Genomic DNA, 57,671 nt, shown 5'->3' with positions numbered 1-57,671 from the left:
GTCTCCCCCCGCAACGTGCGCAGGTGCCAGTAGTGCGAGAGCGGAATCCCGTCGTGCTCCGGCAGGTTGGCGAAGTGGTGGTAGAAGTGGTCGACGCCGCCGCCGAGCGTGCGCGGCTGTGCCGTGCCTTTACCGGGGGTGCGCCAGTTCACGAACCGGATGCCCGCCTTGAAGCTCGCGTTGCACTCGCGCATCCATTCGTCCTCGGGAATTCCGAGGTAGTCGAAGAACGCGGCCTGCAGGTTGGGCACGGTGGCTTCGCCGACACCTATTCGGGGAATGGTGGGCGCCTCCAGGACCGTGATGTCCACGGCACCCTGGAGGGCCTTCCCCAGATACGAGGCGGTCATCCACCCCGCAGTCCCGCCGCCGAGAACGACCAGCCTTTTGATGCGATGGTCCACGAGTCTCTCCTTCGGCCTGCGGCCGCGGGGTTCGATCCCCGCGGCCGACCCTGGAGAGCATCCTGAGAGACGGCTCTATATTTTTCCTATGAACCGTCCCGGACCCTTACGCGACCGCTCGCCGACGAGACCATTTGCTAACCGAAAGCACTCGTTCGGGCGAATCGCGGATCGGTGTACTGCTTGGTTTCGGTAACCCACCGCAACCGTTCGACACTTTCCTGGACGTCTTGATGCGAGACATATAGCGGGTGAAATCCGAAGCGGAGCAGGTCCGGCGGCCGGCTGTCCGCGACGACGCCCTCCGGCATCAGGGCACGGATCATCCCGTAGGCGTGCTCGTGCCGCAACGAGACGTGTGAACCGCGGCGTTCGGCCGCGCGCGGGGTGACCACCTCGAAGCGCGGTTCGTCCGGTAGTTCGTCCACACAGCGGACGAAGAACGCGGTGAGCGAAAGGCTCTTGGCGCGCACCTGCTCGACCGACACGTCCCGATAGACGTCCAGCGCGGCGTCCAGGGCGACCAGCGACAGGATCGCGGGTGTCCCGACGACGGCCCGGCCGATGCCGGCGGCCGGCACATACGGGCCGCCGGTGGCGAACGGGGTGGCGTGTCCGAGCCAGCCGGCCAGCGGCAGGTCCAAGGCTTGGTGGTGGCGCTCCGCGACGTACACGAAGGCCGGCGAACCGGGGCCGCCGGACAGGTACTTGTAGGTACAGCCCACCGCCATGTCGACGTCGTGGCGCTCCAGGTCGAGCGGCAGCACGCCCACTGCGTGACAGACGTCCCACAGGACGACCGCGCCGACCCCGTGCGCCGCCGCGGTGATGCCCGCGACGTCCCACAGTTCACCGGTGCGGTAGTCCACCACCGGGTAGGCCGCCACCGCCACGTCCCGGCCGTCTCGGGCCAACCACTCGGCCGCCTCCTCCGCAGGCACCTCGACCACCCGCAGGCCGAGCAGCCTCGCCGCCGAGTCGGCCATGTAGCGGTCGGTGGGGAAGTGTCGTGGATCGGTCAACAACACCTGCCGGCCCGGCCGCAGTCGGGCCGCCCCCACCAGCGCGTTGAACAACTGCACCGAGGTCGAGTCGCCCACCGCGACCTGCCCCGGACCGACCCCCAGCAAGGCCCCGATCCGATCGCCCACCCGGGTGGGCAGTTCCATCCAGTCCACCCACGAGCGCACCAGATTCTCGCGCCATTGTCGGTGGATCGCGTCGTGCACGGCGGGAGCGACCGAGGTCGGCAGCGGGCCGAGCGAATTGCCGTCCAGGTAGATCAGCCCCGGCGGCAGCGTGAACCGCTCCCGGAAGCCGGCCAACACGTCGTCTGCGTCCAGTCGTTCAGCGTCGGTGCGAGTCGTGGGCATGTGCCGACCTCCGTCGATTCCGAGGTGCGATGCGAGCCGTGCCGAGTGCCGGACCGAGCGGGACCACCCGCTCGTCCGGGTACGCGCAGCGATCCAGGAAGCGAGCCACGCTCTGGCCCAACTCCCAGGCACTGGAGGACTTTCCGGCCCCTCGAACCTGTCGGAACAGGGCGACCAGGGCGCTCTTCTCGTCCTCCAACCAGCGCTCGCCGTCCCGCACGGGTGCGGCTTGCGCCTCGTGCCCCCGACGCACCCAGGCGTTCAACGCCCGGTCCAGGACGACCGCGAATTCCGGTGCCGCGGAAGCCTCGATGCCGGCCGCCTCACGACCGAAGATGCGCACCAGGCGGTGCAGCCGATAGCGCGTGGTGGTCCCGCCCGCGCCGGCGACGAAGGACAACAGTCGCGCGTCCACCAGCGCCTCCAGTACGTCCTCGACCTCCTCGTGGGGCATCCGCAGGATCTCGGCGGCGGCCCACAACGGGAAGTCCGGCACGTCCAGTTGGGTGAGCAGGCACAACGCCCGGCGCACCCGCGGTTCGAGCCCGCGATAGCTCTGCTGGATACCGAACCGGACGTCCAGGTCGGAGGTGCGCAGTTCGTCGAGGTGGCCGCGCGCCGCGGCCATCCGGACCACGAGCGAGGCCACCTGCCAGTGCGGCCTGGCGTGCAGACGAACGGCCGCGATCCGAACCGCGAGCGGCAGACCGCCGCACAGCTCGACCAGCCGTCGGGCCATCTCGCGCTCGGCCTGGATCCGGGCCTCCCCCGCCACCCGGGACAGCAGTTCCAGCCCCTCCTGCACGGACAGCGGGCCCGGTTCGATCAGGCTGACTCCATCCAGGGCGGTCGGCGAGCACCGACTGGTGATCAGTACCCGGCACCCGGCGGCGCCCGGCAGCAGCGGTCGTATCTGGCTCTCGTCGCGCGCGTTGTCGAGCAGGATCAGCATCCGCCGACCGGCGAGCCTGCTGCGGTAGAGCTGGATGCGTTCCTCGATCGAATCGGGGATCGCCGACTCGTCGGTATTCAACGCGCGTAAAAACCAGGCAAGAACCTGCCCCGGATCCTTGGGTCGCTCGTCGAGACCACCGAGATCCACTTGGAGTTGACCATCGGGGAAGACGTCCAGGCACCGGTAGGCGGCCCGCATCGCCAGTGCGGTCTTGCCGATGCCGGCCATCCCGGTGATCGCCACCGGGCTCCCGAGTGCGCAGGTCGGCCTCTGTGCGCGAACCGACACCCCCGGCGCCTCGGGGCCCGCGGGGCCCGTGGTCCCCGCCCGCAACAAGGTCTCGATCACCTCGAGTTCGCTGTGCCGGCCGGTGAAGTCGGCGACATCGGGCGGCAGCATGGCCGGTCGCACCCGACTCCACGCGTTGGTGGTGACCGCCCGTGGACCCGCCCCGGTCGTCGAGCGCGCGAGCACGGGATCTCCCTCCAGGATGCCCTGGAAGACGGTGTTCATCGCGTGTCCCGGATCCACCCCGAGTTGCTCGGCCAACACGTGCCGGCCCTGCTGGTAGATCTCCAGTGCGTCGGCCTGTCGATCACAGCGGTACAGCGCGGTCATCAGATAGGTACGCATGCGCTCGCGCACCGGGTGGCTCTCCACCAGCGCGGTCAGCTCGGGCACCAGTCGCGCATGCAGGCCGAGTTCGATGTCGGCCTCGATCCGAGCCTCCAGCGCCCGCATGCGCGCCTCCTCGAGCCACGGACCGTCGTTGGCGGCCAGGAACTCGGTCACGTTGGCCAGAGCCGGACCGCGCCACAGCCGTAACGCCGCCGCCAGGTGTCGTGAGGCCTCCTCGAACCGCCGGTTCGTCAAGGCCGTGTGGCCCATCCGGCTGAGGCGTTCGAACTCCTCGTGGTCGAACCGGGCCGAGCCCAGGCTCAGTGCGTAGCCGGGTTGGCGCCGCACGATGTAGGTACCGGCCGGCCCGAGCAGTTTGCGCAGCCGCGAGATGTACGTATAGATCTGCGAACTCGCGGTGGCGGGCGGTCGATCGCCCCACAGGTTGCTACTCATCCGAGCGTCGGACAACACCGTCCCGTGGGCCAGGAGCAAGCCCGCCAAGGCGGTGCTGGGTTTGGTTCCGTCGAAAGATGTCTCGATTCCCCCCCTGTACATCGTCACCGGCCCGAGGATGCGAATTTCCATCCGATCCTCGGGGTCACCCATCGTGCTGTGCGAGATCGTCCCCGTCGTCTCGTAAGAATTCTTCGAGAGATCAAGCATGCCTAGCCTCCCCGCAGACTGCCAGCGTCAGCAGCTTGGCACGGTAAGGACGAGACTCTCTGCGCACCAGTCGTTATTCGCCGTCTGACCGATTTCGACACGGCCGCCGACTCCGGAGACGGATAGCACCCGGACGCCTCGCGGTTTCCCCGTCAAAATGGGAGTAGAAGACAATCGACCGCAAAGCACGGCAAACCATGCACCCGACGCAGGGTGGAATTCCCCCGCGGGGACGCCGAACTTCTCCCCGGAAACGGGAAATTCCCATCCGTCAACGGGAGTTCCGGCCTGATCCCGTGGACTTCGGGCAGCCTCGACCGGCTCCGCGCCGGCCCGGCCGGCGGATCGACCGGAGCCACCGCCCGAGTCCTGTCCGAAGCCGGTCAAACCGGCACCGGCGGCAACTCCTCGCGGTACAGCCACCCGTCGAACAGCGGCCCCAGCGGCATGGGCGCATGACGTTGCGCGTGCGCGGTGAAATCCTCGGTGGTCACCACGCCGTGCCGGTGCGACGTGGTCCACGCGCGCAACATCGCGAAGAACGCCGAGTCGCCCAACGCACACCGCACCGCGTGCACGGTCAACGCGCCGCGGGCGTAGATCCGGTCGTCGAAGATCAGCTTCGGCCGCGGCGAACCGAGCAACAGGTCCTGCGGCAAGCCGCCCAGTCGGGAGTACTCGACGGCGGCCTGCGCGGCGGCCGTGTGCCCGCCGGAGCGCTCGGCCCACAACCACTCCGCGTAGCGCGCGAAGCCCTCGTTGAGCCAGATGTGCCGCCAGTCCGCGAGTCCGACGCTGTTGCCGAACCACTGGTGCGCCAACTCGTGCGCGACCAGCCGTTCGAAACCGCGCTCGCCGTCCACGTGGTTCGCCCCGAAGGTGGCCAGCCCCTGGGCCTCGATCGGGATGTCGAGGTCGTCGTCGGTGACCACCACGGTGTACTCGCCGAACGGGTACGGTCCGAACAACTCCTCGAAGAGCGTCATCATCTCCGGTTGCCGGGCGAAATCGACCAGGAAGCGCGGCAGCAGCCGGGCCGGCACGTGCGCGAACTGCGGCACCCGCGCGTGCGGTTCCAGCGGCCCGATCGTGTCGTAGCGGCCGATCGAGACGCTGACCAGATAGCTCGCGGTGGGCGCGGGCTGCTCGTAGACCCACGTGGAGGTGCTGCCCCGGGTGCTGCGGGTGAGCAGCCCGCCGCTGACCGCCACGGTGTACGCCGACGGCGCGGTGACCGAGATCTGGTACGCCGCCTTGTCGTCGGGCCGGTCGTTGCACGGGTACCAGGACGGCGCCCCGATCGGCTGACCGGCCACCAGCGAGCCGTCGGTCAACTCCTCCCAGCCCACCCCGCCCCACGGGCTGCGCACCGGCTTGGGATTGCCGACGTAGTGCACCTCGACGGTGAACGCGGCCCGCGCACGGATCGTCGCCCCCGGCCGCACCCGCAGCTTGCCCGCGCGGTGCGCGTAGCGCACCTGGCGGCCGTCCACCAGCACCCGGCCGATCCGGAACTCGCCCAGGTCGAGCACGACTTCCTGGAGCGGTCGATCGCCGGCGACCGCGCCGATCCGGGCGGTGCCGGCCAGCCGATTGGGGCCGGGGCGGTAGTCCAGGGCCAGCTCGTAGCGATGCACGCGATAGCGCGGATCACCGTGCGTGGCGAAGTACGCCTCCCCCGCGACCGAGCGCGGCCCCTGGTCGATCACCGTTTCGTGCTCCGTCCCCGTCGCGCCCACCGTCGCGGGACGGGCCGTGTCGCGCGACGCCGCCTCGAAACGCATTACCGTCGCCATGCCTCGATCGGATTGCCCAGCCAGCCGGTGTCCTCCGGGACCGTCTCGCCACGCATCACCAGCGAGGCGGGACCCAGCGTGCTGCGTGCCCCGATCGTGCTGCCCGGCAGCACGATCCCGCGCGGGCCCAGGGTGGCGCCCTCGCGAAGGATCACAGTATCCATCCGCATGATCCGGTCGTGGAAGAGATGCGTCTGGAGCACGCAGCCGTGCCCCACGCTCACCGCATCCTCCAGGGTGACCAGGTCCGCCTCCGGCAACCAGTAGCTCTCGCACCACACGCCACGGCCGATGGATGCCCCGAGCCCGCGCAGCCACACGTTCAGCACCGACGTACCGGGCACCCGGCCGATCAGCCACGGCACGGCCAGCACCTCGACGAAGGTGTCGGCGAGTTCGTTGCGCCACACGAAGCCGCTCCACAGCGGGTGCTCGACCGGCTCGAACCGGCCGACCAGGATCCACTTGGCCGCGATCGACACGACACACGCGAGCACACCGCAGCCGAGCAGGACCGCGCCGGACAGCAGCGCGGCCAGGAGCAGCGAGTGCGCGCCCAGCCAGGCCAGTGCGGCCAGGGTGAGCAGGGCCAGCGCCGCCGAGCACAGCACCGGCACCGCGCGACACAGCTCGACCAGGCCGCGGGCCCAGCGCAGCCGGGCGGGCGGGTCGAAGGTCAGGCCCTGGTCCGCGACGTCCGCCGAGCGCGGCAGCCGCATCGGCGGCATGCCCAGATACGAGCCGCCCTTCTTGGTCTTCTTCGGCGTCGCGGACAACACGCCGACCAGGCCGCGAGCGGGCACCGAGCGGCCCGGCGCGGTCATCCCCGAATTGCCCAGGAAGGCCCGCTCGCCGATCCGGGCCTCGCCGATCCGAATCCACCCGCCGCCGAGTTCGTAGGAGGCGATCAGCGTGTCGTCGGCCAGGAACGCGCCGTCGCCGACCGTGGTCAGACTCGGCAGCGCCAGCACGGTGGAGGCCTCGACGCCCTTGCCCACCTTCATCCCGAGCGCACGCAGCCACACCGGCGTGAACAGACTCGCGTACAGCGGGAACAGCTTGTCCCGGGCCAGGTCCATCAGCTGGGTGACGGTCCACGCCTGCCAGCCGATCCGCCCGTGCAGCGGGTAATAGCCCGGCCGCAGGCCCAGGCTGAGCACTCGCACCAAAAGCACGATCGACAGCGCATAGACCAGCGCGAACGCGGCCACCGCCGGCACCAGCGCGAGCATGGCGCCGGTGAGCGCCGCGCCGAGGCCCTCGCCGGGCCGCACGAACGCGCCCAGGATCGGCAGTACCGGCAACACGGCCAGGACCGGCAAGAGGGTCGGCAACAACCCGCTCGCGCCGTACAGCACCGCCCAGCGCCTGCTGCGCGGCGGACGCGCGCCGAACCGGCCCCGATCGACCTTGCCGAGTCGAACCGCCGGCACCCCGCCCCAGCGGCGACTCGGCGGCACGTTGCCGGTCACCGCCGAACCGGCCGCCACCTCGGCGGAGCGGCCGATCCGAGCGCCGGGGAAGAGCGTGCTGCGAGTGCCCACGATCGCGCCCGCGCCGACCTTTATCGCGCCGATCTCCAGCCGGTCGCCGTCCAGCCAGTGGCCGGACAGGTCCACCTCGGCCTCCACCGCGCAGCCTCGGCCGAGCTTGAGCAGGCCGGTGACCGGCGGCAGGGTGTGCAGGTCGACGTCCTGGCCGACCTTGGCGCCGAGCGCGCGGGCATAGCGCAGCAACCAGGCGCCGGACAGCGCGGTCGCGCCACTGGCGTCGGCCAGTTGTTCGGCCGCCCACAGCCGGATGTGCACGCCGCCACCGCGCGGATGGGTGCCCGGACGCACCCCGCGCAGCAACAACCGGGCGCCGCCCGCGGCGATCGCCACCCGGCCGGGCGGGCTGAACAGCGCGGCCCAGCCGGCCGCGACCCACCACCACGAGGCGGTCGGCGCCCACGGGTAGTCGCCGAACCACGCGGCGACGTTGCCCAGCGCGAGCAGGCCGACCGTCCAGCGCAGCCCGATCAGGGTGAACAGCGGGACCAGCAGGAACAACTGGGCGATCCGCGCCCGGGTGGGCGTGGGCGCCACCTTGCGCACCGCGCCCGCGTCCTGGGCCGAGCGCTCCAGGCGCCGGGCCAGTTTGCGCAGCGTGGGCTGCTGGTAGATGTCCGCGACCGCGGCGGCCGGGTAGCGCTCGCGCAGCAGCGTGGTCAGTCGGGCCGCGGCCAGGCTGTTGCCGCCGATCGCGAAGAAGTCGTCCTGCGCGGTCTCCGGAGCGATGCCGAGCACGTCGGTCCACTGCTCGGCGAGCCAGGCCTCGGTGCCGTAGAGCTGCTCGGTGGGCCCGGCGTCCTCCGCGTCCGCGAGCGGCCACGGCAGCGCGTCCCGGTCGACCTTGCCGGAGGTACGGGTGGGCAGGTCGGCCACCGGGGCGAGCCGGGGCACCAGGGCCGCGGGCAGCTCGGCCCGCAACCGGCAAACCGCCTCCTCGCGGTCCCAGCCCTCGCCGGTCACCAGGTAGCCGACCAGGAGCTGATTGCCGCCCTTGACGGTGCGCACCGCGGCGGCGGCCCCCACCACGCCGGGCAGGGCCTGCAGCGCCGCGTCGATCTCGCCGAGTTCGATCCGCCGGCCGCCGAGCTTGATCTGCTCGTCGCCGCGGCCGACGAAGACCAGGCCGTCGGCGTCGGCGCGCACCACGTCGCCGCTGCGGTAGGCGCGGTCCCAACCCATCGACTCCAGCGGCGCGTACTTCTCCGCGTCCTTGGCCGGGTCCAGGTAGCGGGCCAAGCCGACGCCGCCGATCACCAGCTCGCCGGTCCCGCCCATCGCGACGGGCCGACCGTCGGGGTCGACCACGGCCAGTTCCCAGCCGTCCAGGGGCAAGCCGATCCGGACCGGGCCCTCGCCGGTGAGCAGCGAGCCACAGGCGACCACGGTCGCCTCGGTCGGGCCGTACGTGTTCCACACCTCGCGGCCCTCGGCGACCACGCGCTCCACCAGCTCGGGCGGGCAGGCCTCGCCGCCGAAGATCAGCAGCCGTACGTCCAAGAGCGCCTCGGTCGGCCACAGCGCGGCGAGCGTGGGCACCGTGGAGACCACGGTGATCTCCTGCTCGGCCAGCCACGGCCCCAGGTCGGCGCCGGAGCGCACCCGCGAGCGGGGCACGGTGACCAGGCAGGCGCCGTACCGCCAGGCCAGCCACATCTCCTCGCAGGACGCGTCGAAGGCCACCGACAGGCCCGCCATCACCCGGTCGCCGGGGCCGAGCGGCTCCTCCCGGAGGAACAGGCCTGCCTCGGCGTCCACGAAGGCGGCCGCGTTGCGGTGGGTCACCGCGACGCCCTTGGGCTTGCCGGTGGAGCCGGACGTGAAGATGATCCAGGCGTCGTCGCCGGGGCCGGGTCGGCCGGGCGCCACGGGCGCGCCGTCCCGGGTGACCCGCAACGCGCGCTCGGCACCGAGCACGGCGCATACGCCGGCCTCGCCGAACACCAGGTCGGCCCGCTCGTCGGGGTCCTCGGCATCCACCGGGACGTAGGCGGCGCCGGCGGCCAGCACGGCGAGGATGGCGATGTACAGGTCGTTGCTGCCCGACGGCACCCGGATGCCGACCCGGTCCCCGACGCCGACCCCGGCATCGGCCAGCCGGCGGCGCAGCGCCTCCACCTCGGCGGCCAGGGCGCGATACGTCAGCGTCCGCCGGCCGTCGTCGAGGGCGGGCTCGTTCGGGTGGTTCCGGACGGTGGCGTCCAGGATGTCCACGAGGGTGCGCGGCGCGGGGGCGGGGCGCCCGGGGTAGACGGCGGGGGCCGGGGTGGTCGTTGCGGTGACTGTGCCGGGGCCGGGGCCGGTGCTTTCGCCGGTGCTTTTTTCCGTGCCGGTGCTTCTTGTTTCCGTGCCTGTGCCTGTGCCTGTGCCTGTGCCGGACGGATCGTCCGAGGCTCGTACTGGTAGCGCGATGGCCATGAGGTCCTCATCATCCCTGGTCCCCGCTACGGCCCGCTTGGAAGGCTCCCGGGGAGGTGTCGCGTCCCCGGTCCCTGGCCGGCCGGGTCGCTTCTGGAGCGTGGCAACCCGACCGACAGTAGCTCGCTTCGACATGCAACGACGACCCACGATGCAATCAACTGCCTTTACGGCAAAGGGATCTGACGCATCGTCATATATGAATTGACGACCAGTCAGATCCCACGAACCCCTGAAACCAAGCCTCTTGACGCACCGTCAGCCCAGAACCCGCCGTAGACACCACCACTCACTCCTGTGACCCACACAACACCGTAAGCCCGTCCCGACCACCCCGCCCAACCGACTCCGCCGGACGGATGAAGCCCTCCCGGGCCGCACGGCCCCCGTCCCCGCCGCCGCCCCTCGGCACATGCGCCCAGCGCGATCGGAGCGTGTTCTCGGCCTGCCACCCGGGACGGGTGATGCACGTCCTCAGCCTGCGGCCCGCTGCAAGGGAATCGATGCCGAGAGTGACCTCCCGCCGGTTGGTACACAATGCGGCGGGTTCGAACCCTCGCCCTCGCCCGACCACACGATCTTCACAGCATCAGACGCGTCGCCCGCGCTTGGTCTTCGCGCGCACACGCGCGCGAAGCTCGGCCTGATAGAACGCGGCTTTGTCGCCGCCCAGCCCGAAGTACGCACAGATGTCGGCCACCGTTTCGGCGTCCTCCGCAGTTCCCGTGAGCCCGATCTCGACGAGCCTCCAGAACCCCTCACGAGCGTGGTGCCCGCATGCGTCGCCCGGACCCGCTCCTCCCCCGGTCGGCCCATCGTCACCGGAACCGGCGGCCACGAACGACAACGTCTGCAGCAGCACACCTCGGGCCAGTGTCGAAAGATCGCCCGCCAGCGCGGCCATGATCACGCCGACCGCCGGCGGAGTGCACTCGAAGATGATCGTGCTTTCCTCGACGTGACCGTCGAGGGTGTATCCGATCATGTCCCGGGGGGTCTCGGCAGTGATGATCGCCTCGATGAGAAGGGGCACATGCTCGGCAGAAGCACCGCAGCCACACTTCAGCGACGCCCAATCGACGCGTCGCAGTTCTGCACGCACCAGCTCACTGACCACCACCCCAGACCCCCCTCAAGGTCTGCCGGGCTCCCGGCCCCGGGCCTTGCCCCCGGGCGCCGACGCCGGCGATCAAGCATGAGCCGACTGTCGCCCCCACCGCCACCACGTACTTCACGAAATATCCGCCACGGCCCATCCGGGTGATCCCCACCGCCGGACCGACTCGGTCCGCCGCCCCGGAATTCGGCGCCCAGATGACGCCTACGGCGAGGGCATGGCCGAACGCGTCGGCGCACCGGCCGAAGGCCGCGTCGGCCGCACCCTGGACACGGCGCCGACCGGAGGCCGGATCGACCGCGCCGACCAGCCCGGCCGGCGGCTCGCCACCGACCACCGACGTCCGCTCCCCCGGGCACACCGGCCGGGCTGCCATCGTCGCCGGTCCCATCCCCACGCAGGAACGCCGCACCGCCTGCGGTCTCACGCCCGCCGGCCCCGCCTCGGTTCGGGCCGGCCGCATCGGCTGCGGCGTCATGCCCCGGCCGGCCCCACCGTGGCTCAGACCCGCCACACACCCCGTCGGCCCATCCCGGCTCACGGCCGCCGCGCCGCCAGGGGGAGACCCGTCAGGCGTGTCGGGTCTGCGATCACCTCGATCCGGGTGATCCGCCCGGCCTCGATGGTCAGCCGTAGCGCCGCGAAGAGCCGTCCGCTCGGGGCGATCACGATGCCCGGCCTGCCGTCCACCAGGGCCACCTCGCCCACCCTGGCCCGGTGTGCGAACACTCGGGTCTCCTCGGCCACCGCCCGCGCACCCCGCACGTCGTGGTCGGCCCCGTCCGGCACCGCGAACCGATCCACCTGCCGGACCACATCCGGCGCCAGCACCCGAAGCAGGGTGTCCAGGTCGCCCCCACGCGCGGCCGCCAGGAACGCGTCGACCACGCCGTAGTGTTCGGCGAGGTCGGCTCCGTCGACGGTCGCCACCCCGCGTACGCGCTGCCGCGCCCGGCTGGCCAACTTCTTGCTCGTCACCGACGACCGCCCCACAACCGGGGCGATTTCGGCGAACGGGACGGCGAACAGGTCGTGCAGTACGAAGGCGACCCGCTCGGCGGGGGTGAGCCGGTCCAGCACCACCAACAGGGCCTGGCCCACGGACTCGGCCAACACCGCCTCCTGCTCGGGTTCGATCCCGCCCGACCGTTCCAGCACCGCGTCCGGGATCGACGTCAGGGATTCCTCGCCCCGGGTCCGCCGGATCCGCAACATGTCCAGGCACACCCGCGCGACCACGGTGGTCAACCACCCGGCCAGGTTCTCGACTCCGTCCACACCCGCCCGGTCGACCCGCAGCCAGGCGGCCTGTACGGCGTCGTCCGCATCGTCCAGCGAGCCGAGCATCCGGTAGGCGACCCCGCGCAGGTGGTCACGGTGCGCCTCGAAACGCGTCGCCAAGCCCTCGTGTCCGTTCATGGTCACCTTTTCCGTCAGGCATCAGTCAAAGGGGAGACGAACCACTCCGCACGACGCCGACCGCAGGGGGACAACGAAAAACCAGGGGCCAACCCACGACTTTACCGTCGCCGCATCGCACCCACCCGGGCCGTGCCCGTCCGGCCCGCATCGCCGCGGCCCACCACCCCGCCCAACCCGCACCGGCGGCACCGAAACGGTCCGCGCCGCACCCCGTGCTGCCCGATCGGCGCCACCGTCGTCCGATCCGTACCAAGGAGAAGCCCGATGAAGTTCTTCCGCCTCGACTCCAGCATCCGAATCGAGGACTCGGTCAGCCGCAGCCTCGCCGACCTCGTCGAGGCCGAGTGGGCTCGCGTCCACCCGGACGCCGAGTTCGTCCGCCGCGACCTGGGCCGTCGGCCGCTACCGGCGATCTGGCCCGTCGCCGAGGCGAGCCGGGCCACCGAGGAACATGCCCGGACCGACGAACAGCGCGCCGCGACCGCGTTCGCCGCCGAACTCACCGACGAATTGCTCGCCTGTGATGCGTTTCTGCTCGCCGTGCCGATCTACAACTTCGGCGTCCCACAGCAGGTCAAGCACTGGATCGACCTGATCATCACCGACCCGCGAGCCGCCGACGTCGGTCGGCAAATCCTGCCGGACCGGCCGGCGGTGCTGGTCGAGGCCCGGGGCGGCGGCTATGCCCCCGGGACCCCACGCGCCGGCTGGGACCACGCCACGCCGTACATGCACCGCATGCTCGCCGACGTCTGGGGCCTGGACGTGGTCACCGTCAGGGCCGAACTCACCGCGGCCGACGTCAACCCGGCGATGGCCGAACTCAGGCCGCTCGCCCACCGACTCCTCGCCGAGGCCCGGGACAGGGCGACCGATCAGGCCCGCACCATCGCCGAACGCCTCCGCGCCGCCCCGAAACCGCGGACACCCACAGCCGCCTGACCGACGAACCAACGGCCTGTTACCCACAGACCGCCCCGAGGCGAATGTCGCGAATCGCTCCGCCGCACTGCTGATGCCCCATCAGACCTCCAGACCTCGAAGGCAAGGGTAAGTTGCGCGCCGCAGTCGAGAACTACGAGCCGTACGCGGCTCATCGGGACTCCGCGGGGCACGGAGAAGAGACGGGGCGGTAACTCCGAAAGCGACCCCGACCCGACCGGGTGATCCGCGCGCAGGAGGGTAGGCGCTCTCGGCAGGGGCGGGAGGAACGGAGAGGATTCCATGGCCGACATACGAGCAGTGGGGTGGGCGAAAGCCTTCCCGGTCAGTGGCGGAGTCGAGGCCGGGAGGCGCTGGGCCCGAAACCATCTCGCGTCCTTGGAATGGACCAAGGAAGCGAGCGAGACCGTGGACGATGTCATCCTGACCGTCTCGGAGTTGATCACGAACGCCCACGTTCATGCCCACAGCACGGCGCAACTGGTGCTGGCATGGGACAACCGATGCCTGAACGTCTACGTCAGCGACAGCGGCCCGGGCACCCCCATGCCGCAGGAGACCGACACGACGACGCCGTCCGGTCGCGGGTTGACCATCGTCGACGCCGTCGCCGACGAGTTGCACATGTGCTCGAGCAGACACGGCAAGGCCGTCAGCGCCTGCTTCCACCCGCCCGGCCACCCCAACCCTCACGGCACCGCGTGACGGATGCGGGTGGCGCACACCGATCCCCGTGACTCACCACGGAGTCCGGGAACGAACGACCCTGCGACTCCGCAGGGTTGACGCAAGTCCGCCCCGGCCGGTGCAGCCGGTGAAACCGACGCCTGGGTGACGCGCCCCCACGATCGATGCGCGGCGACCCGCACCTGGGGGCTCGAGGTCATCCGTGATCTCCGAGACCCCGGAGACCTCGGAGACTTCCGAAACCTCAAGTCGCCTCCTCCGCCCACACGGCGTGCAGCCCGGCGGTCCTTTCCCGCAACGAAAGCCCTGCCGACGAAACCTGAAAGCCCACCCGGAAGTCTAAAGCGGAAGGCAAACCGGAAGGCAAAGAGGCCGTGGCCTGACCCGCTTTTCCGGGTCGAGCCACGGCCTCGTCACGTAACGTGCCGCCGTCGTTCGGTATTTCTACCAGCGGTACCAGCGGCCACGACCACCGCCACTACCGGCCGAGCGGAAGACGAAGCCGAGCGCCCAGACGATCAGCACGATGACAGCAATCCACCACAGTGCTTTCAGTGCGAAACCGGCACCGAAAAGAATCAGGGCAAGAAGCAGGACAACCAGCAGCGGAATCATTGTTTTTACCTCCACCCCACGTGTGCCCCGCCCTTTCGAGTACATGCCTCGAAACACGACCGTTTACCGACGGCATTTCCGGAAAGAAGTCGTCGCCGTTCATGGACGCGAGATCGTCGCGGCTGCGACGAACGCATCGCCTACCCCAGCCCCCACCCCCGGGCTCCGCGCCGCCGACCCACGGGCGCGGGCATCCTGCAGGATCGGACCCGCATCGCGCGAACCGAGCACTCGACCCGCCCACTGTCACCGACGCGGTCACCCGCGCCGCCGCCTCCCGGCCGCCCGAGAAGCCCTGCTTTCCAAGCAGGAAAGCCCACGGCACCAACGCGCTTCGATAGTTGTACGACCGCCCGCCCGAAGCGTTCAGCGGCCAATCTCCTCACCGACCGGGATGGCGTGGATCCAATCACCGACGCAAATACGCGGTCCGCCGCTGTCGCGAAACCCCCATTACCCATTCAAGACCGTCAGCCGTCGTACCGCCGAACAGCACGTCGACGGCGACCGTGCGGGCAGATCACCCGCGCGACCGCCGCCTTGCCTGGCCCTGCCTTGCCTGGTCTGGCCTTGCCTGACCACCCATCCTTGCCGAATTGCCTTACCGAACTGCCATACCGAGTGCCTTATCGAACTGCCTACCGAATTGCCTCACCGAACTCCCGGTGACGACGCACCGATCCGCTACGCAGCCGGGCAGAACTCCGCGGCCAGCACGCCGTACTGGTTGTACAGCTCCCACATCTCCCAGTCACCGCTCTGGTTCCACGAGATCATGTGCGTCGCATCGGCGTTGGAGTACGTGTACGTCTTGGAGCCGGGCAGCCCGCCGTTGTGCCCGTACAGCACCTGCTTACTGCCGTCGCCGCAGGTCAGCGTGCGCTTGGTGATGCCCAGGCCGTACTCGGCGATGCCGATCTTCCAGCTGGGATCGGCGTACCAATTGGTGGGCGCGGTGGCGTCGTTCGGCGACTGCACGTTGCTCAGGGCCGGGTTCGGGATGCACTCCTGCCAGCGGTCGGTGCGCGCGCAGCCGAGTTCGGGCACCTTGATGCCCGCCGGGTTGGTGTTGAAGCTCGCCTCCGCGATCATCCGGTCGCGGAAGGTGGACGGCAGCAGCGTCTCCGTGGTCAGCAGCGCCTTCATGAACTTCAGCAGGTCGCCGGTGGTCGAGACGACCGCGCCGGTGCCGTAGGTGTAGGTCACGTTCTGGTCCCCGGCCGGCCGGCCCAGCCAGACGCCGCCGATTCGCTGCTTCAGGAAGTTGGTCCAGTGCGCGTCGTGCGGCGCGGGCAGGACCGGGTCACCGTTGCGCGGCAGCGTCGTGTCGGTCAGGCCGATGCGGTTGATGACGCGCTCGGTGAGTGCGTCCTCCCACGACATGTTCGTCTTGGCCGCGATGATCAGGCCGAGCAGCGCATAGTTGGTGTTGGAGTACTCCATGCCCTTGCCGGGCGCGAACTGCGGGCCGTTGACCGCACCTTCGGCCACCAGGTCGGCCGGGTTCGGGTACGACGTATTCGGGAACGTAACGGCCGCGTTCGCCTGGAAGGACAGGTCGGACAGGTAGTCCGCCACGCCGCTGCTCATGTTGAGCAGGTTCTGCACGGTGATCTGCTTCGCCGGGTCGGTCGAGGGGGCGAAGCAGGGGCCGAACAGCCGGCAACCCTGGCGGCCGTTGGCGTTCAGGATCGGCCCGAGAAGGCTGTACACGTCGTCGGTGAGCTTGAGCTTCTGCTCGTGCACCAGCTGCATGATCACGACGGCGGTGAACATCTTGGTGTTGCTCGCCGCCCGGAACTTGGCGTCGACCTGACGGGTGGCCGGCGCCGCGTGGTTGTCCACCGAGCCGGTCCACTGCACGCCGTCGACCTCGGTGCGGACGATCATGCCGGGGATCTGGTCGGAGCCGTGCCCTGTGCTCACATCGTTGGTGATCAGGCGCATCGCGTCGAGCACACGCTGGTGGTCACCACCGGACGGGGTGGTGGCCTGGACCGGCGCCCCGGTGGTCGCGACGAGCACGGCAGCGCAGGCAGCGGCGGCGACCATGCCGCGGCGCAGCGGACCGGGTCTGCGGAGACGGGTGACGTACGTGCGGCGCATGGCGCGCCTCCCTGATGCGGAGGAGAGACGGAGGACGTGCGCACGTTGTCATCACCGGCCAATCACGGTCTTGGAGATTTCCGACAACATCCGAAGGGACGCCGTCCGTACAGCCTGAACTGCCGACTGCCGACTGCCGACTGCCGACCGGCTGCCGGGGCCGTCCGCATGCCCGTGCTCCGCATCCTCATCTCCTGCGCTCTGTGCCGCCCCGCAGGATCATGGAAGGACGGGGGCGCAGGAGGTGACGACCGAACCCAGGAGTCGCCCCCGGCCCCCGACGGGCTGAGAAGGCGATCGGCGGCTCCCGGTCGACGCGGGGGCGAGGCAGCGACGCGGAAAGGTTGCGAAAGCCGGGGATCGAGGGGCGCGGAGCGTATCCGCCGTCGAGGAGGTCACATGTACGCCGCAATGACCCAGCCCGTCCGGCTGGAAGCCAGGCTCGAAGCGGAACCGTCCCGCTGGCTGTGGGTGGTGAAGTGGCTCCTGCTGATCCCGCACGCGATCGTGCTGTTCTTCCTGTGGATCGCCTTTTTCGCGGTCAGTATCGTGGCGTTCTTCGCGATCCTGATCACCGCCCGATATCCACGCCCGCTGTTCGACTTCAACGTCGGTGTCCTGCGTTGGACCTGGCGCGTTTGGTACTACGGGTACGGCGGGCTGGGCACCGATCGCTATCCGCCTTTCACCCTCGCCGAACACCCCGACTACCCGGCGCGATTCGACATCGTCTACCTCCAACGCCTTTCGCGTGGGCTGGTGTTGGTCAAGTGGTGGCTGCTGGTCCTTCCACAGCTCGTCCTGGTCGGGATCTTCACCGCCGGTGCGTGGCGTTGGGGCGGGCTCATCCCCGCGCTGGTTCTGTTCGCGGGCATCGCGTTGTTGTTCACCGGCCGCTATCCCAGGGGCATCTACGCGTTGGTGATCGGCCTCGACCGTTGGGTGCTGCGCGTGGTCGCCTACGAGGCCCTCATGACCGACAGGTACCCCCCGTTCCGCCTGGATCCAGGCGGCGCAGAACCCCAACCGAAACCGCAACCCGAACCGGACCCCCACCACGAGTGAAACGGCTGCATGTGTCCGGCCACGGACGAGGGCGGCATCTTTCGTTCGGCGCGACGGTGCGGCGCCTGTTCGGCGTGACGGACAGTATTGGCCATGTGCACGCGATCGGATCAAGCAATGGGACCCGGCCGATGAACGACCTCGTCGCGGGCTCGAACCCAGCGCGATCACGGGTCCGGGATTTCGGCCACGCGGTGGGCCGCTGGCCGACCGGGCCACTCAACGCGATCACCGACGTCGGTGGTGTGCGCGTGGGCCACACGACCCTGTGGGACGACACCGTCGGCCTGTACTCGGGAGTCACGGCGGTCGTCCCCGACGCGTTGACGACACATGCCTCGTTGCGGGCCGGGCTCTTTGTCGGCAACGGGTACGGCAAGTTCGTCGGCGCCACCCAGGTAATGGAACTGGGCGAGGTGGAGACACCGATTCTGTTGACGTCCACCATGTCCACGTTCCGTGCGGCCGACGCCCTGCTCACCTGGATCCTGGGCCGGGCGAAAACTCCGCCGACCTCGCTGAATCCGGTCGTGGGCGAGATCAACGACTCCTGGCTCTCCCACACGCGCCCGCGCCCACTGACCACGGACCACGTGCACGCCGCGCTCGACGCGGCATCGCCGGGCCCCGTGGCCCAGGGCAGCGTCGGCGGGGGAACAGGCGCGTGCGCGCTCGGCTTCAAAGCGGGCATCGGGACCGCGTCCCGCCGCCTTCCCACACCTGCGGGTGACGCGACGGTGGGGGTCCTCGTCCAAGCCAACATGTCCGGGGAACTGCGGCTCCCCGGAGGGCTCGTGACGCCGTCCTGTCTGGGCCTGCCCACCGCCGGACCCGTCACCGAGGAGGGTTCGTGTGTCGTGGTGGTCGCCACCGATCTGCCGTGCTCCGCTCGCGACCTGACCCGGATCGCAGGCCGCGGCGTGTTCGCTCTCGGCCGGGTCGGCGCGGCGTTCGCTCACGGCAGCGGCGACTACGGACTCGCGTTCTCGACCACGCGCGACACCCAATCCCTGGCCCCGGCGCTCGTGGACACGGCCTTCGCCGCGACCATGGACGCCGTCGAGGAAGCCGTCCTGGACGCCCTCCTGGCGGCCGGCACCGTGCGCACACCCTCCGGGCGCGAGGCGTTCGCCCTGCCCCACGCGGCCGTCCGCCGAGCCCTGGCATGAACGCCCCCACCGTTCCCGGCCGCGCCTCCGCCCCCGCCACCGTTTTCGCCTCGGCGCCGTCGCCCCGGCTGGGAATCCTGGGCGGCATGGGCCCCTTGGCGACGGCGCACTTCTACCGCTGTCTGATCGAAAGCACCCCCGCGCACAGCGACCAGGATCACCTTCCGGTCGCCATCTGGGCCGACCCGTCCGTGCCGGACCGCACCCGGGCGCTCCTGGGCCGAGGACCCTCCCCGGTCCCGGCGATGCTCGCCGGCCTGCGCTGGCTGGAACAGGCCGAGGTCACGTGCGTGGCGATCCCGTGCAACACGGCCCACGCGTACGTGCGCGAATTGGGTGAACACACCGATGTCGTCATCCTCGACATGATCACCGCCGCGTTGCGGTCCTGTCACACGGTGCGGCCCGACGTGCGACGTGTCGGTGTCCTGGCCACGCGCGGGACTCGTGCGGCCCGCTTGTACGAGCAAGCGGGAAAGCGGCTGGGGTTGGACATCCTTCAGGTACGTCCGGATACCCAGGAACGGCTCGTGGACGCGGCCATCAGCGCCGTGAAGAGCGGAGGCGACCTCGATCGGGCGTCACGTGCGATCGCCGAGGCGGCCCGCGAGCTGTGCGACGACGGAGCCGAGGTGGCGGTCGCCGCCTGTACGGAGATTCCGCTGGTGATGGCCCAAGCCCAGGCGATCCTGTCGATCGTCGACTCGACGGCCGCCCTGGTGGACCACGCACTGACATATCTGCGCGCTTCCCCACGCGTCACCGTCCGTCCGCCCGACGCGGGGTCCTCAAGTCGAGAACTGGGGGCGTAGACGCGGCATGGCGGCGAAACGCGTCTCACCGTCGTAGACGTCGGTGCCGCCGATCGCGACGACGCGCCGGCGCCGACAGCGGAAGCTGTCGGGATGCACACCTGCCTGTGCCTGCGGCCTCGACGGACTCGCCGACGGAGACCGGCGTCGCGGACGGGCACGGTCCCCGATCCGGAGCTGCTCGGCGTGGGCGACGGCACCGGGCCGCGGCCCGAAACCATTCCGTTTCGGGCCGCGGTAGTGAACGGGGCGACGATGGGTCGCGGTGTCCGGCGGAGTGGATCAGCGCCGGTGCGAGGCGCTGATGTCATGGAGATGGATCACGATGTCGTAGGTGGCACGCAGCCGGGTGTTCTCGTACGCGTCGACGGGCCAGGAGGCACCGATGTTCCGGATGGGGTGGGAGGCGGTGAGCCAGTTGCGGGCGGTACCGGGGGCCGCGGTGCGCGTGTCGAGGTACCAATCGTGTCCGGACACCTTCTCCAGGGTGTTCTCCCCGCTGCCCTCGCCGGTGGGGCCGACGTCGACGCGGCGCCAGGTCGTGCCGGAGGCGGCGGGGTCGATGGCGTTGAAGGATCCTTGGCCGAAGGTGAACCCGGCGTTGACGTAGCGTGTTCCGAGCCGTTCGCGCAGGAATTGCCCCTGTGTCTTCGGCTGGTTCTCGGGTACCGCGCTCTCGCCGGCGATGTGGGAATTGTGGGCGGAGAGGAACACCTTGGTGCCGGTGTGCCGCTGCCACCAAGCGGTGTTGTCGGCCATGACCTGGTCGCGGTATGTCAACGCGGCGGCGGCGTCGTTGGCGATGTCGAACCCGAAGAGGGTGGCGTTCTGGGCGATGGCCCGGGCGTGTTGGAGCATGAGGTCGTGTTCCTTGGCGGGGACGCCCGCGGAACGGTGCTCCAAGAGGGACAGAACGCGCCGGGTGTCCTCGCGCATGCGTGTGCGGTCGGCGAGGGGCAGGGCCAGGCGCGCGTTGAAGGTTTCCTCCATGGAGGCCGTGGGTCGGGACTCGCGGTACAGCCGTCGGACCTCGGACAGCAGGTCGGGGCGGGTGCGGGCGACGTAGGACGTAACCGTGTCGAACAGGGCGGGCCCGACGAACTCGGGGCCGTCCCCGGCGACACGGACGGGGCTCTGGGGGTGGCGCAGGTTCCAGGCTCGTATCCACCGGAACAGGTCCCGGGTCTCGGTGGTGTTCCACAGGCTGCCGCCGGCCTGGAACTCCTCGTCCATGATCGTGTCCAGGTCGCCCCTGCCATGGCGGACCCACTCGCCCAGGCGCACCCCGGCGCTCCACTGGATCTCCAGGACGAAGCTCCGGAAGCCTTGGCGCTCCACCAGGTGCCGGAAGAGGCGGTGTTTGACGGTGTAGAACTCGCTCGACCCGTGCGTGGCCTCGCCCACGCCGACCACGTCCGCGCCGCGGATCATCGTGTCGAACGCCCGCAGGTCCGCGTCGGAGCCGCCCGGGACGGTGCTGCCCAGCGGGTGCGCGGTGCGCGCCAAGGCGCGCGCGGGATCCTCCTGCGACGAGGAGGAGTCGGCGGACACCGCCGAAGAGGCCGGCGCGGCCTGAGCGGGCGTCCCCGAGACGGTTGCCGCCAGGCACAACAACGGCAGGACCGGAAGCAGGATTCGGCTCAGCCGCCCCGACCTCGGCCCGCACCGGCGAGTGGCCACCGGAATGTCGGTATTCCCGGACGGGTGCAAAAAGTGTGATCCCATGACTCAGACGCTAGGCAACCAACCACGCTCGGCGCCTCGTTCGCGAGGCCCAGGACTCCGGTACCACCCGATGCGACACCCCCCAGTACCCACACGATCCGGAGAACCGCAGGCGACGACGGCCACCGGGGGGCAGGCCACCCGGCGCCGCCCTCCCCCCGCCACGGACGGCACAGGGCAGCACATGAGAGCAGTCACCAGGTACGGCGAAGAGGCGGCCGGCCTGCGGGAATCCGCAGGTCAGCCGCCTCTTTTGTGTTCTGAGCCGTACATCAGGTCCGGTGGGCACAGACAGACTCGAACTGTCGACCCCTGCTTTGTAAGGTCGATCTTGGGGAGCGAGAAGCTGCCCGAACGGCGGCCCGCCAGAGCCTCGTTGGACGCACAGATCCGGTGCGGACCGCAGTCATCCGCACTCGTTGATGTCGAAAGTGGATGTCAGTCGAAGCACTCCCCAGCCGCCGCTCCGAGCTGCGGACGAGTGTTTACCTTCGCGTTGATCGTCGGGGCAGGAGCATGGTCGGGGGGCCGTACGCTGCTCGGGCGAAGGGAGGCCGCAGGCATCCCCACCCGGTTTTGGCCTCCCTGGCCCCCCGTCCTTGCTCCTGGTGGGCCCCCGGCGATCGACGCGAAGGTAAAGACTCGTTCGCGGCGGACCCGACCCCGCGGGCCCTTCTCCCATCCCTCGTCCCCGCCTCGTCTCGGCTCGGGCTTGAGGGAGTGAGGGAGCGACGGCATCCGTCTCGGCTTGCACATGGGCGGTGTGCTTCGGTGGGGCGCCGATGTAGCGTCGGCCGCCACCCCCGGCGGCTTGCCGCCGGGCGGGCGGTCGCGCGGCCCGGCGAAGCTGGAGGGCCGCGCGTGCCGTCCCACCCCGGGCACGATGAAGATACGGCTCCGGGTGGGATGAGCGGGCAGCGTGAAGCACGGGGCACCTGGGACCGAAGTGCTTCGCGTGCGAGTCGAACGGGCCGAGCGACGAACGACCGTGCGCGGTGGACCACACACCCATCCACCTACACCTCTACTCCTCCGCAGCCTGCCCGCCGAAAGGCGGGCGGGCTCTTGAACACGTAGGGAAAGTTTGAACCAGCCCCGTCCTCAGACGAGCACGCGCCCGTCGTGGGATCGCACATGCGGCCCGGTGCTGTCGTCCAGGGCGTCCAGGACACGGACGGCGTACGCCTCGGTCATATGCCCGGCCGCCTCATCCGGTGTCATCCACGCGACCTGGCGACTCTCCTCGGTCGGGCCCGCCACCCCCTCGACTGGGCGACAGCGGAAGAAGAGGGCAACGATCCCCCTCGGCATGTTCTTGTAGACCCCAGTCAGCCGCTCAACCTCGACCGATACGCCGGTCTCCTCCAGGATCTCCCGTGCAACCCCCGCCTCGACCGTTTCCTCAAGCTCAAGGACACCGCCCGGGGGCTCCCAACGACCGTTGTCCCGGCGCCGGATCATGAGCAGCTTCCCGTCAGACCTAACAACTGCTCCAGCGACCGACACGGAGTGGCGCGGCGTTGACTGCTCCTGCTCGGTACGGTTGCTCATGTAGAGGAGCATAGGACAGTAGATGACGACCAGCGCATGTCCTATGTGCCACAGAGTTGGCCGCCGCCGCTCAGCGCAAGCTCTGCGGCCAGAGGAGACATAGGAGGACACAACAAGGTATGCCAGGTGACAGCACGCGGGAGATCAGCGTGCCGCGATACGTTCAAATCGCGGATGAGTTGGCTCGCCAGATTCGAGCGGGCACCCTCAAAGCGGGGGAGCTACTGCCCAGCGAAACCGAACTGGTCGAACGCTATGGAGTGTCGGGCGGCACAGTCCGCAAGGCTGTTGCCGAGTTGCGGACGTCAGACCTGATCGAGACCCACCACGGCCGGGGCTCATTCGTGAAGGCCAAGCCGCCAGTCAAAAGGAAGTCGTCCGACCGGTTTCGACGCTCGCACCGCAAGGCGGGCAAGGCCGCGTACATTGCCGAGACTGAACAAGCAGGCGGCGTTCCCTCTGTCAACGTGCTGTACATCGGGCCTACGGAAGCGCCTGCGGATGCAGCTGAGCGGCTTGGCGTCGCCCTTGGAACCCAGGTCTTGGAACGTCGCCGCTTGTACTTCACGGACGGAGTACCAACCGAAGTCGCTTCCTCCTACTTGCCCTGGGACGTGGCGAAGGACATCCCAGAACTGTTCGCGGAGAATCCTGGCGGCGGTGGCATCTACGCGCGATTGGAAGAACACGGCCACGCCCTTGTGGAATACACGGAGACGGTCGTGGCTCGTCTCGCCAGCAAGCAGGAGACGAGCCTGCTCGGTTTGAGCCCGGGGGCTCCGGTACTGCACCTGGTGCGCAACGCGGTGACTGAAGGGGGCCGCGTGGTTGAGGTCTGTGACACGTTGATGGCTGCGGACAAGTTCGTCTTGGACTACCGGATTCCCGCGGGCGACTAGCCGGTCAGGGCCTGGGACAAAAGATCTTCTGTAGAAGAGATTGACTCATGCATAGGAGTGCGTCATCCTCTTCATGGAACAGCTCATGTACATGAGTGCAGGAGCAAGGCACCTACAGAGGAGCTTTCGTGCGTTCGATTCCGGTGGACACGCAGGGTGCGATGGCGTTGATGGCCGTGTTGCCCGAGGTGAAGGTGAAGGACCGCAAGACGGGCGAGATCTCCATGGACGTGGAGTCAGGGGCGCCGATGATGACGCTGTCGGTGACGTTCATCCTGAACGGCGAGGCGAACATTCTTCAGTTGTCGGTGCCGCAGCCGGGTGTCCCGGAGGGTCTGACGCTGGGGATGCCGGTGGCGTTGACGGGGCTGGTCGCCCGGCCGTGGGAGAACAACTTCAACGGGCAGGCCCGGCACGGGATCGCGTTCCGCGCGGTGGCCGTGACCTCGTTGGCGGGCTGATCCGATGTCGGAGTTGTTGACGACGGTGGTGGGTGTCGGGGGGCCGGCCGCTGCGGTGGTCGGCGGTGCGCGGATGGCTCGCTACCGGTACCCGTCGGTGCACTGGTCGGTGATCGGTCTGCCGGTGACGGTGGCGCGGGTGCACCTGGCCTACCGGGACGTGATGGAGTCGTGCGGGTTGACGGCGACTCCATCCCGTAGGGCTCGGGCCTCGGCGCGGTTGCGGAACTCGGCGCCGGTGGCGGCGACTCCCCGCCGGGGGCGGCTGCGTCCGAACGCGTCCGGGTTCACCCTGCGGCTGCGGATGCGCCCGGGGCAGGACCCGTCCGATTTCGAGGCGGCATCCGATCGGCTGCGGCACGCCTGGGGCGTCGAGGCGGTGCACGTGCGTGCGGTCGAATCCGGTTGGGTGGAGTTGCGGGTGCTGGGGTGGGACGTCCTGGAGGACGTGCGGATGCCCCGGACGCGTCCGTCTCTTCTGCGGGTTCCGATCGCGCTGCGGGCCGATGGTGTGCCGCATTGGCGGGATTTCCGGGAGGTGCCGCACGAACTGAACCTCGGCGCGACGAAGTCCGGCAAGTCGATGTACCAGCGGTCGCTGGTACGTGGCCTGGCGCCCCAACCGGTGGCGCTGGTGGGCATCGACTGCAAATGGGGCGTCGAACTGGCCCCGTTCGCACCGCGCCTGTCCGCGTTGGCGACCGATCCGGAACAGGCCGAAGAAGTCCTTGGTGTGCTCATTGCCGAGATGGAGGATCGATACCTGCTGATCCGCCGCTCGCAGGGCATCTCCCTGGACGACGAGGACTCCGAGATCACCTCGGACATCTGGGACCTTCCCGAAAGTGAACGCCCGGTTCCGATCGTCGTGTTGCTCGACGAGATCGCAGAACTGTTCCTGACAGCCGGTGGCAAGCCGGAGGAACAGCGTCGACAGCGCATCGTCAACGTGTTGATCCGCCTCGCCCAGCTCGGTCGGGCGGCGGGAATCTACCTGGAGGTGTGCGGGCAACGCTTCGGTGCGGAACTGGGCAACGGGGCGACGATGCTCCGGGCCCAGCTCACCGGCCGCGTCTGCCACCGTGTCAACGACGAGGCGTCGGCGCGTATGGCGTTGGCCGACATCGGCGACGACGCGGTGACGGCGGCCACCTCGATCCACGCGGATCGCCCGGGAACGGCGGTCGCCGCCGACACCTCCGGCGGGTGGACCCACATCCGCACCCCGCATCACACGCTGGCCGATGTCGCGTGGGCGTGTGCGGAGAACGCGCACATGGTCCCGGACCTGCCCGCGTTGGCCCCGTTCGCCCCGGCGGTGACCCTGGCCACCGCGCCCGGTGCGGTCGCGGTGAAGTCCGCGTAGGACAAACCCCGTTCGTCGGTCGGCGCGACCGTTCTCGCGCCAAGTCCCTGGTACCGCCATGCCTCGAACCGAAAGGGAGAGAAGTCATGCCTCGTGGACCGTCCGCGAAGGAGATCACCGCGTTCCTGCGGGACGTACGCGACCACAAACCCGGCACGGACCCGGCCGCGCTCGCCGCCGACAAGGCGGACCTGTTCGAGCGGATCGCCGCCGCCCACCCCGAGGACAAGAAGGCGGCCGACGTCGCCAAGTCGGCCCGCACCGCCGCCGACCGCGCCCGGGGTCGGTGAGTGTCGTGGCTACCGCAGCCAGGCGTCCCCGGGCCCGCAAGTGCACCGATTGCAAGGGATCGGGTCAGGTCTCCACGACCGTGCGCGTCGGCAAGGGCTCCGCGGCTCGTCCGGTCGGTGAGCAGGCGGGGTTGTGCCTGACCTGCTTCGGGTCCGGTCTCGCGCGTCCGGCGAAGGAGGCGTGAGCGTGCGTCGTCCTCCTCGGGTGTGGGCGGATCCGCTGCTGGTCCAGGCGGCAATCGCCGGTGCCCTGTCGTTCTCGCACCTGCACGACGTCGCCCAGGCGGCCGGGCAGTCCGGCTGGCAGGCATGGGCCTATCCGATCTCGGTGGATCTGCTCCTGGTGGCGTCCTGGCGTCGGCTCCGCCTGGCCCGGTCCTCGAACGGGGCGACGAGTGCGAACGGTCCGTGGCTGTGGTTCCTGGTCGCGCTGGCCGCGTCGCTCGGGGCGAACGTCGCCACCGCGGGGCTGCTGGACCTGGAGCACGTTCCCGCCTGGCTGCGGCTGATCGTCGCCGGATGGCCCGCCATTGCCTTCCTCGGCGGAACCCTCCTGGTCCACCGCCCTGACCCCGTCGCCCCGGCGACCGAACCCGAACCCGAACTGCCGACCGCGGTCGCCGAAGTCGTCCACGACGGTCCGGCCGAAGAGCCACCCGCACCCATGCGGACGTCGGATCCTCCCGCGCTGCCTACGGGCGCCGCCCGCGTGGCTCCGGCCCTGGTGGACCACGCCCGGCGGATCGCCGAACAGCACCACGCGACAACCGGCGGCCCGATGACCGTGAGCGAGCTGCAAGCACGTCTGGCCGTACCCGAACCGATGGCGGCGGCCGTCCACGCCCAACTCTGAGACAAGGAGAACCGCCCGTGTTCGTCCGCAAGTTCCGCAACGTCATCCGCATCGGCCCGGTCCAGGTCGGCACCCGCCGGGAGCGGGGCGGGATCACCCGCCACACCGCCGCGTGCACTGCCCCCGACTGCGGCTGGTCGGCCACCTACGACCTGCGCGCCGCCGCCGAACTCGCCGCCCGTTCCCACCGCTGCACCATCCGCCGCACGACCCGCTGACCGGAGGAAACCACCGTGAACGTCAACCTGATCACCGAACTCGCCGCGACGCCCACCGCCGTCCCCGCCGGGGGCAGCCCCGTCGCCATCGGCTCCGGGATCCTCCTCGTCGCGGGCGTGTACTACGTCGCCAAGTCTCGGGGCGCCATCTTCCTGGTCCTGGTCGCGTTCATCGCCGGGACCATGCTCTCCGGCTCCTACGTCTCCGTCGCCCTCGCCGGAGCGGCCGACCACATCGTCGGCGGCATCTTCAACGGCGTCGCCAGCATCGCGTCCTGAACACCGTCCACTCGCCCGACACCTGCGCCAGAGAGGAAACCGTGAAGCAGCCGAAGAAGCCGGCGAAGTGCCCGTACTGCAAGTCCACCGACATCGCCGAACAGGTCACGATCGCGATCATGCGCGCCAAGGGCCTGGCTCGGGCCGGTCACTGGCTGTGCCGTGACTGCATCCAGGAGTGGCAGCCCGGACGCGGCTCCAACTGAATTCGCCCCGGGGCGGTCGTACTCCGACCAAGAAGACCGACCGCCCCGGGCTCCACAACCCCTCTTCAGAGATCAGGAGACCTCCATCATGACGCACCACATCGCCAAGCCGTGCCCGGACTGCGGCGGCCACGCCCGCGCGCACGTGGTCACCGGCGGCACCAAGGGCAACCGCACCACCCGGCCGGTCAACTGCCCCACGTGCGGCGGAACCGGCAGCAAGCGGTGAGCGCGCACCGGAACCCGCCGCCCCGCTGCTCGTCCTGCGAAGGCTTGGGAACCCGCCCGGTCAAGATCGTTCGCACGATCGGCGGTCACACGACCGTCACCCCGAGCCGCGAGAAGTGCCCCCGGTGCACCACCCCGAGCGTCCGCTGACGCCTCCTCACCCGCTTCCCGCCCCGGACCGAATCGCCAGACCGGTCCGGGGCTTCCTTCCCCCTGCCTCGGGAGATGACATGCCTCTTGCCGACACGACGCTGTCCGCGTCCGTGGCCGGTGTGCCCCTGCTCGGCTGGGCCGCCCACTCGTGGTGGCTGACCCGTCGCCTGGCCACCGCCCGCCTGGACCCCCTGACCCACCTGCACACCCGCGACGCCTGGACCGCCCGTGCTCGCCGGATCGTCGCCCGGCCGCACGCGGTCGTCCTCCTCCTGGACGTGGACGACTTCAAGCTGATCAACGACACGTGGGGGCACCTCGCCGGTGACGAGGTGCTCGCGCAGACCGCACACCGCCTCGCCTGCTGGTGCGGCCCCGACGGCATCGCCGGGCGCCTGGGCGGCGACGAGTTCGCCGCGGCCTTACGTCTCCCGCCCGGCGGCGCGGCCCGCCGCCTCGACGCCCTTCGGGACAGGCTGACCTATCCGGTCCTGTGGAACGAGGAGGTGATCCCGGTCCGCGTCTCGGTCGGGGCCGCCCCGGTCGACGGATCGGTCCGCACGCTGTCCGAGACGCTGGGCGCCGCCGACCGGGCCATGTACGCAGCCAAGGGCACCCCGGGGCGCCGGTGACCCTCCCTGCCTTCGCCAACGATCGGGCGGTGCGGGACCTCACCCGCATCGCCCGGGGCGGCAACGCCCCCGGCCTGGCCCGACAGTTCGCCAAGCTCGGCGGCTGCCTCAACCCCGTGCGCCTGGAGGGCACCCGCCTCGACGTCGACGGGTCCACCGGTGAGGTCCTGCGGGCGTTCTCCTCGCACGACACGGCGGCGGGCTGCGTCCTGGTCCGCTGCGGCAACCGCCGCGCCTCCCGCTGCCCCGCCTGCGCGGAGACCTACCGCCGAGACACCTACCACCTGATCAGTGCGGGCCTGGCAGGCGGCAAGTCCGTGCCCGACACGGTCGCCGCTCACCCCCGGGTGTTCGCCACGCTCACGGCACCCTCGTTCGGGCCGGTCCACAACCGGCCCGGCTCCGGGCGTCCCTGCCGCTGCGGCACCCGGCACCACACCGACGATCCCGTACTCGGGTCACCCCTGGACGCGGACACGTACGACTACCCGGCGGCCGTGCTGTGGAACGCCCACGCGGGAGCACTGTGGGCCCGCTTCACCACCCTGCTGCGGCGGGCGCTCGCCTCGGAACTCGGTCTCACACGGCGGGAGTTCGAACAGTCGGCCCGGGTGTCCTTCGCCAAGGTGGCCGAATTCCAGAAGCGCGGCGCGGTCCACTTCCATGCCGTGATCCGCATCGACGGACCCGGCCGGGACACGGTCACCCCGCCGCCGCCCTGGGCGACCGTCGAACTCCTGGACACCGCCGTCCGCACCGCCGCCGCCCGCGCCCGTGTGCCCGGTCCCGAATCGGCCGGGGCCGACGTCCCCGAACGCTTCGCCTGGGGCGCACAGGTCGACGTCCGCCCGATCCGCACCCGCGCCTTCGACGGCGGCTCACCGCTCACCGACCGCGCGGTCGCCGCCTACATCGCCAAGTACGCCACCAAGGGCGGTGAGGCGGTCCTCGGCACCCTCGACCACCGCATCCGCCTCCTGGCCGAACTCGCCGCACACGAGATGACCGACCACGCCCGGCGCCTGGTCGAAACCGCCTGGCACCTCGGCGCCCGGCCCGAACTCGCCGAACTCGGCCTACGACGCTGGGCACACATGCTCGGCTTCCGGGGCCACTTCTCCACCAAGTCCCGCCGCTACTCCACCACCCTCGGGCTCCTGCGGGCCGCCCGCGCCGCCTGGTGCGAAACGAAGAACCGAGCGGCAGCAGCAGCCGCGGGCGCTCCTCTCCCGGACCCGGACACGACACTCGTCGTCGCCTCCTGGACCTACACCGGAAGCGGACTCGGCGCCGGGGAAATCTGGCTGGCGCGCGGCGCGACACCCGACCCGGACACCGCACGCGAAGCACTCGCAGACCTACGCACACTGGAAGGAGAGGACGCATGAACGACGACGACGAGCTTCTGACGGTCCCGGAGGTGATGGCCCGCCTCCGGCTCGGTCGCTCGAAGGTGTACGACCTGATCCGCTCGCACCGGTTGCGGTCCATCACGGTGGACCGGTCGCGTCGCATCCCGGTGTCGGCGCTGCGGGCCTTCGTCGCGGACCGTCTGGAGGAGGCGGCCTGATGGCGAAGCGGAACCCCAACGGGGCGGGCACCATTACTCGACGGAAGGACGGTCGCTATCAGGCTGCGGTGTACGTGCTCCAGCCGGACGGCACCCGGGCACGCAAGTACGCCTACGGCTCCACCTGGGCCGAGTGTGACGAGAAGCGGCAGGAACTCATTGCGCGCGACCGAAAGGGCATCCCGACTCCGACGCGCTCCATGAAGCTCGCCGAGTGGCTGCCCTACTGGCTCGACAACATCGTGAAGCCGCGTCGCAAGCGGACGACGTACGTGAAGTACGAGACACACGTCCGCCTCTACCTGGTGCCCCGGCTGGGCAAAAGGTCGCTGGAGAAGCTCGGTGTGCGGGACGTGCGCCAGGCGCTGGCCGGCATCTCCGCCGCTACGACTGCGGCGACTGCCAAGGAGGCCCATCGGGTCCTGCGCTCGGCGATGACGGCGGCCTGCCGAGAGGAGCTGATCACGCGCAACGTGGTGAGCCTCGTTGAGGCGCCTGTTGTCGACTCGTACGAGGCGGAGATCTGGTCGTTGGAACAGACGCTTGCGTTCATCGTCGTCGCTCGCCGGGATCCTCTGTATGCCGCGTTCATGGTGGCCATCGGTCTGGGCCTGCGCCGGGGTGAGCTGGTCGGCCTGCGGTGGCAGGACATCGACCTCGACACCCGGACGCTGCGGGTCCGCAAGCAGCGCCAGAGCGTCCGGGGCGACAACTATGAGGACGACACGAAGAACCGACGGAAGCGGACGATCCCGCTGCCGAAGCTCTGTGTGGCTCCCCTGCGGTGGCAGCGCATGCGTCAGGCGGCGATGCGCGAGGCGGCTGGCGACACCTGGCAGGCCAGTGACCTGGTCTTCACGACGCGTTCCGGCCGCTCGATCGAGGGGCGCAACGTGCTGCGCTCGTTCTATCGCCTGTCCGACAAGGCGGGCCTGCCTCGCATCCGGGTGCACGACGCCCGGCACGGGGCGGGAACGCTCCTGGCCCTGGCAGGCACCCATCCTCGGGTCGCCATGGAGATCCTTGGACACAGCAAGATCAGCACCACGATGGAGATCTACACCCACGTTCCCGACGCCTCGAAGCGAGAGGCCATCGCGCTCGTAGACGCCATGCTCCGCCGCCGCCGTTGATGTCAATCATGGATGCAGAAAGCCCCCAACCGACGCCGGTTGGGGGCTTTTCCGCTGGTGGGCACAGACAGACTCGAACTGTCGACCCCTGCTTTGTAAGAGCAGTGCTCTAACCAACTGAGCTATGCGCCCGGATGTGAGAGGACAGCCTACCGAATCCGTGGGGGTGGTTGGTGCCGTTGGGTCGTGGGGGCGGTCACTTCGTCGGGAGGTGGGAGGTGGCGGGGGTGGTGGTGGGGATGCGGCGGAACCAGGGGAGGCGGGTCAGGGGGGTGGTGATGGTGATTTCGGTGGGGCCGTGGTGGGTGGTGCCGTCGTCGGCCTGCCAGGTGCCCGGGGGGATGGTGACCTTGCGTGAGCGGGCGCCCTTGGTGGTTACGGGGGCGACCAGGATTTTGTCGCCGAGGAGGAATTGGTCGGTGATGGCGGCGTAGCCCCGGCCGGGGAAGACGTAGTCGAGGGGGAGCTGGATCGGCTCGCCGGTGTGCGCGGCGGCGCGGGCCAGGGCCAGGATCTCCGGGCCCAGGTCGGTGTGCAGGCGGGCGGCCTCGCGGCAGATGTCGAGGTGTTCCGGATCCAGCACCCGCCACGGCGCCGCGGAGAATTGCATCATCGGGAACAGTGCCGCGGTCTGCGCGTACCGGACGAACAGCTCGGGGTCGAAGCCTTCGCCGTCCGGGCCCGGGACGAAGCGGAACTCGCCGCCGCCGATCATGTCCGGGCACGTGAACGCATGGCCCGTGATCGACTGCGCCAGCGCGTTCGGGATCAGGCTGTCCAGGCCGAACCGCCCCTCCCACAGGTGGTACTTGTCCTGTTGGCGCTGGGCCAGCGGCAGCCCGGCCGCGCGCCAGGAGTCGCGGAACTCGTTCAGCGGCCATTGCGCGCCGAACCGGTTCCATGCGTGCGTGTACGCCTCCGGATCGGCCACGCCGAGCGCGCGCCAGAACGGCGCGTCGCCGCCGTCGAACTTGAACCCGTCGATGCCGATCGACTCCTGAAGCTCCGTCAATTGTGTACGCAGCCAGGCGGTCGCGTTCGGATCCAGCAGGTCCAGCCCCGCGCTGTAGCCGTTCCACCACGCGTGCACGCCGAAGTACCCGTCCGGACGCCGGATCAACAAGCCCTGATCGTTGAGTTGCCGGCAGGTGGGCGAGTCCGGGGTCACGTACGGCACCAGCCACAACATCACCCGGAAGCCGAGTTCGTGCAGCCGGGCGACCATGCCGGCCGGGTCCGGGAAGCGCCCTGGGTGGAACGTCCAGGTCCCGTAGTCCTCGCTCCAGCGGTCGTCGATCATCAGTACGCCGGGCGGGAATCCGTTGCGCAGCAGGTCCTCCGCGTAGCCGAGCACCTTGTCCTGGGTGGGCTCGAAGACCGTCTCGATCCACAGGTTGTACTGCGGCGCGGTGAACAACAACGGATCCGGCAGCCCACCGGTGGCCGGGTAGTGACGCTGCATCACCTCCAGGTACGCGTCCCGCAATGTGCCGCCCGCCGCCACACCGGTATCGACGACCACATCCGCCGCAGCGGCCTCGAAGCCTGTAGGACCCGAGAGGCCCACGGAACCCGCGGAACCCGCGGAACCCACAGAGCCGAAGAAGCCCTCGGACAGTACCGCCGAATCCCCGGCCACCTCGATCACCGGCCGCCCGTCCAGCATGCGAAATGCGAACGGCCGGGTGCAGTGCACCCATCGGCCGTGGTCGGAGAGCAGCACCGGCATGCCCTGATTGGCCTTCACGTCCCGCAGGTCGATCTCGTACCCGTCGGCGAACGGCATGTGGCGGCCGTCGGCGGCGGCTCCGCCCCACCAGTGTTCACCGGCGCGTGGTTCCAGCACGAGCACGCGCCCGTCGACCGACCCGTCACTCGTCATGTCGCCCAGCTCTCCCACGTTCTCGCTCCCCTACACGCCCACCAACCGCCGTCGGCAGGCCACCATCCGAACCGCGCCCACCACCCGGTGCCCGCAGGCCACCATCCCGCCCACGCCCACCACCCGGTGGCGGCGGGCCACCCACCCGGCCCGCCGCCACCCCACCCCGACACGCCACCGGCCGCCCGCCGCCCGCCGCCCGCCGCCCGAACCGAGCCTCGAACCACCGCTCGGCCAAAGCGCCGACCACCACCACCGCCGACCAAGGCGCCCCGCGCATCACCTGATCAGGCGTCACTTCATGCTGAAACCCTGCTCCTTGCCGAACGAGGTGATCCGCTCCTGCCAGTTGGACAGCGCACCCGGCAGGTCCCCACCGGGCTTGTAGACCTGGCCGATGGTGTCCTTGAAGATGCTGTTCGCGTACACCTGGAACGGCAGGTACTGCCACTCCGGACGCACAGCGCCCGACATCTGCGCGAACACCTCGTTCGGCTTCGTACCCGGGAAGTAGGGGAGTTCGGCGCCGCGGAAGCCCGGGTCGTCGAGCAACAGCCGGGTCGCCGGGAACAAGCCGACGTCGGTGTTCAGCGACTTGACCGCCTCGGGGTCGGTGTTCAGCCACGTGGCGAACGCGACCGAAGCCGCCTTGTTCTTGGCCTGCTTCGTCACCGCGACGGACGAACCGCCGTTCTCCGCACTGCCCGGCGCGCCGTCACCGGTCGGCATCGGCGCGACGGCCCACTGACCCGCGCCCTGCGGGATGTTCTTCTGCAACACCGCGGGTGCCCACGCACCGGCCATCCACAGCGCGTACTTGCCGGCCCCCATCGACTTCCACCACTCCTCGTTCCAACTCGGAGTGGACTCCACCGTCTTGTCCGCCAGCATCGGGCCCCACGTGGCCGCCCACTTCGCCGTGCCCGGGTCGTCCTTGAGCTTGACCGCGGCCGACGACTCCCCGGAGACCTGGTACGGCTTGCCGCCCTGCTGCCAGATCAGGCTGTTCGCCTGGCCCGCGTCGCCCGGGTCGAGGTAGGTGACGAAGTTCCCCGGGTCGGCCGCCTTGATCTTCTTGCCCAGTTCGGCGACCTCGGCCCAGGTCTTGGGGGGCGTCGCACCGAGCTTGTCCAGGATGTCCTTGCGGTAGAACATCGCCATCGGTCCGGTGTCCTGCGGGACGCCGTAGATCCCGCCGGCCACGTTGACCTGCGACCAGGCGGACGCGGCGAACTTGTCCCGGAGCGAGGCGGAGCCGAAGTCGGCCAGGTTGACCAGTTGCTTGGTGATCGCGAACTGCGGCAGCGCGAAGTATTCGATCTGCGCCACGTCCGGCGCACCGTTGCCGGCCTTGAGTGCGGCCTGCAACTTCGTGTACTGGTCCGCCGATTGGCCCACGTTGACCAACTTGACGTGCACCTTCGGGTACTTCTTCTCGAAGAGCGCCACCGTCTTGTCGATGTTGGGCACCCAACTCCAGAAGGTGATCTCGGCGGGCTGGTCGAGAGCCCCCGCGACCGCCGCCGGGTCGGCCTGCTTGCCGCCCTTGTCGTCATCGGACTTGGAGTCCGACCCGCACGCGGCAAGCGACAGGGCGAGCGCCGCGACGGTGACTGCGGCGGTCATCGAAGTCGACCGGCGCGAGCCGAGTCGACCCGGGATCGACGGTTTTGCGTTCATCTGTAGCCACTCCAAAGAGGATTCGCGAACTCGGGGACGGGCGAAAGAGGCATGCGAGATACAAATAGGCACAAAGAGATACAAAAATGCGCAAAGGAGAGACGGCAGACCCGACTACGAAACGAGGAAGCACCGACAGCACCGATGCGGTAGGACGCAGCGCCTCAGCGGAGAACTCGAGCACCGGAGCCCAGGAGCACCAGACACAGGAGCACAGGAGCACAGGAGCTGTGGCAAACGAAAGCGCTGCCACACCGGCACCGGAACACCCGAGAGCCACAGGCGACGCCCCGGACCACAGCCGCAGGCGCCCCCCGCAGGCCACACCCGCAGCCCCCGCCCACGACCCGCACCCACCGCCACCGCCACCACCAGCACCAGCACCAGCACCAGCACCAGCACCAGCACCAGCTCGTGCTACTGCTTGACCCCACCCGCCGAAAGACCCGACTGCCAAAACCGCTGCAGGAACAGAAACGCCACGATCAGCGGCACGATCGCCAGCAGACTGCCGGTGAGCAGAATCGGATAGATGGGCGTGTCGCCTGCGACGCTGCCGCCGTTTGCCTGACCGTTCCACCGGTTGAGGCCGACGGTCAGCGGGAACCAGTTCGGGTCGTTGAGCACGATCAACGGCAGGAAGTAGTTGTTCCAGGTCGCCACCAGCGCGAACAGCAGCACCGTCACGAAGCCCGGCGCGAGCAACCGCAGCGAGATGGTGAAGAAGATCCGCAACTCCCCCGCGCCGTCCATGCGAGCGGCTTCCAGCATCGCGTCCGGCACCGCGTCCGCCGCGTACACCCGCATCAGGTACAGCCCGAACGGGCTGGCCAGGGACGGCAGGATGACCGCCCACGGGGTGTTCACGATGCCCGCGTCGCTGAACAGCAGATACGTCGGCACCGCCAGCGCCGTTCCCGGGATCGAGATCGCGCCCAGCACGAGCGCGAACATGAGCCTGCGTCCGGCGAATTCGAACTTGGCCAGCGCGTAACCGCCGAGCGTGGCGATCAGCGCGGCGCCGCCCGCGCCGACCACCGAGTACAGCAGGTTGTTGGCGAACCAGCGCAGATAGATGCCGTCCTCGTAGGTGAGGACGTCGTGGACGTTGTCGAAGAACGCGAAGTCGTCGGCGAACCACAACCCGCGCGAGGAGAACAGACCCTCGTTGGACTTGGTCGAGCCGAACGTCAGCCAGACCAGCGGCAGCAGCGTGTAGGCGAGCATCAGCGCCATCGCGGCGGTCAGCGCGGTGCTCTTGCGATCGCGGCGCCCGCGCCGCGGCCGTCGGCTGCGCGGGCGCAGGGGCCCGGTCGGCGCCGCGTCGGTCGCGGCCGGGCGATCCGGCAGGGTGGAGGTGCTCACTGCATGCGCTCCCGTCGGGCGGTGGCCAGTTGGACCAGGTACGCGACGAACACGGTCACCACGCCGAGAACCACCGCGATGGCGGCCGAGTAGTTGAACTGGCGTCCGCTGAAGGCGAGGTTGTAGGCGTACAGGTTCGGGGTGTAGTTGGTCGGCACCGACGCCGGGGCGAGCGCCTGGAGGATGCTCGGCTCGTTGAAGAGTTGGAAGCTGCCGATCACCGAGAACGTGGTGGCCAACAGCAACGCCGGTTTCAGGGCCGGGAGTTTGATGCTCCAGGCCTTGCGGAAGGAACCTGCGCCGTCCATGTCGGCGGCCTCGTAGAGCTCGTCGGGGATCGCCCGCAGGGCTGCGTAGAGGATCAGCATGTTGTAGCCGACGTAGGACCAGGTCACCACGTTGCCGATGGACGCGAGCATCCAGTCCGGGCCGAGCAGGTCGGGCAGTTTCGTGCCGAACAGGTCACCCACCTCGGCCGCGAGGCCGAACCGGTCACCGTAGATGTAGCCCCACATCAGTGCCGCGACCACGCCGGGCACCGCGTAGGGGATGAATATGCCCACCCGGAACAGGCCCGGCGCACGCAGCCGGCCACTGTCGATGGCCAATGCCATGAGCAGCGACAGGGTCAGCATCAGCGGTACCTGGATCGCGAAGAACAGCGCGACCCGGACCAGTCCGGCGGAGAACAGGTGGTCGCTCAGCGCCTTCGAGTAGTTGTCGAAGCCGACGAAGACCGTGCCCCCGATCATCCGGTCCTCGTACAGGCTCAGCCGGAACGCGTAGGCGAGCGGCGCGGCCACGCCGATGACGAAGACCACCAGGAAGGGGAAGAAGAAGGCGTGGCCGGTGAGGTTGCGCCGCAGGGCGCCGCGCTTCACCGCGTGCCCCGGCGACGGCACGGGACCGGATCGACTCTCACGCAAGGTCCTCCGGGACGCTCGGCGGGGGATTTCGGGAACAGCGGTCGCAGGAATGGGCGCCTGCCGCGAATGTTTGCGCCAACATCGCGGCGCGTTTCGAGAGTGTTCCGTCAGCCTGACGACCTGTCAATAGCCATCTCTGCGGGAAACTTCCCGCAGGAATGCGGCTTTTGGCGACTCTTCGGAGTCGATCGCGACGCGCTGTTGACCCTGGATTGTGTTTGCGCGAACATGAGCGCATCCGCCGCCCGGCGCGGATGCCGTGAGTGAAAGGATCGGGGCATGGCGAAGGACGGAGAGGTAGCGAAGCCGGGATCGGGCGGGCCGTTCGAAACGCGTACTCGGCCTCCGTCCATGGCCGATGTCGCCGAGATGGCGGGCGTCTCGAGCCAGACCGTCTCGCGCGTCGCCAACAACCGCAGCAACGTGGACGAGGCGACCCGCGAACGCGTGCTCGCCGCGATGCGGATGCTCGGCTACCGGCCCAACACGGCCGCGCGGGCCCTGGCCACCGGCAAGTTCCGGATGCTCGGCGTGATCAGCTTCGGCCTGAACGCCTACGGCAACGCCCGCACCCTGGAGGCCATCGTCACCGCGGCGCAGGACGCGGACTACTCGGTGAACGTGGTGAGCGTGCGGGCGCAGACCGAAAGCGCCGTGCGCGACGCCTTCGATCGACTCACCATGCAGGCCGTGGACGGGATCATCCTGATCGAGGCACAGATCCTGGACACCCCCGCGCTACGGCTGCCCTCCGGCCTGCCGGTGGTCGTGGTCGACGGCGAGGAGAGTCGCCGGCATCCCGGCGTGGACACCAATCAGGCCGAGGGCGCCCGACTGGCCACCACACACCTGCTCGATCTCGGCCACCGCACCGTGTGGCACGTCTGCGGCCCCCAGGACTCCTACGCCGCCCGGCGGCGCGCCGAGTCCTGGCATCGCACGCTCAAGGCGGCCGGGGCGCCCGTCCCGCCGCTGCTGTACGGCGACTGGAGCGCCGCCAGCGGCTACGCGGCCGGCCTCGAACTGGCCGCGAATCCTGAGGTCTCCGCGGTCTTCGCGGGCAACGACCAGATGGCGCTGGGTGTGGTGCGCGCGCTGCACGAGGCGGGTCGCCCGGTCCCGGGCGAGGTCAGCGTGGTGGGCTTCGACGATCTCGCCGAATCGGCCTGGTTCCTGCCCTCGCTCACCACCATCCACCAGGACTTCGAAGAGGTCGGCCGGCAGTGCGTGGCGCTGCTGTTCGACCAGTTCCGCACCGGTCATGCCACCGTCCACGGCGCAACTCCGGTCGCCCCGACCCTGATCGTCCGGGACAGCACCTCGGCGCCACCCGTCCCCTGACGGGCCGTCCCCTGACGAGCCGTCACCGCCCGACACCCCCGCCGACGCGTCCCCACCGACACGTCGCGACCCGGCACGACTCCGCACACCGAAGCTGCGACCAGGCGAGCCGCACACCACGCAAACCCCGCGCATCCAGGGCCTGCACACCACTGCCCTGACCATCTGGGTCCGCCCATCCGGGCCCGACCATCCGGGCATGCACATCAGGGCCCTGCGCATCCGGGCCGCACATCAGACCCCGGCCACCGGGGCGGCCATACACGAAAACCGCGCCCCCAACCCATACCGTGCCATGCCACCCATACCTCGCGACCCGTACCACGCCACCCATACCGCGCCCACCGAGACCCGCACCGCCCACCCGGCCCGGCGAAACGGACCACCCGCCCGCCCGCGCCCAGGATCGGCACGCTCGTCCCCGATACGCCCCCGTATCACCCCGGTTCGATCCGCGTAGCGCCCGCACCCCACTCGTCCTCAGCGACCCCGAAGTGATCCCGAAGGAGAAGTGGCGCCCGACCGAACGGCCTTCGGTTCCGGCGTGCCACAACGCACCGATGAACGACACCACACACAGCCCCGCCGGCCGGATGGCCGCCCTGCGCGCCCGCCTCGGCGGCATCGGGTTCGGCGCCGACTACAACCCGGACCAGTGGCCCGAGGCCACCCGCGCCGAGGATCTGGCGCTGATGGTCCGGGCCGGGGTAACCGTGGTCAACCTCGCGATCTTCGCCTGGGCCCGGGTCGAACCGGCCCGCGACGCATACGACTTCGCGTACTTCGACCGGGTGATGGACGACCTGGCCGCGCACGGGATCACCGCCGACCTCGCCACGATGACCGCCGCACCGCCGCCGTGGCTGGTCACCGAGCATCCCGAGGTGCTGCCGGTGACCGCCGACGGCACGGTCCTGTCCCCCGGCGGCCGGCAACACTTCTGCCCGTCCTCGCCGATCTTCCGCGACCGCGCCGCGCGCCTGGTCGAGGCGGTCGCCACGCACTACCGCGACCACCCCGCGCTCGGGCTGTGGCACGTCGGCAACGAATACGGCTGCCACGTCGCGGAGTGCTTCTGCGACACGTCCGCCGCCGACTTCCGCCGCTGGCTGAGCGAGCGATACAAGACCGTGGACGCACTCAACGAGGCGTGGTCCACCGACTTCTGGTCCCAGCGCTACGCGTCCTTCGACCAGGTCCTGCCGCCGCGCACCGCGCCGACCTACCCGAACCCCTCCCAGCAACTCGACTTCAAGCGCTTCGGCAACGACGCGCTGCTCGCGTGCTTCGCCGCGGAGACCGCGATCCTGCGCCGGATCACCCCCGACGTGCCGGTCACCACGAACTTCCTGGCCGGCCTCAAGAGTGTGGACATGTACGACTGGGCCCCGGCCATGGACGTCCTGTCCCTGGACAGCTACCCCGACCCGAACTGGGAGCAGGCGCACATCGGCGCGGCGATGAGCTACGACGTGATCCGCTGCGCGGGCGGCGGCGAACCGTGGCTGCTCACCGAACAGGCGCCGTCCGCGGTCAACTGGCGCGCCCGCAACGCGGCCAAGGCGCCCGGCCGGATGCGGCTGTGGAGCTGGCAGGCGGTCGCCCAGGGCGCGGACGCGATCATGTACTTCCAGTGGCGGCAATCCCGGGGCGGTGCCGAGAAGTTCCACTCCGGAATGGTGCCGCACGCCGGTCCGGATACCCGCGTCTTCCGGGAAGTGACGGATTTGGGCGCCGAGTTGGCCCTGGTCCCGGAACTGGTCGGCACCCGGATCCGCAATCGGGTCGCGCTGCTCACCGACTGGCACAGCTGGTGGGCCCTCGAACTCGATTCGCATCCCTCCGACGCCGTTCACCACCTCGACCGTGCGCTCGACCACTACGCACCGCTGTTCGACCTTGGTGTCGGCGTGGACGTGGTGCATCCGGGAGCCGATCTGTCCGACTACCGCCTGGTGATCGTGCCGAGCCTGTACCTGCTGTCCAGCGAACACGGCGACAAACTCTCCCGCTTCGTCGCGGACGGTGGATCGCTGGTCGTGTCGTTCTTCAGCGGGATCGTCGACGAGTGCGACCGGGTGCACCTGGGCGGCTACCCGGGTCCGCTGCGTGAGGCGCTGGGCGTATCGGTGCAGGAGTTCTGGCCGGCCGACGCCGGAGCGGTGTTCCCGGTACGCGGTGTGGAGGCGTCGGGCGACACGCTGTCGACGGGCACCGGCGACCTGTGGCGCGAGGACGTCACGCTCAAGGGCGCACGGGTCGAGCTGGAGTTCGCCGGCGCCGAGTGGGCCGGCCGGCCCGCCGCGACCGTACACACCCACGGCGCGGGCATCGCACGCTACATCGCGACCCGCCCGGACGCCGCGACCATGCGCGCCCTGATCGCCCGCGCCTGTGCGGACGCGGGCGTCGATCCGGTGCTGCCGGTGCTGCCGCGCGGCGTCCAGGCCTCCATCCGCGCCGGTGACGGGTACGACGTACTCGTCCTGCTCAACCACACGGACGCGACCCACGAGGTCGACCTCCCGCACGATCGCCGGGACTTGCTCACCAGGGACCGAGCAATCACCCGCCGAATCACCCTGGCCCCCCGCGAAGTGGCAGTCCTCGGATCACCACCGCCCAACCCCACACCGCAACCCGAATAGGCACCCCCCGACCGCACCACCGGCACTACCGGCACCACGGGCACCACCGCACCACCGCACCACCGCACCACCGCACCACCGCACCACCGCACCACCGCACCGAAGACTCAACCCGACCCGCACACGCGCCTCCGCACCAGTCGCACCACCACAACCGCCTGCACTTCCCTCACCCTCAACCGAGGCAGGTACCGATGCAACGCACCAGGCACCGACTTCTCGCGCCCGCTACCCCAACCTCGGAGGCCCCCGGCCTCCCCCGCACCAGGCACCGACTTCTCGCCCGCTCCGCCCTCGCCCTCACGGCCGTCGCCGCCGGCCTCCTGATCGGCCCACAGGCCGGCGCCGGCACCCCCGCCGCACCGGCGACCCCGCAGACGACCCCGCAGGCATCCGCTCTCGCCGCGTCCTGGACAGCCCCCCTGTCCGCGAGCGGCCGCTGGATCGTCGACGCGAACGGCGACCGGTTCAAGCTGCGTTCGGCCAACTGGGCCGGAGCGCAAGGGACCTGGAACGGTTCCGGCGACATCGGCAACGCCGCGAACCACCACAGCGGAGAGAACTCGAACGGCATGCCACTGGGCCTCGATCGGGCAAGCCTGCCGACGATCCTGGCGGGCTTCCACGCGGTCGGAATCAACAGCATCCGGCTGCCCTTCTCGAACGAGATGGTGCACACGACCACGACGGTCCCGGACGCCGCCGTGGCCGCCAATCCGCAACTGCGCGGCAAGACCCCGCTCCAGGTCTTCGACGCGGTGGTCGCCGCGCTGACCGCCGACGGCTTCGCGGTGGTGCTGAACAACCACACCGGCACCACCCGTTGGTGCTGCGGCGTGGACGGCAACGAACGCTGGAACACCTCGCGGAGCACCGCCGACTGGGTCGCCGACTGGATCACCATGGCGAACCGCTACAAGACCAACAAGCGCGTGGTCGGCGCCGATCTGTACAACGAGGTCCGTCGCAACATCACCGACGACCCCAACTGGGGCTGGGGCAACGACAAGGACTGGCAGGCCGCGTCGCTGGAGGCGGGCAACCGCATCCTGACCGAGGCCAACCCGGACCTGCTGATCATGGTCGAGGGCATCAACTGGACCGGCATCCCGCTCGACGGCCTGCCGCACGGCCGCCCGACGCTGACCCCGGTCCGCACGCTGTCACACACCCTGGTCAACCCGAACAAGCTGGTCTACGCGGCCCACTTCTACGGGTACACCGGTCCCAACCACAGCGGCGCGTACGGCTTGGGCGAAACCCACGACCCCCGCTACCAGGACCTGACGCGTGATCAACTGTTCGCCGAGATCGACCGATCGGCGCAGTTCGTCACCGCCGACGGCCAACACCACACCGCTCCGGTGTGGATCAGCGAGTTCGGCACCGGGGCGGAGGAGACCGATCCGGTCGCCCGCGCCTGGTTCACCAACTTCACCGACTACCTGGTCGCCCGTGACCTCGACTTCGCCTACTGGCCGCTGGTCGGCTGGAAGGGCAACGGCCAGGGCGACTCGTGGGCCCTGCTCCGTTTCGACCCGACCGGTGCCCGCAGCGGCATCGCGGACGACCCGGCCGACTGGCGCGCCACCGCCTGGACCAAGCTGATCGGCGCAGCCGGCCGTACCGGCCCCGTCCCCGGATCCGCGCGCTGGAACATGCTGAACCTGGACAGTGCCGACGCCCAACCGTCGCTGCGAATGCGAACCCGACCGGACTGGGACTCCGGTGCCCGCAAGGGCGTCTGCCCCGACGGCGAGCGCATCATCGGCCTGTCGCACACCGGCAACCGCGGGCTGTGCACCACCGCCGGCGGCCCGGAGCTGTCCGCAACCGACGCCGGTTTCACGGTCGTTCGCGACCAGTCGTACGTGCAGAACGACTGGGCCACCGGCTACACCAAGCTCGAATGCCCCACCGGCCGGATGATCACCGGCTACAGCGTGCGCGGCGCGGCCGTCTCCGCGATCCTGTGCACGCAACCGAGCACGGCGCTCGGCACCCAGGGCCGCACCCTGTGGTTCGACCGTGGCGACAACCGCCCGACCGGCAACCCCGGCGGCGAATTCGCCTCCGGCGCCTACAAGGGCCAGTGCAACGCCGACGAATACGCGGCCGGCGTCGCCTACACCGGCCGAATCGGCTCGGCCAAGACCCCCGACGCCCTCCTGTGCAAGCGCCTGACCTGACCGACTGCAAGCGTCCGACCTGACCAACCGCCCACCCGGGCGCCCACCCGGACCAGCCCACCTCGACTGCGCCGCTCCCATCCCGGGGGCGGCGCAGCCACGTAACCACTCCGGCGCAACACGCGCGTCCCGCATCCGCCTACCGCGATGCCGGTGTCGGTACCGGCACCGGCACCGGCACCGGCACCGACGTCAGCACCGGCACCGACACCGGAACCGACACCGTTGCTACCGACTCTCGACCGGACTCCCCGTCGGAACCGCCGGCGGGACCAACGTCTGCGGGACCCGGGTGCGCAACGTGTTCGGACTCGGACTCGCCGACTGGTCCTGAAAGCCCGTCACCTTGGCCCGCGCAGCCCGATTGACCTCGGGAGTCACCCAGAGCTGCCAATCCGACCACAGGGCGACCTGCTTGAGTTCGTCGAGCGTCAACGGCATCGGGTTCTGCGTGACCCCCGCAGCCGTCACCGAGATCTCCACACCGTCCGGGCGCGTCAACCGCACGAACCGGGACCACGGACCCGAGGTGCCCGATTCCGCCCTCCCGCTCCCACCGATCGTCGAGCCGGGGCCCGGCCGGGAATCTCCGACGTGGCCATGTGTGCCGTCCGGCTCGATGAATGGCCGACAGGTGCCGCCGGTCTTGACGATCTCTACGCAGTCGGTTCCCGAGGAGTCGGGCGCGGAAGAGGTCGGCGCACTCGACATCACCTGCACCGAGAGCCGGATCGAGCCGGCGGGGCTGGTCAGCAGGATCGAGGCGGAAGCGCCCACCCGACTCGCGGAATCACCCGGTTTCGGAACAAACGAGCCCCCCTTGGGCTCCACCTGTTTGCCGGCTGCCCATTGAATCCCCATCAGTATCCGCGCGATCTCCTGGGCCGAGACCGCTTCCTTGCCGATCGGTGCGCCGAACCCGCTGTTCGGACCGGGGCTCGTGCTCGGCGAGATCGAGTTGCCCGCCACCGCCGCCGCCCCCGAGGCGTCCCGACTCCCGGGCTTCCCGTCCGTCCCGCCGGCCACCACCAGACCGGTGCCCACCACGGCCAGCACCGCCGCGGCGGAGGCGCCCACGCGAATCCGACGGGCCCGCCGCATCCGCCGGCCCCGAGTGATTCCCCCCGCGACCAATCCGGCGGGCAGCACCAACTCCGATGCCGCCGTCCGCATCGCGGCCGCCAGTTCCTGCTCCTCAGATCTCGGGGATCCCATCGGCCTGCTGTCTCCTAGACGTCCGTTCGACCACGTGTCGTACCCCTACACACGGAGGCCGTGCCGGCAGGCGCCCCGGAGGTCACTCGCGGAACGAATGACCGGGCCGTTCCCACCGGGCACGATGCCCGACCCGGCCGACGTCCCCCCCGACCCCGGCCGGCGCCGCGCGTGTACCCATTAGATAGAACGCGTTGAACCCCCCGGGCCGTCACGCGAACGCGCCCGGAATATCAAGTACGGCTCATATTCTGGCGTTCGCACGAGGAACCGTGCCGGGCGGACCCGGACCGACGATTCCGCGGCACTCGGGGAGTCTCCCATTCGGACCCTCGACCGCATGTACGCACGAGAAGGTGGCCCGATGACCGTCCCGGCAATCAGCCTGCACGATCTCCTGCAGTCCCACGTCGACGTCGGGCCGGTGCCCGGAGCGGTGGCCCTCGTCGCGCGCCACGACCGGGTCGCGGTAGAGGCGGTCGGCTCGCTCGACGCCGCCGGCACCACCCCGATGGCCCGCGACACCATCTTTCGCATCGCGTCGCTCACCAAGCCCATCGTCGCCGCCGCGGTGATGCTGCTCGTCGAGGACGGGCGCTTCGCGCTCGGCGACCCCATCGGCCGGTGGTTGCCGGAGTTGGCCGCGCCGTACGTGGTGCGTTCGCCGACCGGCCCGATCGAGGACGTGGTCCCGGTCACCCGACCGATCACCGTGTTCGACCTGCTCACCTTCCGGGCCGGGTACGGCTTCCCGTCCGACTTCTCGCTGCCGGCGGTGGGCCTGCTGTTCACCGAGCTGACCCAGGGACCGCCACAACCGCAACTGGTCCCGGCCCCCGACGAGTGGCTGGCCCGGCTGGCCCGGATCCCACTCCTGCACCAGCCGGGCGAGGCCTGGCTGTACAACACCTGCTCGGACATCCTGGGCGTGCTGATCGCCCGGGTCTGCGGTCGCTCGTTGCCCGACTTCCTGGCCGAGCACCTGTTCGAGCCACTCGGCATGGTGGACACCGGCTTCGCGGTTCCGCGCGCCGACCTCGACCGGTTCGCGTACAGCTACCGCGGCACCTCGACCGGCGGCCTCGACCTGGTCGACGCGCCCACCGGCCAGTGGAGCAGCCCTCCCGCGTTCCCTTCCGGTGCCGGCGGCCTGGTGTCCACGATCGACGACTGCCACGCCTTCGCCCGACTGCTGCTCGGCGAGGGCACCGTGGACGGTCGGCAGGTGTTGACCCCCGCGTCGGTGCGCCGAATGACCACCGACCACCTGACCGCGCCCCAGCGGGACGCGGCCCACCTCTTCCTGGAGGGCCAGGGCTGGGGCTTCGGCGGCTCGGTCGACGTCGCGGCCGTCAACCCCTGGAACGTCCCCGGCCGCTACGGCTGGATCGGCGGCACCGGCACGGCGGCGCACATCGTCCCGTCCACCGGCACCGCCACCATCCTGCTCACCCAGCTCGAACTGTCCGGCCCCACCCCGCCCACCCTGATGCGCGACTTCTGGCGTCTGGCGGCCGGCGCCTGAACCCGAACCCGGACGTGCCGGGCCGAGCTGCGCCATGCCGAGCCGAGCCCGGCCACGCCACGACACGCCGCGCCGTGCGTGCCGAGCGGAACCGAGCCGTGCCGGCCCGAGCGGCCCAGGAATCCCGCACCGCCGAAATGCGTTGCGCCTCGACATGACGACACCGCTCGACACAGAGACACCGGACTCCGCGAAGCCACTGCGCTACACCGCCTTTTCCGCCGACCCGGCAGGCGGCAACCCCGCCGGCGTCGTCCTGGCCGCCGACCGGCTGGACGATGCTGCCATGCTCGCCATCGCCGCCGAACTCGGCTACTCCGAAACCGCGTTCCTGACCCGCTCCGATGCCGGCGACGACACGGCGGCGGTCCGTGCCTTCGACGTGCGCTACTTCAGCCCGCTGGCCGAGGTCTCCTTCTGCGGCCATGCCACCGTCGCGGCGGCGATCGCCGTCGCCGAGCGGATCGGCCCCGGCGAACTCGTCTTCACCACCCGGGCCGGCATCGTCCCGGTCGACGTGGCAGCCGCCGCCGACGGCAGTCTCCGCGCCACGCTGACCAGCGTCGAGCCCCACCACCGCGAGGTCCCGGCCGCCGACCTCGCCCGGGCGCTGGACCTGCTCGGCTGGGCCGCCGGCGACCTCGACCCGGCCATCCCGCCGAGCTACGCCTATGCGGGCGCCCACCACCTGATCCTGGCCGCCGGCACCCGGGCCCGACTGGCCGAGCTGCGCTACGACTTCGACGGTCTGGCCGAGTTCATGCGTGCCCGCGACCTGACCACCCTGCAACTGGTGTGGCGCGAGTCCGCACACACCTTCCACGTCCGCGATCCGTTCCCGATCGGCGGCGTCGTCGAGGACCCGGCCACGGGCGCCGCGGCCGCCGCCCTGGGCCACTACCTGCGAGCCCTGGACCTGATCCGCACACCCGCCACACTCACCCTGCACCAGGGCGACGACCTGGGCCGCCCCGGCGTGCTGACCGTCGACCTCCTCGCCGACGACCCGCGAGTGCGGGTCTCCGGGGTAGCCGTACCGATCCCGGATCCGCTCGACTGAGGACCGCGCCGGACTCCCACCACCCACCACACCACCACCCCCGCACCCGGCCAACCCCCGCCTCCTCTCACCGCGTTCGCCAATTTGTGACAGCACTGGTCCAGACCATTGACCGCCCCGAAGAGACACTCCTAACGTGGAAGAGCGCTCCCGGTAACGAAGGCACGCGACTCGCGCAGGTCGCATCGACGCGGTCCGCACCCGGACCGTGTGGCTTCACGTTCGGATGCGGATCCGACGTCCCGTCGGCTCGCCGGTGCCGCCCTGCGGCATGTGCGGACGAGTCGGTTCGAGACCGCGCCCGAGCGGGTCGGCCAGTCCCAGGCACGACTTCGTTCACGAGGAGAAGTTCCATGCGCAAGAGGACCATCCTGGCCACGCTGAGCGCCGCGGCGGTCGCCCTGCCCTTCATGATGCTGCCGTCCTCCGCCTCCGCCCACGGGTTCATCTCCAGCCCGAAGAGCCGCTCCGCGCTGTGCGGCGAGGGCAAGGTGAAGAGGTGCGGCCAGATCCAGTGGGAGCCGCAGAGCGTCGAGGGCCCCAAGGGCTACCCGGCCGGCGGGCCCGCCGACGGGAAGTTGTGCGCCGGCGCGGACGGCCGATGGGCCCCGCTCGACGACCCGCGGAACGGCACCTGGCCGACCACCGCACTCACCTCGGGCGCCTCGTTCAGCTTCACCTGGGAGATCGAGGCCAGGCACTCGACCAGCACGTTCCGCTACTACATCACCAAGCCGAGCTGGAATCCCACCCAGCCGATCAGCCGCGCCCAGATCGAGAGCACGCCGTTCCTGACCGTCCCGTACGGCGGCGCCCTGCCCGCCGCACACACGGTGCACACCGGCACCCTCCCGGCCGGCCGCACCGGCCAGGCGCTGATCTTCGCGGTCTGGGACGTCGCGGACACCGACAACGCGTTCTACTCCTGCTCCGACGTGAAGTTCTGACCGAACACCCCTCGCCCGGCGGCCGGACGCCACCCACCGCGCCGCCGGGCCCGGCCGCGACACGCAGCCCGGCCCCGAACCGGCACGACCGGGCCCGGTCGGGAAACTTCACCACCCGATCACCCCGAAGCCGCAACAACGTCGGATCCCGGCCGGCCACCGCCGACACCCGGCACCCGGCACCCGGCACCCGGCGACGCGGTAACGCCTCGCCACGCCCAGTGAATCCGCCGCCGCTCCTCGACCCCGGCGGGCCCACGGCCCCACCCACGCGATCGGCGACAACGCGTCCCACACGATCGGTACGCGACGTCGTACCAGGCACCGCACCTCCGCCCGCAGGCCGACCCCGGTCGACTCCCGTGGGATACCGCCAGTCCGGACCGGCCACCGAGGCCGAGGCCCCGGCCCCGGCGCGCAAGCCGTCGTCCGCCACTCGCACCGCGCCGTGAACGCACACCGGCGGGCAGCACACTCGGCGCCGGCGGCACCCCGGGATCACCCGGAACCCCGCTCAAGCAGCACCGCAAGCACCCCACGCGCCCACGGACGCCGAGGCCCACCCCGGCAACCGGTGGCAGCGGCGAGCGGGACGCCCACGAACGCGGGGACGAGCACACCACGTCGACGACCGAAAAAGACCAGGCAGCACCCATTTCGCCCCAATCTTCACGGTCATCCCCGTCATCCCGGTCATCCCAGTCGCCACGGTCGCCACGGTCGCCACGGTCGACGGTTTGCGAATCCCCACGATCACCCACCGTGCGCACGCGCACAGGACACGCGCAAAGAACCCGTGCAAAAACCGCGACAGCCCGCCCCGGCCCGGCCCATCCGCCCGGTCGGACACGCCCCGCGCGGACAGTTGGTGGACCTCCATCGGACTGCACCTGGAAGGATGGGCAGGATGGAGTGGGCACGGTTCGCACGGTGACGGGAGCAGGCGTGGTGGTCGGATCCGCACGACGGTCCCTCGGGGTCGGCCTTCCGCTGTCGATCACGCTCGCGCCGCTGCTCCTCGCCCTGCTCCCGGCCGCGTTCGCCGGCGGCGAGACTCGCCCGTGGCGGCGGCGCAAGGATGCCGCCCGCTCGGCGGCGCTGGCCGCACGCGAGGCGGCGGGTGAGGCGTTCCTCCAGCTCGATACCGCGCAGCGGGACATGATGTTGTCGCTGGAGACGGTCCGGGCGGTCCGCGGCGCACGCGGCACCGAGGACGCGCTGCGCAGTTTCGCCGCGGTCAGCCTGCGCATCGACGAGGCGAGCGCGGCATACATCGCACTGATGGACCGCCATCCGCTGGACGTCGAACTGGAGACCGACGAATACGAGGCGGCCCGCCGAGAGTTGACCGAGACCGCGCGCAAGCTGGACGCGGTCCGCCAGGACCTGGACCGGTTCGGCACCTCGCTCGGCCCGCTGCTCGCCGAGGCCGAGCACGCGCTCGGGCAGTTGCCGCCCGCGGTGGACCGGGCCCGCCGGGCCGCCGCCGAGGCGGCCACGGCGGTCGCCGACACCGAGCGGGTCGGCCTGGGTACCAGCGGCCTCACCACCCGCCTGGCCGCGATCCGCAGCGATCTGGCCGAGCTGGACCGGGGGCCGGCCGCACTCGGTATCCCGGGCACGCTGGAGGTGGCCCGCCGGATCGAGACCTCGGCCGGCGAATTGCGCGCCGAGGCCGAGCGCCTGCCCAAACAGCGCGAGGAGGTGACCAATCGGCTGTCCTCGCTGCGCACCCGCGCCCAGGCCCTGGAGTCCCGGCTGACCGGCGTCGAACCCGCCCTGCACCGCCTGCGCCGCGACTACGTCCAGTCCTGCTGGACCGACCTGGAGCAGGTTCCGGCCAAGGCCCGCCAGGCGCTGGGCATCGCCCACGCCCGCCTGGAGGAGGCCGGCGCCGCGGCCGGACGCGGCGAGTACGCCGACGCGGTCAGCCGACTGGCCACCGCCCGGGCCACCCTCAAGGACGCCGACGAGGCGATGGCCTCGGTCAACGACCGGCTGCGGGCGCTGGAGGAGGTCGCTCGCGATCCCGAGGCCGAACTGGAGCGCACCCGATTCGCGCTGCGCGACGCCCAGCGGCTCGCGCTCGGCGGCCGGGCCAACGCCGAGGAGCGCTACGCACGCCGGCTGGACGCCCTGGTCTTCCGCCTGGAGGCGATCGCCGCCGAACCGGAGAACCCGCGCCCGGACTGGTGGCGCTTCCTCAGCGAGACCCGCGCCATCCGGGCCGAGGTCGCCGCCACCGTGCAGGTCATCCGCGAGGACCGGGCCGGCCCCGGACCACACTGACGTCACCGCACCACAGGGCCCCGGCACCTGCTTCGGCACGGACCTCGGGTACGGGCCTCGATACGAGCCTCGGCACCAAGCCTCGGCGCCGGGCCTCACAGTGCGTCACGACCCGACGGCATCCGAAATTAGAAAAGCGACATTCTGCGCATTCAACGCACTTGGCGCAACTCAGCGTAGTGAAATCGTCGCGATGTTCGACCAGTCGGGTAAAGAATCAGCACCTTCAGCCACCTTCCTGAAATTTAAGGTTTAAAGTCGTCGGACCGGCCGACTTCGGGACCTTGGTCCCGATTCATGGGTTCCGAAACCCCGCGCGCCGCGCCGTCGACCACTTGCCGACACCGGGAAGTCGCACATGCCCGTGCTCTTGATGCTCCTGTTCGCGTTCCTCCTCGTTCTCGCGCTGCCGAGCCTGCACGCGCTGCGCCGGGGCCCGCGGACCGCCCCCGCACTGCCGCTGCACACGCACGACGTGACCGACATGCACCGCATGATGGTCCTCGCGTACGAGGAGGAGCGAGCGGTGCTGCATCGCCAGGCGGTCACCTGGCTGCACTCGCTCGGCCGAGGCCCGCTGCGGGTGACCGACGCCCAGGCGGCCACCGGCAACCGTGGCTGCGACCTGGTCACCCTGGGCGACGGCACGGTGCTGGGCCTGTCCTCGACCGGGCTGGTCATGCACGAGTTGTGCGGCGCGCTCGACCGCTTCACCGAGGTGGCGCTGACCCGGGTGCGGGCCGCACGCGACGGCTTCGAGTTGACCTTCGACATGGAGTGCGGCCGGCAGTTGCACGCCCGAGCCGAACTGTTGACCGTCCGCGGCGCCTGCGTCTGAGCCGCCTCCCGGGCCCGGGCCGCAGCCCGGGTCCGGGCCCGGCTCCGCCCCCGCTCCACCACCGCATACCGCCCGAACCCGCACAGCACCACGGTCCCGGCACAGCCGGCGCCCCGCGTGCCGTCGTACATCCGCACCGCATCCTGCTCGCGGTGCGGATGTCGGCTTTCCGGACGCCATCGATCGCAGCCCATTCAACCGTGCCGGTCCCGCCAACCGTGCCGGTCCCGGTGCCGTGCCCGTCCCGCAATCGTCCCGGTCCCGGTCCCGATCCCGGCACCGGCACCGGCCGCGGCGGGTCACTCGACCGGCAACCGGCTCCGCTCCAGCAGCCAGGCCGCGATCCGCTCGCCCGCCGACACGCCCTGTGCGGTCAGTGCCTCCACGTGCGGCGCCGACCAGTTCGTCTCGGCCAACTCGCCGTGCCCCGGCCGCACCCCGGCATCCGCCGCGCGCAGCAGTTCGATGTCCAGGAGCGAGTCGCCCGCCGCGAACACCGCGTCGGCACCGGCCCGCCGGGCGACCTCGCGCACCGCGTCGCCCTTGGTCAGTGCCTCCGGGACGAGGTAGAGCTTGCGGCCCTGGAGCGAGACGCCGTATCCGCGCTCGGCCGCCCACTCGGTCGTCTCGGGCACGAACTCCGGCGGCAACTCCGCCCGTTCCACCACGAGGTAGGTGAACAAGTCCTCGGCCACCCGGAGTTTGTGGGTCCACTCGGGAAGGGCGACCCGTTCCAGATGGGCGACCACCTCCGGCAGCGGAGCGGCGTTCTCGGCCAGGGTCTTGCGCACTCCCGCATGCCAGTCCGGGTCGCTCTCGCCGTGCACGAGCAGGTGGCCGCCGTTCGCGCAGATCGCGAACTCCGGCGCCCGACCCGGCAGCACGATCCGGCCGTACTGCTCCCGGGTGCGCGTGGTGGTGGGCACGAAGGTGGTCCGCTCGGCCAGTTCGGCGAGCAGCGCGACGGCCTCCCGCGTGACGAACGAGATCGGCGCGCCCTCGTACTCCTCCACGCACACCAGCTCGGGCGTCGGGTCCGTCGCCGCCAGGCCCAGCCGGGCGGCGGCCCGGGAGTAGACGAGGGTGCGGTCCAGGTCGCTGGCCACCACGACACTCACGCGTCGCTCCCTTCCCGGCGAAAGCCGGGTTTGACCAGACCGACACACGAGTACGGCAGGTCGTCCACGTCGATCACCGGAACCCCGCGCTGTGCGGCCAGCATGCGCACGTGGTCCAACTCCGCGCCCACGCCCTTGCGGGCCAGGATCTGCCACGGGACCCGGCGCAGCAGCACCCGCGTGGTCTCGCCGACGCCGGGCTTGATCAGGTTGATGTTGTCGATCTCGAACTCGGCGCCGATCCGCTCGACCGCACGCCATCCCTCCCAGGTCGGCGATCGGTCGCTCGCGGCCAGTACCGGTTGATCGCGCGCGACGTCCTCGGCCACCGCGGCGAACCGCTCGGCGACGGAGTCCAGGAACAGGCCGGAGACGTCGGCGTCGGCCAACTCGGCGTAGAACTTCGCGCCGTGGAACTCGTCCGGGCCGATCAGGTCGTCCCGCAGCACGGTGCGCGAAACCAGCCCGGACACCGTCGAGTTCAGGCACGCGGACGGGATCAGGAAGTCGTCGCGGGTGCCGTAGGTGCGTACGCACGAACCCGGGTCGGCGAGCACGGCCAGTTCCGGGTCGAAGCGCATGCCGGTGGTCTCGGCGGTCAGATCCAGCGCGTCGGACAACTCCCGGGTGATCGCGCCCTTGCCGGTCCAGCCGTCCACGAAGACGATCCGCGACGGGTCGAACTCGCGCCCCAGCCAGCGCAGTGCGGTGGCGTCGATGCCGCGTCCGCGCACGATGGACACGGCGAAGTGCGGCAGGGTCAGACCGTGCGCGCGCCGGGCCCAGCGGCGCATCAGCACGCCCACCGGGGTGCCGGCGCGGGCGAGCGAGACCAGCACCGCGTCTTGGCCGCGTTCGGCCAGGATGGTCTCGGTGACCACGCCGACCGCGTGTGCGATCCGGTCCGCCGAGGCGTCCAGCGCCGCGTGGAACAGCGCCTGGTACTCGGGGGAGGGCTGGTACTCGATCGGCAGCGACTCGGCGTAGTGCGCGCCCGCGTGCTGGATCGCCTCCTCGCGCTCCTCCAGCGGTGCCTCCAACTCCACCGCGGACAGGTCCTTGAGCAGCCAGGCCACCTCGTCGGCGGCATAGGAGGAGAAAGCGGGCCCGTACAGCGGGTCCGGCAGTTTGCCGGTGTCGTGCCCGTGCGGGCTCGGCTGGTGGTTCATGACCTGCGCACCTCGGGGGTGAAGGAGGGGACAACGAGCAGACCGACGTGGTCGGTGACCCGGGACAACGCGTCCAGCAGCCCACCGGGCGCGTGCAGTTCGGGGGTGTCGGCGACCGAGTCGACGACGATCAGCACCTCGTCGAAGCGTCGTGCGGGGTCGGTGCCGGCCGCGACGTTGTACGCGTAGCGGGCGCCGGGACCGTCCGACGGGTCGTCGTGGGCCGGGAATTCCAATCGGGTGCGGATCGCGTAGCCGGGATCGTCGACCGCGAGCACCGGTGAGCGGGTCGTGGTCGAGTAGCGCACCTCGACGTCCGCCGGGACGTGTTCGGCAAGCGCCCGGGCCAACCGCAGCGGCGTGTACATCAGTTCCTCGAAGCCGAGCACCAGGATCCGTCGGCCGAGCACCTGTTCGGCCAGCGCGGCGCCCAGTGCGGGCAACACCCGCTCCAGCGCGTCCTGATCGGCCTGGGTGAAGCCGTGTCGGCCGCCGTCGGGCAATCCGGCGGGCCAATCCAGGTCAAGGGTGCGCACGATGCCGGGCGAGCCGCCGCCGGCCCGGCCGCCGTCGTGCTCGGCCACCAGCGCGGTGCCGCGCGCGAGCACGTCCTCGGGCAGTTCGACGGTGCCCGCGGCCAGGGTCACCAGGTCCACCCGGGCGCCGAGTTCGGCCGCGAACACCTCCATCTCGGCCCGGTCGGCGGGACCGCGCACATCGATCAGCGCCGCGACCACGTAGTGCGCACGCGGCGCCACCGTGTGCAGCGCCCGGATGGTGTTGGCGATCGTGCGTCCGGTCGAGAGTTCGTCGTCCACCAGCACCAAGGGGCCGGTCCCGGTCAGGAGTTGCGGATCGCGCGGCAGGAGCAGGTGCGAGGTGGCGTGCGAGTGCTCCTCCTCGAACGCACCGAACCGCGCGACGCCGGCCACCGAACGGCGGGTCGAGTGCAGGTAGGTCGCCCCGGGCAGCGCCTCGGCCACACAGTGACCCAGGCCGGTGGCGGTCTCCGCGTAGCCGAGCACCACCGGCGTCGGCTCGCCGGCCAGCACGCTCGCCACCCGTGCGCCCAACTCGCGGCCCGCGTCGTGGACCACCGCGGGCAGTTGCGGAACGTGCTTGCCGAGCACGGTGGACACCAGCAGGTGGGCCCGGCGCGGGTTGCGCCGCAGGGCGAGCCCGACCAGCGTGGCGAGCCCCTCCCCCGCGAGCGTCACGTCGAGTCGCTCGGCGACCCAACTCCCCGACCAGGTTTCCATCCGATGTTCACTCAACGCACGAACCCGCTTTCCTCGGTACCGTTCGAATCCCACCACCGCGGGGCATCCGCCCCGTCGGCTCCTTCATCCCGCGCCGGTGCACTCCATGCCGGCCGCGAGCAGGTCGACGAAGGTGACCTCCTCGCCCGCGACGCCGAACGCCTGCGCCCGGCGCAGTATCGCCTGGGCCCAGGCCCGGTGCGGCTTCACCTCGTTCATCTTGTTCGTGTACGCCGAGCGCAGCACCCCGCCGCCGGCCGCGCTCTCGGCCAGGATGTCGGTGGCGTCGCAGTACTCCTCGTGGGTGACCACCGACATCGCGTGGATCACCGCCACGTGGCTGGGGTGGATCGCGGTCTTGCCGAGCAGGCCGTTGGCCTTGTCCAGTTCGAGTTCGCGGATCAGCCCGTCCAGGTCGGCCGAGATCAGCCGGGTGCGCAGCTCGACGGCCTCGTCCGGGTCCTCGGCCTCGGCGAACGGGGTGCGGCGCAGCTGCGGCTTGAACAGTCGCTCGCCCTGCGGGAAGTACTCCCACACCGGTCCACTGATCACGTGTCCGGTGCCGTCCGCGCGGCCGAACACGTTGACGATGTCGCCGATCAGGCCGGCCACCAGGTGCACGTCGTACGCGGTCAGGTCGCGCGAGCGGCGCAGCGCGTACGCGGACTGGAAGTCGGTCGCCCCGATCCGCACCGCCAGGATCTTCTCCCGGTGCGCGGCGACCAGCTCGGAGAGTTCGGCGAGCACCGTGCGCCGGTGTTCGAGGTAGGCGATCGAGGGCGATTCCAGCACCGGCATCGCGTACAGCCGGCGTCCGCTGAGCGCGATCGCCTCGTCCAGGGCCTTGAGGTAGCGCGTGCCGCTGTCCGGCTCGAACTTGGGCAGCACGAATCCGGACAGCACGCTCAGGGTGTCGCCGAGCCGCTCGGTCAGGTCGGTGATCTGCTCGGGGTGGCGGACCCGGATGAACAGCAGCGGGCCCTCGACTCCGGAGCGGGCGAACGCGGCCAGTTGCTCGACCAGGTTCTGCTCGGCGCCGACCACCTCGCGGTCGTCGATCGAGTCCTCCAGGCACAGCACCATCGAGGTCACACCACGGGCGGCCTGTTTGACGATGTCCGCCGCGAGCGTGCGGCGCGTCGCGGGGCTGTACAGCGTCGCGCCGAGGGCAGCGGCCAGGACTGCGGGGTCGCTGTCCCGGTCGAAGCTCTCCGGCGGGCGGTGGAACAGATGATCGCGGACCGCATCGTCCAGGTAACCGAAATGCCGCATCGTGATCTGATCCCCCTCGACTGACGGTGGTGGTGGCAAAGGCGCGTCGGGGCGGGAAACCCGTACGCGCCCTGGGTGTATCGAAATAGGCGCATTCGCGCCGAGCCGGTGAGCCGCCGGCAGGCGACTGCCTACGGTAACCGAAAAGCAAAATCGAAGGCGTACGATCCGGTTATAGGACCATGTGTTCACACAATCGTCACGAGCCTGACCCACGTTGAGCGCAGCTCCTTCGGGACGGCAGGATGGGCGCATGACCCAGGTGATGTCCAAGGGAGCGAATACGGCCCTCCCTGCCCGGTCCGTGCGCGTGGTCCTCGAATGGCGGCCGGGAGCCGGTGTTCCGGACATGGACGCCTCGGCCCTGCTGCTCGGCGCGAACAACAAGGTGCGCGACGACAACGATTTCGTTTTCTACAACCAGCCCCGGCATCCGTCCGGCACGGTCGTGCACGAGGGCAAGAACACCGCCCCGAACCGCTGCACCGACGGCGTCCGGGTGGATGTCGCCGCGCTCGGCAACGACGTGCAGCACGTGATCGTGGCCGCGTCCGCGGACGGTGGCACCATCGGTTCGGTGCCCGGCCTCGTCCTTCGACTGTACGACGCCGACGGCGGCGGCGAGCTGCTCAACTTCCCGATCGCCGGAGCCACCACCGAGACGGCGTTCGTCTTCGGCGAGATCTACCGGCGGGCCGACCAGTGGAAGTTCCGCGCGGTCGGGCAGGGCTACGCGAGCGGTCTCGCGGGCCTGGCGACCGATTACGGCATCAGCGTCGACGACGAACCCGGCGCACCGACGCCTGCCCCCGTGCCGACTCCGATGCCGCTGCCGTCGGTGCACCAGTCCCCGCCGACCGCCCCCGCCCCGCCGCCGCGACCGGCGTTCCACGACGGCCCGCCCGCGCCGCCCGCCCATCAGGAGCCGGCCCCCACCGCCGTCCTGCCGCAGTACGGCCGGGGCACGCTGCCCGCACCGCCCCCGCCGCAGCAGCCGTCGCAGCCACAGGGCGTGCTGCCGATCTCCGGCAACACGCCGTACGGCGGCGCCCCGCTGCCGCCGCCTCCGCCGCGCCACGACGGCCCGATGATCCCGCCGCCCCCGGCCCCGCACACGATCGGCGGCCCGCCGCCGGGATACCCGCACACCCCCTCCGGCGGCGCCCCGGTCCCACCACCGCCCGCGCTGGGCGGCACCCCGCCGCAGGCCCCCGGCACCCCCGCCCACGGCATGGCCTTCCAAACCCCGCCGGGCGTGATGCACATGCCCCCGGGCGGCCCGCAGCTGCCCGCGCCGGGCCAGTACTCGCCGGCCCACGGAGTCCCACAGCCGCCCGGGCCGTACACGCCCTCACACGGCGCTCCCATGCCCCCGCACGGGACCACTCCGCCCCAGGGCATGGGCATGCCGCCCCAACAGCAGTACCAGGGCACCCCGGCGCAGGGCATGGGGATGCCGCCTCAGCAGCAGTACCAGGGCACCCCGCCGCAGGGTCAGGGCGGCCCGCCGCAGCTGCGCCGGCTGGACTCACCGCCGCAGGGCCCGCAGTTCCAGGGCTGAGCCGGTCGTGGGGCCCCGGGGCCCCCCCGGGGGGGGGGGGGCGGGGGCGGCCGCCCCCCCCGGGGGGGGGCCCACAACCCCCGCGGGGCGCCTGTTGGCGCGCCGCCC

Annotated in this window: 45 protein-coding genes, 1 tRNA gene and 1 pseudogene (1 of these 47 cut by a window edge); 27 read left to right on the top strand and 20 right to left on the bottom strand. The window is 70.5% G+C overall.

The genetic code is table 11. From position 1 onward, the window contains the following. From ACFZBU_RS01935 to ACFZBU_RS01905, 7 genes are all read right to left on the bottom strand, one after another. On the bottom strand, window positions 1-350 hold the start of the coding sequence (locus ACFZBU_RS01935; protein WP_391581784.1) for a tryptophan halogenase family protein. Its footprint begins 1,186 nt before the window's first position; the window shows 350 of its 1,536 coding nt (coding positions 1-350); its start codon is at window positions 348-350; its stop codon lies beyond the left edge, outside the window. 191 nt (window positions 351-541) lie between these two features. Further along, a complete protein-coding gene (kynU, locus tag ACFZBU_RS01930; RefSeq protein WP_391581478.1) occupies window positions 542-1,777 on the bottom strand; it encodes a kynureninase in 1,236 nt (411 codons plus the stop codon). Continuing rightward, a complete protein-coding gene (locus ACFZBU_RS01925) occupies window positions 1,752-3,806 on the bottom strand; it encodes a BTAD domain-containing putative transcriptional regulator (RefSeq protein WP_391581477.1) in 2,055 nt (684 codons plus the stop codon). Before ACFZBU_RS01925 ends, kynU begins: the two co-directional genes overlap by 26 nt. 593 nt (window positions 3,807-4,399) lie before the next feature. Next, window positions 4,400-5,812 carry a M1 family metallopeptidase gene (locus ACFZBU_RS01920; RefSeq protein WP_391581476.1) on the bottom strand — a complete coding sequence of 471 codons (1,413 nt, stop codon included), beginning with the start codon at window positions 5,810-5,812 and terminating at the stop codon, window positions 4,400-4,402. Continuing rightward, on the bottom strand, window positions 5,800-9,576 hold the full coding sequence (locus ACFZBU_RS01915; RefSeq protein ID WP_391581475.1) for a Pls/PosA family non-ribosomal peptide synthetase: 3,777 nt from the start codon (window positions 9,574-9,576) through the stop codon (window positions 5,800-5,802). The genes ACFZBU_RS01920 and ACFZBU_RS01915 overlap by 13 nt, the downstream gene beginning before the upstream one ends. Window positions 9,577-10,369: 793 nt before the next feature. After that, a complete protein-coding gene (locus ACFZBU_RS01910) occupies window positions 10,370-10,900 on the bottom strand; it encodes a hypothetical protein (RefSeq protein ID WP_391581474.1) in 531 nt (176 codons plus the stop codon). A 534-nt stretch (window positions 10,901-11,434) separates the two neighbouring features. Then, window positions 11,435-12,316 (bottom strand): sigma-70 family RNA polymerase sigma factor, encoded by an 882-nt coding sequence (locus tag ACFZBU_RS01905; RefSeq protein ID WP_391581473.1) that lies wholly within the window; start codon window positions 12,314-12,316, stop codon window positions 11,435-11,437. Window positions 12,317-12,583: 267 nt separating this feature from the next. On the opposite strand from ACFZBU_RS01905, the gene ACFZBU_RS01900 reads away from it, so the two are divergent. Both ACFZBU_RS01900 and ACFZBU_RS01895 read left to right on the top strand, forming a co-directional pair. Continuing rightward, window positions 12,584-13,261, top strand: coding sequence for an FMN-dependent NADH-azoreductase (locus ACFZBU_RS01900; RefSeq protein WP_391581472.1), 678 nt, complete (start codon window positions 12,584-12,586; stop codon window positions 13,259-13,261). Window positions 13,262-13,543: 282 nt separating this feature from the next. Continuing rightward, window positions 13,544-13,966 (top strand): ATP-binding protein, encoded by a 423-nt coding sequence (locus ACFZBU_RS01895; protein ID WP_391581471.1) that lies wholly within the window; start codon window positions 13,544-13,546, stop codon window positions 13,964-13,966. Between the two features lie 426 nt (window positions 13,967-14,392). Here ACFZBU_RS01895 and ACFZBU_RS01890 read toward each other — a convergent pair whose 3' ends face one another. Then, complete coding sequence (locus tag ACFZBU_RS01890) at window positions 14,393-14,563, bottom strand: DUF5670 family protein (RefSeq protein WP_020554947.1); 171 nt, start codon at window positions 14,561-14,563, stop codon at window positions 14,393-14,395. A 684-nt stretch (window positions 14,564-15,247) separates the two neighbouring features. Continuing rightward, on the bottom strand, window positions 15,248-16,669 hold the full coding sequence (locus ACFZBU_RS01885; RefSeq protein WP_391581470.1) for a serine hydrolase domain-containing protein: 1,422 nt from the start codon (window positions 16,667-16,669) through the stop codon (window positions 15,248-15,250). Window positions 16,670-17,068: 399 nt separating this feature from the next. Here ACFZBU_RS01885 and ACFZBU_RS01880 point away from each other — a divergent pair, with 399 nt between their 5' ends. From ACFZBU_RS01880 to ACFZBU_RS01870, 3 genes are all read left to right on the top strand, one after another. Next, complete coding sequence (locus ACFZBU_RS01880) at window positions 17,069-17,734, top strand: DUF4389 domain-containing protein (RefSeq protein ID WP_391581469.1); 666 nt, start codon at window positions 17,069-17,071, stop codon at window positions 17,732-17,734. A gap of 131 nt (window positions 17,735-17,865) precedes the next feature. Continuing rightward, window positions 17,866-18,903: a P1 family peptidase gene (locus tag ACFZBU_RS01875; protein WP_391581468.1), complete on the top strand. Its 1,038-nt coding sequence runs from the start codon at window positions 17,866-17,868 to the stop codon at window positions 18,901-18,903. Then, a complete protein-coding gene (locus ACFZBU_RS01870) occupies window positions 18,900-19,715 on the top strand; it encodes an aspartate/glutamate racemase family protein (RefSeq protein WP_391581467.1) in 816 nt (271 codons plus the stop codon). Before ACFZBU_RS01875 ends, ACFZBU_RS01870 begins: the two co-directional genes overlap by 4 nt. A gap of 282 nt (window positions 19,716-19,997) precedes the next feature. Here ACFZBU_RS01870 and ACFZBU_RS01865 read toward each other — a convergent pair whose 3' ends face one another. Both ACFZBU_RS01865 and ACFZBU_RS01860 read right to left on the bottom strand, forming a co-directional pair. Next, entirely contained in the window at window positions 19,998-21,395 is a 1,398-nt protein-coding gene (locus ACFZBU_RS01865) for an erythromycin esterase family protein (RefSeq protein ID WP_391581466.1), read from the bottom strand. A gap of 1,146 nt (window positions 21,396-22,541) precedes the next feature. Beyond that, window positions 22,542-23,003, bottom strand: coding sequence for an NUDIX hydrolase (locus ACFZBU_RS01860; protein ID WP_391581465.1), 462 nt, complete (start codon window positions 23,001-23,003; stop codon window positions 22,542-22,544). A gap of 107 nt (window positions 23,004-23,110) precedes the next feature. Here ACFZBU_RS01860 and ACFZBU_RS01855 point away from each other — a divergent pair, with 107 nt between their 5' ends. The 13 genes from ACFZBU_RS01855 to xerC all read left to right on the top strand — a co-directional run bounded on the left by ACFZBU_RS01855 (window position 23,111) and on the right by xerC (window position 31,279). Then, window positions 23,111-23,890 carry a GntR family transcriptional regulator gene (locus tag ACFZBU_RS01855; protein WP_391581464.1) on the top strand — a complete coding sequence of 260 codons (780 nt, stop codon included), beginning with the start codon at window positions 23,111-23,113 and terminating at the stop codon, window positions 23,888-23,890. A gap of 128 nt (window positions 23,891-24,018) precedes the next feature. Continuing rightward, entirely contained in the window at window positions 24,019-24,351 is a 333-nt protein-coding gene (locus tag ACFZBU_RS01850) for a hypothetical protein (protein WP_391581463.1), read from the top strand. A 73-nt stretch (window positions 24,352-24,424) separates the two neighbouring features. Further along, window positions 24,425-25,717: an FtsK/SpoIIIE domain-containing protein gene (locus tag ACFZBU_RS01845; protein ID WP_391581462.1), complete on the top strand. Its 1,293-nt coding sequence runs from the start codon at window positions 24,425-24,427 to the stop codon at window positions 25,715-25,717. Window positions 25,718-25,803: 86 nt separating this feature from the next. Then, window positions 25,804-26,007: a hypothetical protein gene (locus ACFZBU_RS01840; RefSeq protein ID WP_391581460.1), complete on the top strand. Its 204-nt coding sequence runs from the start codon at window positions 25,804-25,806 to the stop codon at window positions 26,005-26,007. 187 nt (window positions 26,008-26,194) lie between these two features. Beyond that, complete coding sequence (locus ACFZBU_RS01835; protein ID WP_391581459.1) at window positions 26,195-26,860, top strand: DUF2637 domain-containing protein; 666 nt, start codon at window positions 26,195-26,197, stop codon at window positions 26,858-26,860. 17 nt (window positions 26,861-26,877) lie between these two features. Continuing rightward, window positions 26,878-27,078 (top strand): mobile element transfer protein, encoded by a 201-nt coding sequence (locus tag ACFZBU_RS01830; protein ID WP_391581458.1) that lies wholly within the window; start codon window positions 26,878-26,880, stop codon window positions 27,076-27,078. 15 nt (window positions 27,079-27,093) lie between these two features. Next, the gene (locus tag ACFZBU_RS01825; RefSeq protein WP_391581457.1) at window positions 27,094-27,357 is read left to right on the top strand and encodes a hypothetical protein; all 264 of its coding nucleotides are present in this window, start codon (window positions 27,094-27,096) and stop codon (window positions 27,355-27,357) included. Window positions 27,358-27,398: 41 nt separating this feature from the next. Next, window positions 27,399-27,563, top strand: coding sequence for a hypothetical protein (locus tag ACFZBU_RS01820; protein ID WP_391581455.1), 165 nt, complete (start codon window positions 27,399-27,401; stop codon window positions 27,561-27,563). Window positions 27,564-27,651: 88 nt separating this feature from the next. Further along, window positions 27,652-27,792 (top strand): hypothetical protein, encoded by a 141-nt coding sequence (locus ACFZBU_RS01815; protein WP_391581454.1) that lies wholly within the window; start codon window positions 27,652-27,654, stop codon window positions 27,790-27,792. 229 nt (window positions 27,793-28,021) lie between these two features. Continuing rightward, window positions 28,022-28,576 carry a GGDEF domain-containing protein gene (locus ACFZBU_RS01810; protein WP_391581453.1) on the top strand — a complete coding sequence of 185 codons (555 nt, stop codon included), beginning with the start codon at window positions 28,022-28,024 and terminating at the stop codon, window positions 28,574-28,576. 29 nt (window positions 28,577-28,605) lie between these two features. Next, the gene (locus tag ACFZBU_RS01805; protein WP_391581452.1) at window positions 28,606-29,964 is read left to right on the top strand and encodes a replication initiator; all 1,359 of its coding nucleotides are present in this window, start codon (window positions 28,606-28,608) and stop codon (window positions 29,962-29,964) included. Next, complete coding sequence (locus tag ACFZBU_RS01800) at window positions 29,961-30,146, top strand: helix-turn-helix domain-containing protein (protein WP_391581450.1); 186 nt, start codon at window positions 29,961-29,963, stop codon at window positions 30,144-30,146. The genes ACFZBU_RS01805 and ACFZBU_RS01800 overlap by 4 nt, the downstream gene beginning before the upstream one ends. Next, complete coding sequence (gene xerC, locus ACFZBU_RS01795) at window positions 30,146-31,279, top strand: tyrosine recombinase XerC (protein WP_391581449.1); 1,134 nt, start codon at window positions 30,146-30,148, stop codon at window positions 31,277-31,279. Before ACFZBU_RS01800 ends, xerC begins: the two co-directional genes overlap by 1 nt. 55 nt (window positions 31,280-31,334) lie before the next feature. On the opposite strand, the gene ACFZBU_RS01790 is transcribed toward xerC, so the two are convergent. From ACFZBU_RS01790 to ACFZBU_RS01770, 5 genes are all read right to left on the bottom strand, one after another. Beyond that, window positions 31,335-31,411 (bottom strand) — tRNA-Val (locus ACFZBU_RS01790). 64 nt (window positions 31,412-31,475) lie between these two features. Beyond that, entirely contained in the window at window positions 31,476-33,179 is a 1,704-nt protein-coding gene (locus ACFZBU_RS01785; protein ID WP_391581448.1) for a glycoside hydrolase family 31 protein, read from the bottom strand. Between the two features lie 276 nt (window positions 33,180-33,455). Then, window positions 33,456-34,787 (bottom strand): ABC transporter substrate-binding protein, encoded by a 1,332-nt coding sequence (locus tag ACFZBU_RS01780; protein ID WP_391581447.1) that lies wholly within the window; start codon window positions 34,785-34,787, stop codon window positions 33,456-33,458. A gap of 471 nt (window positions 34,788-35,258) precedes the next feature. Further along, a complete protein-coding gene (locus tag ACFZBU_RS01775) occupies window positions 35,259-36,206 on the bottom strand; it encodes a carbohydrate ABC transporter permease (RefSeq protein ID WP_391581446.1) in 948 nt (315 codons plus the stop codon). Then, entirely contained in the window at window positions 36,203-37,087 is an 885-nt protein-coding gene (locus ACFZBU_RS01770; protein WP_391581445.1) for a carbohydrate ABC transporter permease, read from the bottom strand. Before ACFZBU_RS01770 ends, ACFZBU_RS01775 begins: the two co-directional genes overlap by 4 nt. A 396-nt stretch (window positions 37,088-37,483) precedes the next feature. On the opposite strand from ACFZBU_RS01770, the gene ACFZBU_RS01765 reads away from it, so the two are divergent. The 3 genes from ACFZBU_RS01765 to ACFZBU_RS01755 all read left to right on the top strand — a co-directional run bounded on the left by ACFZBU_RS01765 (window position 37,484) and on the right by ACFZBU_RS01755 (window position 43,310). After that, complete coding sequence (locus ACFZBU_RS01765; RefSeq protein ID WP_391581444.1) at window positions 37,484-38,473, top strand: LacI family DNA-binding transcriptional regulator; 990 nt, start codon at window positions 37,484-37,486, stop codon at window positions 38,471-38,473. Between the two features lie 560 nt (window positions 38,474-39,033). Then, window positions 39,034-41,121 carry a beta-galactosidase gene (locus ACFZBU_RS01760; protein ID WP_391581443.1) on the top strand — a complete coding sequence of 696 codons (2,088 nt, stop codon included), beginning with the start codon at window positions 39,034-39,036 and terminating at the stop codon, window positions 41,119-41,121. A gap of 194 nt (window positions 41,122-41,315) precedes the next feature. Then, window positions 41,316-43,310, top strand: a complete 1,995-nt coding sequence (locus ACFZBU_RS01755; RefSeq protein WP_391581442.1) for a glycoside hydrolase family 5 protein — start codon at window positions 41,316-41,318, stop codon at window positions 43,308-43,310. A 228-nt stretch (window positions 43,311-43,538) separates the two neighbouring features. On the opposite strand, the gene ACFZBU_RS01750 is transcribed toward ACFZBU_RS01755, so the two are convergent. Next, window positions 43,539-44,525, bottom strand: a complete 987-nt coding sequence (locus ACFZBU_RS01750; RefSeq protein ID WP_391581441.1) for a hypothetical protein — start codon at window positions 44,523-44,525, stop codon at window positions 43,539-43,541. A 364-nt stretch (window positions 44,526-44,889) separates the two neighbouring features. Here ACFZBU_RS01750 and ACFZBU_RS01745 point away from each other — a divergent pair, with 364 nt between their 5' ends. From ACFZBU_RS01745 to ACFZBU_RS01725, 5 genes are all read left to right on the top strand, one after another. After that, window positions 44,890-46,050: a serine hydrolase domain-containing protein gene (locus ACFZBU_RS01745; protein ID WP_391581440.1), complete on the top strand. Its 1,161-nt coding sequence runs from the start codon at window positions 44,890-44,892 to the stop codon at window positions 46,048-46,050. Window positions 46,051-46,204: 154 nt separating this feature from the next. Further along, window positions 46,205-47,110, top strand: a complete 906-nt coding sequence (locus ACFZBU_RS01740; protein WP_391581439.1) for a PhzF family phenazine biosynthesis protein — start codon at window positions 46,205-46,207, stop codon at window positions 47,108-47,110. A gap of 353 nt (window positions 47,111-47,463) precedes the next feature. Beyond that, window positions 47,464-48,057 (top strand): lytic polysaccharide monooxygenase, encoded by a 594-nt coding sequence (locus ACFZBU_RS01735; protein ID WP_391581438.1) that lies wholly within the window; start codon window positions 47,464-47,466, stop codon window positions 48,055-48,057. 930 nt (window positions 48,058-48,987) lie between these two features. Beyond that, entirely contained in the window at window positions 48,988-50,346 is a 1,359-nt protein-coding gene (locus tag ACFZBU_RS01730; RefSeq protein WP_391581437.1) for a hypothetical protein, read from the top strand. Between the two features lie 358 nt (window positions 50,347-50,704). Continuing rightward, complete coding sequence (locus ACFZBU_RS01725) at window positions 50,705-51,184, top strand: hypothetical protein (RefSeq protein ID WP_391581436.1); 480 nt, start codon at window positions 50,705-50,707, stop codon at window positions 51,182-51,184. 299 nt (window positions 51,185-51,483) lie between these two features. Here the strand turns inward: ACFZBU_RS01725 and ACFZBU_RS01720 are convergent, their stop codons facing one another. The 3 genes and pseudogenes from ACFZBU_RS01720 to ACFZBU_RS01710 all read right to left on the bottom strand — a co-directional run bounded on the left by ACFZBU_RS01720 (window position 51,484) and on the right by ACFZBU_RS01710 (window position 56,002). Next, window positions 51,484-52,302 carry an HAD family hydrolase gene (locus tag ACFZBU_RS01720; protein ID WP_391581435.1) on the bottom strand — a complete coding sequence of 273 codons (819 nt, stop codon included), beginning with the start codon at window positions 52,300-52,302 and terminating at the stop codon, window positions 51,484-51,486. Beyond that, window positions 52,299-54,730, bottom strand: a pseudogene (locus tag ACFZBU_RS01715) (phosphoribosyltransferase). The gene ACFZBU_RS01720 and the pseudogene ACFZBU_RS01715 overlap by 4 nt, the downstream one beginning before the upstream one ends. A gap of 84 nt (window positions 54,731-54,814) precedes the next feature. Beyond that, window positions 54,815-56,002: an HpcH/HpaI aldolase/citrate lyase family protein gene (locus tag ACFZBU_RS01710; RefSeq protein WP_391581434.1), complete on the bottom strand. Its 1,188-nt coding sequence runs from the start codon at window positions 56,000-56,002 to the stop codon at window positions 54,815-54,817. A gap of 253 nt (window positions 56,003-56,255) precedes the next feature. Here ACFZBU_RS01710 and ACFZBU_RS01705 point away from each other — a divergent pair, with 253 nt between their 5' ends. Further along, window positions 56,256-57,563: a TerD family protein gene (locus ACFZBU_RS01705; RefSeq protein WP_391581433.1), complete on the top strand. Its 1,308-nt coding sequence runs from the start codon at window positions 56,256-56,258 to the stop codon at window positions 57,561-57,563. Window positions 57,564-57,671 lie beyond the last annotated feature (108 nt).

The sequence above is a fragment of the Embleya sp. NPDC008237 genome (assembly GCF_042956465.1).
GTDB lineage: Bacteria > Actinomycetota > Actinomycetes > Streptomycetales > Streptomycetaceae > Embleya.
The sequence above is the reverse complement of the archived record's forward strand: the minus strand, read 5'-3'. Positions and strand labels throughout refer to the sequence as shown.

Excerpts from the sequence above, each read along its gene's own strand:
- ACFZBU_RS01840 (WP_391581460.1), top strand. The coding sequence starts at position 25,804 with ATGCCTCGTGGACCGTCCGCGAAGGAGATCACCGCGTTCCTGCGGGAC.
- ACFZBU_RS01755 (WP_391581442.1), top strand. The coding sequence starts at position 41,316 with ATGCAACGCACCAGGCACCGACTTCTCGCGCCCGCTACCCCAACCTCG.
- ACFZBU_RS01735 (WP_391581438.1), top strand. The coding sequence starts at position 47,464 with ATGCGCAAGAGGACCATCCTGGCCACGCTGAGCGCCGCGGCGGTCGCC.
- xerC (WP_391581449.1), top strand. The coding sequence starts at position 30,146 with ATGGCGAAGCGGAACCCCAACGGGGCGGGCACCATTACTCGACGGAAG.
- ACFZBU_RS01920 (WP_391581476.1), bottom strand. The coding sequence starts at position 5,812 with ATGGCGACGGTAATGCGTTTCGAGGCGGCGTCGCGCGACACGGCCCGT.
- ACFZBU_RS01890 (WP_020554947.1), bottom strand. The coding sequence starts at position 14,563 with ATGATTCCGCTGCTGGTTGTCCTGCTTCTTGCCCTGATTCTTTTCGGT.
- ACFZBU_RS01905 (WP_391581473.1), bottom strand. The coding sequence starts at position 12,316 with ATGAACGGACACGAGGGCTTGGCGACGCGTTTCGAGGCGCACCGTGAC.
- ACFZBU_RS01885 (WP_391581470.1), bottom strand. The coding sequence starts at position 16,669 with ATGCGCCGCACGTACGTCACCCGTCTCCGCAGACCCGGTCCGCTGCGC.
- ACFZBU_RS01870 (WP_391581467.1), top strand. The coding sequence starts at position 18,900 with ATGAACGCCCCCACCGTTCCCGGCCGCGCCTCCGCCCCCGCCACCGTT.
- ACFZBU_RS01765 (WP_391581444.1), top strand. The coding sequence starts at position 37,484 with ATGGCCGATGTCGCCGAGATGGCGGGCGTCTCGAGCCAGACCGTCTCG.
- ACFZBU_RS01900 (WP_391581472.1), top strand. The coding sequence starts at position 12,584 with ATGAAGTTCTTCCGCCTCGACTCCAGCATCCGAATCGAGGACTCGGTC.
- ACFZBU_RS01705 (WP_391581433.1), top strand. The coding sequence starts at position 56,256 with ATGACCCAGGTGATGTCCAAGGGAGCGAATACGGCCCTCCCTGCCCGG.
- ACFZBU_RS01760 (WP_391581443.1), top strand. The coding sequence starts at position 39,034 with ATGAACGACACCACACACAGCCCCGCCGGCCGGATGGCCGCCCTGCGC.
- ACFZBU_RS01860 (WP_391581465.1), bottom strand. The coding sequence starts at position 23,003 with ATGCTCCTCTACATGAGCAACCGTACCGAGCAGGAGCAGTCAACGCCG.
- ACFZBU_RS01855 (WP_391581464.1), top strand. The coding sequence starts at position 23,111 with ATGCCAGGTGACAGCACGCGGGAGATCAGCGTGCCGCGATACGTTCAA.
- ACFZBU_RS01895 (WP_391581471.1), top strand. The coding sequence starts at position 13,544 with ATGGCCGACATACGAGCAGTGGGGTGGGCGAAAGCCTTCCCGGTCAGT.
- ACFZBU_RS01710 (WP_391581434.1), bottom strand. The coding sequence starts at position 56,002 with ATGCGGCATTTCGGTTACCTGGACGATGCGGTCCGCGATCATCTGTTC.
- ACFZBU_RS01925 (WP_391581477.1), bottom strand. The coding sequence starts at position 3,806 with ATGAGTAGCAACCTGTGGGGCGATCGACCGCCCGCCACCGCGAGTTCG.
- ACFZBU_RS01800 (WP_391581450.1), top strand. The coding sequence starts at position 29,961 with ATGAACGACGACGACGAGCTTCTGACGGTCCCGGAGGTGATGGCCCGC.
- ACFZBU_RS01810 (WP_391581453.1), top strand. The coding sequence starts at position 28,022 with ATGCCTCTTGCCGACACGACGCTGTCCGCGTCCGTGGCCGGTGTGCCC.
- ACFZBU_RS01780 (WP_391581447.1), bottom strand. The coding sequence starts at position 34,787 with ATGACCGCCGCAGTCACCGTCGCGGCGCTCGCCCTGTCGCTTGCCGCG.
- ACFZBU_RS01875 (WP_391581468.1), top strand. The coding sequence starts at position 17,866 with ATGAACGACCTCGTCGCGGGCTCGAACCCAGCGCGATCACGGGTCCGG.
- ACFZBU_RS01750 (WP_391581441.1), bottom strand. The coding sequence starts at position 44,525 with ATGGGATCCCCGAGATCTGAGGAGCAGGAACTGGCGGCCGCGATGCGG.
- ACFZBU_RS01815 (WP_391581454.1), top strand. The coding sequence starts at position 27,652 with ATGACGCACCACATCGCCAAGCCGTGCCCGGACTGCGGCGGCCACGCC.
- ACFZBU_RS01845 (WP_391581462.1), top strand. The coding sequence starts at position 24,425 with ATGGCTCGCTACCGGTACCCGTCGGTGCACTGGTCGGTGATCGGTCTG.
- ACFZBU_RS01745 (WP_391581440.1), top strand. The coding sequence starts at position 44,890 with ATGACCGTCCCGGCAATCAGCCTGCACGATCTCCTGCAGTCCCACGTC.
- ACFZBU_RS01740 (WP_391581439.1), top strand. The coding sequence starts at position 46,205 with ATGACGACACCGCTCGACACAGAGACACCGGACTCCGCGAAGCCACTG.
- ACFZBU_RS01880 (WP_391581469.1), top strand. The coding sequence starts at position 17,069 with ATGTACGCCGCAATGACCCAGCCCGTCCGGCTGGAAGCCAGGCTCGAA.
- ACFZBU_RS01725 (WP_391581436.1), top strand. The coding sequence starts at position 50,705 with ATGCCCGTGCTCTTGATGCTCCTGTTCGCGTTCCTCCTCGTTCTCGCG.
- kynU (WP_391581478.1), bottom strand. The coding sequence starts at position 1,777 with ATGCCCACGACTCGCACCGACGCTGAACGACTGGACGCAGACGACGTG.